48 protein-coding genes are annotated in these 53,580 nt (G+C 72.0%); 33 read left to right on the top strand and 15 right to left on the bottom strand.

Features of this window, described 5'->3' with window-relative positions; all coding sequences use genetic code 11:
- Positions 1-170: 170 nt before the first annotated feature.
- Positions 171-470, bottom strand: a complete 300-nt coding sequence (locus tag ACFV9H_RS28225; RefSeq protein ID WP_385403464.1) for a YciI family protein — start codon at positions 468-470, stop codon at positions 171-173.
- Positions 471-496: 26 nt separating this feature from the next.
- Here ACFV9H_RS28225 and ACFV9H_RS28220 point away from each other — a divergent pair, with 26 nt between their 5' ends.
- Positions 497-1,177 (top strand): endonuclease V, encoded by a 681-nt coding sequence (locus ACFV9H_RS28220; RefSeq protein ID WP_385403461.1) that lies wholly within the window; start codon positions 497-499, stop codon positions 1,175-1,177.
- An 81-nt stretch (positions 1,178-1,258) separates the two neighbouring features.
- Here the strand turns inward: ACFV9H_RS28220 and ACFV9H_RS28215 are convergent, their stop codons facing one another.
- Positions 1,259-2,458, bottom strand: a complete 1,200-nt coding sequence (locus ACFV9H_RS28215) for a saccharopine dehydrogenase family protein (RefSeq protein ID WP_385403459.1) — start codon at positions 2,456-2,458, stop codon at positions 1,259-1,261.
- 82 nt (positions 2,459-2,540) lie between these two features.
- Between ACFV9H_RS28215 and ACFV9H_RS28210 the strand changes: the two genes are divergently transcribed.
- The 6 genes from ACFV9H_RS28210 to ACFV9H_RS28185 all read left to right on the top strand — a co-directional run bounded on the left by ACFV9H_RS28210 (position 2,541) and on the right by ACFV9H_RS28185 (position 10,125).
- Positions 2,541-2,945: an MmcQ/YjbR family DNA-binding protein gene (locus ACFV9H_RS28210; RefSeq protein ID WP_385403480.1), complete on the top strand. Its 405-nt coding sequence runs from the start codon at positions 2,541-2,543 to the stop codon at positions 2,943-2,945.
- 94 nt (positions 2,946-3,039) lie between these two features.
- Positions 3,040-4,434 (top strand): CaiB/BaiF CoA transferase family protein, encoded by a 1,395-nt coding sequence (locus ACFV9H_RS28205; protein ID WP_385403456.1) that lies wholly within the window; start codon positions 3,040-3,042, stop codon positions 4,432-4,434.
- The gene (locus ACFV9H_RS28200) at positions 4,434-5,468 is read left to right on the top strand and encodes an LLM class F420-dependent oxidoreductase (RefSeq protein ID WP_385403453.1); all 1,035 of its coding nucleotides are present in this window, start codon (positions 4,434-4,436) and stop codon (positions 5,466-5,468) included. Before ACFV9H_RS28205 ends, ACFV9H_RS28200 begins: the two co-directional genes overlap by 1 nt.
- Positions 5,469-5,480: 12 nt before the next feature.
- Positions 5,481-6,623 carry an acyl-CoA dehydrogenase family protein gene (locus ACFV9H_RS28195; RefSeq protein WP_385403450.1) on the top strand — a complete coding sequence of 381 codons (1,143 nt, stop codon included), beginning with the start codon at positions 5,481-5,483 and terminating at the stop codon, positions 6,621-6,623.
- Between the two features lie 70 nt (positions 6,624-6,693).
- Positions 6,694-7,908 (top strand): acetyl-CoA C-acetyltransferase, encoded by a 1,215-nt coding sequence (locus ACFV9H_RS28190; protein WP_385403447.1) that lies wholly within the window; start codon positions 6,694-6,696, stop codon positions 7,906-7,908.
- A 45-nt stretch (positions 7,909-7,953) separates the two neighbouring features.
- Positions 7,954-10,125, top strand: a complete 2,172-nt coding sequence (locus tag ACFV9H_RS28185; RefSeq protein WP_385403445.1) for a 3-hydroxyacyl-CoA dehydrogenase NAD-binding domain-containing protein — start codon at positions 7,954-7,956, stop codon at positions 10,123-10,125.
- 64 nt (positions 10,126-10,189) lie between these two features.
- Here ACFV9H_RS28185 and ACFV9H_RS28180 read toward each other — a convergent pair whose 3' ends face one another.
- The 4 genes from ACFV9H_RS28180 to ACFV9H_RS28165 form a co-directional block, all read right to left on the bottom strand.
- Entirely contained in the window at positions 10,190-11,161 is a 972-nt protein-coding gene (locus ACFV9H_RS28180; RefSeq protein WP_385403443.1) for an antibiotic biosynthesis monooxygenase, read from the bottom strand.
- Entirely contained in the window at positions 11,158-13,884 is a 2,727-nt protein-coding gene (locus ACFV9H_RS28175) for a molybdopterin-dependent oxidoreductase (RefSeq protein ID WP_385403440.1), read from the bottom strand. The genes ACFV9H_RS28180 and ACFV9H_RS28175 overlap by 4 nt, the downstream gene beginning before the upstream one ends.
- Positions 13,881-14,708: an FAD binding domain-containing protein gene (locus ACFV9H_RS28170; RefSeq protein ID WP_385403437.1), complete on the bottom strand. Its 828-nt coding sequence runs from the start codon at positions 14,706-14,708 to the stop codon at positions 13,881-13,883. Before ACFV9H_RS28170 ends, ACFV9H_RS28175 begins: the two co-directional genes overlap by 4 nt.
- Positions 14,709-14,853: 145 nt before the next feature.
- Entirely contained in the window at positions 14,854-15,516 is a 663-nt protein-coding gene (locus ACFV9H_RS28165; protein ID WP_385403435.1) for a TetR/AcrR family transcriptional regulator, read from the bottom strand.
- Positions 15,517-15,588: 72 nt separating this feature from the next.
- Here ACFV9H_RS28165 and ACFV9H_RS28160 point away from each other — a divergent pair, with 72 nt between their 5' ends.
- Both ACFV9H_RS28160 and ACFV9H_RS28155 read left to right on the top strand, forming a co-directional pair.
- A complete protein-coding gene (locus ACFV9H_RS28160) occupies positions 15,589-16,377 on the top strand; it encodes an SDR family NAD(P)-dependent oxidoreductase (protein WP_385403433.1) in 789 nt (262 codons plus the stop codon).
- A gap of 103 nt (positions 16,378-16,480) precedes the next feature.
- Positions 16,481-16,810: a hypothetical protein gene (locus ACFV9H_RS28155; RefSeq protein WP_385403431.1), complete on the top strand. Its 330-nt coding sequence runs from the start codon at positions 16,481-16,483 to the stop codon at positions 16,808-16,810.
- A 72-nt stretch (positions 16,811-16,882) separates the two neighbouring features.
- Here the strand turns inward: ACFV9H_RS28155 and ACFV9H_RS28150 are convergent, their stop codons facing one another.
- Positions 16,883-17,620 (bottom strand): MerR family transcriptional regulator, encoded by a 738-nt coding sequence (locus ACFV9H_RS28150; RefSeq protein WP_385403428.1) that lies wholly within the window; start codon positions 17,618-17,620, stop codon positions 16,883-16,885.
- 85 nt (positions 17,621-17,705) lie between these two features.
- On the opposite strand from ACFV9H_RS28150, the gene ACFV9H_RS28145 reads away from it, so the two are divergent.
- Both ACFV9H_RS28145 and ACFV9H_RS28140 read left to right on the top strand, forming a co-directional pair.
- Complete coding sequence (locus ACFV9H_RS28145; protein WP_385403425.1) at positions 17,706-19,538, top strand: AMP-dependent synthetase/ligase; 1,833 nt, start codon at positions 17,706-17,708, stop codon at positions 19,536-19,538.
- 143 nt (positions 19,539-19,681) lie between these two features.
- Complete coding sequence (locus ACFV9H_RS28140) at positions 19,682-20,314, top strand: DUF2461 domain-containing protein (RefSeq protein WP_385403422.1); 633 nt, start codon at positions 19,682-19,684, stop codon at positions 20,312-20,314.
- A 73-nt stretch (positions 20,315-20,387) separates the two neighbouring features.
- Here the strand turns inward: ACFV9H_RS28140 and sph are convergent, their stop codons facing one another.
- The gene (sph, locus tag ACFV9H_RS28135) at positions 20,388-21,377 is read right to left on the bottom strand and encodes a sphingomyelin phosphodiesterase (protein WP_385403420.1); all 990 of its coding nucleotides are present in this window, start codon (positions 21,375-21,377) and stop codon (positions 20,388-20,390) included.
- A 131-nt stretch (positions 21,378-21,508) separates the two neighbouring features.
- On the opposite strand from sph, the gene ACFV9H_RS28130 reads away from it, so the two are divergent.
- Positions 21,509-22,405: an oxygenase MpaB family protein gene (locus ACFV9H_RS28130; RefSeq protein WP_385403417.1), complete on the top strand. Its 897-nt coding sequence runs from the start codon at positions 21,509-21,511 to the stop codon at positions 22,403-22,405.
- A gap of 6 nt (positions 22,406-22,411) precedes the next feature.
- On the opposite strand, the gene ACFV9H_RS28125 is transcribed toward ACFV9H_RS28130, so the two are convergent.
- Positions 22,412-23,950 (bottom strand): M1 family metallopeptidase, encoded by a 1,539-nt coding sequence (locus tag ACFV9H_RS28125; RefSeq protein WP_385403414.1) that lies wholly within the window; start codon positions 23,948-23,950, stop codon positions 22,412-22,414.
- 831 nt (positions 23,951-24,781) lie between these two features.
- Here ACFV9H_RS28125 and ACFV9H_RS28120 point away from each other — a divergent pair.
- From ACFV9H_RS28120 to ACFV9H_RS28100, 5 genes are all read left to right on the top strand, one after another.
- Positions 24,782-25,639: a hypothetical protein gene (locus ACFV9H_RS28120; RefSeq protein ID WP_385403411.1), complete on the top strand. Its 858-nt coding sequence runs from the start codon at positions 24,782-24,784 to the stop codon at positions 25,637-25,639.
- Between the two features lie 90 nt (positions 25,640-25,729).
- A complete protein-coding gene (locus ACFV9H_RS28115) occupies positions 25,730-28,171 on the top strand; it encodes a Tex family protein (RefSeq protein ID WP_385403408.1) in 2,442 nt (813 codons plus the stop codon).
- A 426-nt stretch (positions 28,172-28,597) separates the two neighbouring features.
- The gene (locus ACFV9H_RS28110) at positions 28,598-28,930 is read left to right on the top strand and encodes a hypothetical protein (protein WP_385403405.1); all 333 of its coding nucleotides are present in this window, start codon (positions 28,598-28,600) and stop codon (positions 28,928-28,930) included.
- Entirely contained in the window at positions 28,920-30,092 is a 1,173-nt protein-coding gene (locus tag ACFV9H_RS28105) for an MAB_1171c family putative transporter (RefSeq protein ID WP_385403403.1), read from the top strand. Before ACFV9H_RS28110 ends, ACFV9H_RS28105 begins: the two co-directional genes overlap by 11 nt.
- A gap of 7 nt (positions 30,093-30,099) precedes the next feature.
- Positions 30,100-30,897: an SDR family NAD(P)-dependent oxidoreductase gene (locus ACFV9H_RS28100; protein ID WP_385403400.1), complete on the top strand. Its 798-nt coding sequence runs from the start codon at positions 30,100-30,102 to the stop codon at positions 30,895-30,897.
- A 69-nt stretch (positions 30,898-30,966) separates the two neighbouring features.
- Here ACFV9H_RS28100 and ACFV9H_RS28095 read toward each other — a convergent pair whose 3' ends face one another.
- The 3 genes from ACFV9H_RS28095 to ACFV9H_RS28085 all read right to left on the bottom strand — a co-directional run bounded on the left by ACFV9H_RS28095 (position 30,967) and on the right by ACFV9H_RS28085 (position 34,553).
- Positions 30,967-31,284 carry a hypothetical protein gene (locus tag ACFV9H_RS28095; RefSeq protein ID WP_385403398.1) on the bottom strand — a complete coding sequence of 106 codons (318 nt, stop codon included), beginning with the start codon at positions 31,282-31,284 and terminating at the stop codon, positions 30,967-30,969.
- Positions 31,285-31,540: 256 nt separating this feature from the next.
- Positions 31,541-33,178: an ABC-F family ATP-binding cassette domain-containing protein gene (locus ACFV9H_RS28090; protein WP_385403396.1), complete on the bottom strand. Its 1,638-nt coding sequence runs from the start codon at positions 33,176-33,178 to the stop codon at positions 31,541-31,543.
- A 67-nt stretch (positions 33,179-33,245) separates the two neighbouring features.
- Complete coding sequence (locus tag ACFV9H_RS28085; protein WP_385403393.1) at positions 33,246-34,553, bottom strand: SLC13 family permease; 1,308 nt, start codon at positions 34,551-34,553, stop codon at positions 33,246-33,248.
- A gap of 133 nt (positions 34,554-34,686) precedes the next feature.
- Here ACFV9H_RS28085 and ACFV9H_RS28080 point away from each other — a divergent pair, with 133 nt between their 5' ends.
- On the top strand, positions 34,687-35,658 hold the full coding sequence (locus tag ACFV9H_RS28080; RefSeq protein ID WP_385403390.1) for a GlxA family transcriptional regulator: 972 nt from the start codon (positions 34,687-34,689) through the stop codon (positions 35,656-35,658).
- Between the two features lie 260 nt (positions 35,659-35,918).
- Entirely contained in the window at positions 35,919-36,548 is a 630-nt protein-coding gene (locus ACFV9H_RS28075; protein ID WP_385403387.1) for a DJ-1/PfpI family protein, read from the top strand.
- Between the two features lies 1 nt (position 36,549).
- On the opposite strand, the gene ACFV9H_RS28070 is transcribed toward ACFV9H_RS28075, so the two are convergent.
- Positions 36,550-37,302, bottom strand: coding sequence for an enoyl-CoA hydratase/isomerase family protein (locus tag ACFV9H_RS28070; protein ID WP_385403384.1), 753 nt, complete (start codon positions 37,300-37,302; stop codon positions 36,550-36,552).
- A gap of 157 nt (positions 37,303-37,459) precedes the next feature.
- On the opposite strand from ACFV9H_RS28070, the gene ACFV9H_RS28065 reads away from it, so the two are divergent.
- A complete protein-coding gene (locus tag ACFV9H_RS28065; RefSeq protein WP_385403477.1) occupies positions 37,460-38,080 on the top strand; it encodes an HdeD family acid-resistance protein in 621 nt (206 codons plus the stop codon).
- A gap of 130 nt (positions 38,081-38,210) precedes the next feature.
- Positions 38,211-38,720, top strand: coding sequence for an ATP-binding protein (locus ACFV9H_RS28060; protein WP_385403475.1), 510 nt, complete (start codon positions 38,211-38,213; stop codon positions 38,718-38,720).
- Positions 38,721-38,735: 15 nt separating this feature from the next.
- Here ACFV9H_RS28060 and idi read toward each other — a convergent pair whose 3' ends face one another.
- Together idi and ACFV9H_RS28050 are read right to left on the bottom strand one after the other, a co-directional pair.
- The gene (idi, locus tag ACFV9H_RS28055; protein WP_385403382.1) at positions 38,736-39,335 is read right to left on the bottom strand and encodes an isopentenyl-diphosphate Delta-isomerase; all 600 of its coding nucleotides are present in this window, start codon (positions 39,333-39,335) and stop codon (positions 38,736-38,738) included.
- Positions 39,336-39,454: 119 nt separating this feature from the next.
- Positions 39,455-40,741, bottom strand: a complete 1,287-nt coding sequence (locus tag ACFV9H_RS28050) for a GNAT family N-acetyltransferase (RefSeq protein ID WP_385403472.1) — start codon at positions 40,739-40,741, stop codon at positions 39,455-39,457.
- 404 nt (positions 40,742-41,145) lie between these two features.
- Here ACFV9H_RS28050 and ACFV9H_RS28045 point away from each other — a divergent pair, with 404 nt between their 5' ends.
- From ACFV9H_RS28045 to ACFV9H_RS27990, 12 genes are all read left to right on the top strand, one after another.
- Positions 41,146-42,930, top strand: coding sequence for a DUF5941 domain-containing protein (locus ACFV9H_RS28045; RefSeq protein WP_385403469.1), 1,785 nt, complete (start codon positions 41,146-41,148; stop codon positions 42,928-42,930).
- A complete protein-coding gene (locus tag ACFV9H_RS28040; RefSeq protein WP_385403380.1) occupies positions 42,927-43,679 on the top strand; it encodes a sugar phosphate nucleotidyltransferase in 753 nt (250 codons plus the stop codon). The genes ACFV9H_RS28045 and ACFV9H_RS28040 overlap by 4 nt, the downstream gene beginning before the upstream one ends.
- Entirely contained in the window at positions 43,667-44,728 is a 1,062-nt protein-coding gene (locus ACFV9H_RS28035; RefSeq protein WP_385403376.1) for an iron-containing alcohol dehydrogenase family protein, read from the top strand. Before ACFV9H_RS28040 ends, ACFV9H_RS28035 begins: the two co-directional genes overlap by 13 nt.
- Complete coding sequence (locus ACFV9H_RS28030) at positions 44,706-45,485, top strand: CDP-alcohol phosphatidyltransferase family protein (protein ID WP_385403373.1); 780 nt, start codon at positions 44,706-44,708, stop codon at positions 45,483-45,485. The genes ACFV9H_RS28035 and ACFV9H_RS28030 overlap by 23 nt, the downstream gene beginning before the upstream one ends.
- An 8-nt stretch (positions 45,486-45,493) precedes the next feature.
- Positions 45,494-46,366, top strand: coding sequence for a glycosyltransferase family 2 protein (locus ACFV9H_RS28025; RefSeq protein ID WP_385403467.1), 873 nt, complete (start codon positions 45,494-45,496; stop codon positions 46,364-46,366).
- A 95-nt stretch (positions 46,367-46,461) separates the two neighbouring features.
- Positions 46,462-47,391 carry an ABC transporter permease gene (locus tag ACFV9H_RS28020; protein ID WP_385403371.1) on the top strand — a complete coding sequence of 310 codons (930 nt, stop codon included), beginning with the start codon at positions 46,462-46,464 and terminating at the stop codon, positions 47,389-47,391.
- A complete protein-coding gene (locus tag ACFV9H_RS28015; RefSeq protein WP_385403368.1) occupies positions 47,384-48,166 on the top strand; it encodes an ABC transporter ATP-binding protein in 783 nt (260 codons plus the stop codon). Before ACFV9H_RS28020 ends, ACFV9H_RS28015 begins: the two co-directional genes overlap by 8 nt.
- A 345-nt stretch (positions 48,167-48,511) precedes the next feature.
- Positions 48,512-49,441: a squalene synthase HpnC gene (gene hpnC, locus ACFV9H_RS28010; RefSeq protein WP_385403366.1), complete on the top strand. Its 930-nt coding sequence runs from the start codon at positions 48,512-48,514 to the stop codon at positions 49,439-49,441.
- A gap of 8 nt (positions 49,442-49,449) precedes the next feature.
- A complete protein-coding gene (gene hpnD / locus ACFV9H_RS28005; protein ID WP_385403364.1) occupies positions 49,450-50,388 on the top strand; it encodes a presqualene diphosphate synthase HpnD in 939 nt (312 codons plus the stop codon).
- Positions 50,388-50,921 carry a hypothetical protein gene (locus ACFV9H_RS28000; RefSeq protein WP_385403362.1) on the top strand — a complete coding sequence of 178 codons (534 nt, stop codon included), beginning with the start codon at positions 50,388-50,390 and terminating at the stop codon, positions 50,919-50,921. Before hpnD ends, ACFV9H_RS28000 begins: the two co-directional genes overlap by 1 nt.
- The gene (gene hpnE / locus ACFV9H_RS27995) at positions 50,918-52,297 is read left to right on the top strand and encodes a hydroxysqualene dehydroxylase HpnE (protein WP_385403359.1); all 1,380 of its coding nucleotides are present in this window, start codon (positions 50,918-50,920) and stop codon (positions 52,295-52,297) included. The genes ACFV9H_RS28000 and hpnE overlap by 4 nt, the downstream gene beginning before the upstream one ends.
- Before the next feature lie 47 nt (positions 52,298-52,344).
- Positions 52,345-53,445: a polyprenyl synthetase family protein gene (locus tag ACFV9H_RS27990; protein WP_385403357.1), complete on the top strand. Its 1,101-nt coding sequence runs from the start codon at positions 52,345-52,347 to the stop codon at positions 53,443-53,445.
- Positions 53,446-53,580 lie beyond the last annotated feature (135 nt).

The raw sequence follows: 53,580 nt of genomic DNA, 5'->3' as shown, positions 1-53,580 counted from the left end.
GGTCTTTCCGTGGCGGGACGGTCTGTCAAGGGCGGCCGCAGGCCGTCGCGCAGCGACGCGACCGAAGGGAGCGCCCTTGACAGGCCGGCCCGACACGGAAGGACCATGGGACTGACGGGAAACCCCCAAGCCCTCCCTGATACCGCCCAGCCGTCACCCCCGCGGCCGCCTCACGCCAGCGGGCTCTCCCGCACCGTCGACAGGTCCGCCGACGTCTTCGTCGCGATGAACTCCGTGATGCGGTAGGCGCAGACGCCCGCCACCGTGAAGGGATCCTCGGCCGCGATCTTCTCGATCTCCGCCCGGGAGACCCCGCCCGCCAGGATCACGCCTCCGTCGCGCGGGACCTTGCGGCCCGACGCGAGGAAGATGCCGGAGGCGTAGTAGCCGTCCAGCCAGGAGATGTGGGCGTCCATCAGGTCCTCGACGGCTTCGATGGGCGCGGTGTAACTGAGCTCCATTACGAACATGATCGCCAGGCTACTCTCGCTGCATCATGACGAGTGTGAAGACCCCCGCCGACGAGGCCGAGGCCCGGGCGATACAAGACGAACTACGCCATCAAGTCGTGCTCGACGAGCCCGGTCCCCCGCCCGGACGCGGGCTCGTCACGGGCGTCGACGTCGCCTACGACGACGAACGCGACCTGGTCGCCGCCGCAGCCGTGGTGCTCGACGCCGCCACCCTGGAAGTGGTCGAGGAGGCCACCGCCGTCGGGCACGTCAGTTTCCCCTACGTGCCCGGACTACTGGCCTTCCGCGAGCTGCCGACCGTACTCGCCGCCCTCGACGCCCTGACCGCCGCGCCCGGCCTGGTCGTCTGCGACGGCTACGGTCTCGCCCACCCACGCGGCTTCGGCCTCGCTTGCCACCTCGGCGTGGTCACCGGCCTCCCCACCATCGGCATCGCGAAGAACCCGTTCACCTTCACGTACGAGGAACCGGGCACCCGGCGCGGAGACGCCGCCCCGCTGCTCGCGCCCGACGGCACCGTGGTCGGCCGGGCGCTGCGCACGCAGGACGGCGTCAAGCCGGTCTACGTCTCCGTCGGGCACCGGGTCTCGCTGGACAACGCCTGCGCCCACGCGCTCGCCCTCAGCCCCCGCTTCCGGATCCCCGAGACCACCCGGCACGCCGACTCCCTCTGCCGCCGCGCCCTGCGCGAGGCGGCCGGGTGACACAGTGGCACGAGCAACACGGACGCCACGAACGCCACGAACGCCACGGACGCCACGGACGCGACGGACGCCACGGACGACTCAGCGCTCGTCCGCGACCCGGAAGGTGATCCCCGCCTTCCGGAGCCGGTCCAGCAACGCGTCGCCCATCGCCACGGCCGTGGTGAGCTGACCGACCCGGTCGGGCAGGGTGTCGTAGGCCAGGCAGAGCGCGGACTCCGCGAGCATCTTCGCCGTCTCCCCGTAGCCCGGGTCGCCGCCCGCCACCTCGGTGAACACGCGCCGGCCGCCGCCCTCGCCCACGAACCGCACGCTGAACCAGCTGCGCGCGCGGCGCTCCGCGTCCGGCCCCTGCCCCGACTCCCAACGGCTCATCAGCCACCGCCGGGCGGACGGGACCTGAGCCAGCGCCAGCGTCGCGCCCACGGCCGCCGTACCGCCCACCGCGACGGGCAGGTGCTTGACGGAGGCGTAGTGCCGGTAGCGGAAGTCCGGGCCGTACCGCTCCAGCGCGGCCGCCGACCGCGCCACGATCGTCGGGTCCAGCGTGGGGAGCGGCAGCGCCCAGGTGCCGGTCTCCCGGCTGAACCGCGGTGCCCCCACGGGCCCCCGGGCGCGGCGGCCGAGCAGCCGGGGCTCGTGCAGTCTGCGGGCGTGCGCGGCCGCGAAGGTCTGCGGGCCGCGCCCCATGGCGGTCAGCGCGGAGGCCAGGGTCCCGCCGGAGAAAAGGGCGTTGGACCGCATGAACCCGTCGACCCGGAGGGGAACCCCCTCGGGCAGCCGGGACACCGTGAAGTACGCGCCGAGGTCTGCCGGGATCGAGTCGAAGCCGCACGCGTGCACGAGCCGGGCGCCGGTCTCCCGGGCCCGGGCGTCGTGCTCGACGTACATCCGGTCCACGAACTCCGGCTCCCCGGTGAGGTCCACGTAGTCCGTACCCTCCTCGGCGCAGGCGGCGACGAGCTCCGCCCCGTGCCAGACGTACGGGCCGACCGTGGTGGCCAGCACCCGGGTGGACGCGGCCAGTTGGCGCATCGCCCCGGCGTCCCCGGCGTCCGCGCGGAGCAGGGGCAGCTCCGCGCACGAGGGGTCGATCACCGCGAGCCGCTCGCGCAGCCGTTCCAGTTTCCCGAGGTCGCGGCCGGCCAGCGCCCACCGGCAGCCGGCCGGGGCGTGTACGGCGAGGTACTCGGCGGTCAGGGCCCCGACGAACCCCGTCGCGCCGAAGAGCACGATGTCGTAGGCCCGTTCGGGCCCGCCCTGCGGAACCTGTGCGTTCATGACCGCTCCTCCCGGCTGGTGTCGGTGGCTGAGGCTAGCGTGAGGAGCGACTGTCCGCGCGAGCAGGTAGGACCTGCGGGAACTGGAGGTGTCGGTGAAGGCTGCGGTGCGCAAGTGGGAGGCGGTGCGGGAGTTCGCCCTCGGGCTGCCGGAGGCGGTGGAGGACCACCCGTGGGGGCCCGAGGACTGCGTGATCAAGGTCAACAAGAAGATTTTCCTCTTCCTCGGGACCGTCGACGGGCCGCAGCAGCCAGGGCTGTCGGTGAAGCTCCAGGACGAGGCGCTGCACGGCCACGCCATGGCCGCGCCGGGGGCGGAGCCGACCGGGTACGGCCTGGGGCGGTCCGGCTGGGTGTCCGTCCCGCTGGGGGAGAAGGGGGCGCCGTCGGTCGAGGTGCTGTGCGAGTGGGTGGAGGAGAGCTACCGGGCCCGCGCGCTCAAGCGGCACGTCAAGGAGCTCGACGCCCGGATCGAGTCAAACGACTAAGCGCTTGCTCTTGTGCTGACGGGGTCACGTTCCTAGCATCGCTGGTGTTACATCAGTTGTGTCACACCGTGCGGCTAACAAAGCTGGGGGCTCGATGGCAGTGACAGGGAACGGGAACCAGGCCGGGACCGAGTCCGGGACCGAGTCCGGGACCGAGTCCGGGGCCGAGTCCGGGGCCGAGGCCCAGACCGGGACCGGGGCCGGGACCGAGGCCGGGACCCAGTCCGAGACCGGGACCAGGGCCAGCACCAAGGTCGGGCACGGCCCGCTCGCCGGCGTGCGCGTCGTCGAACTGGCGGGCATCGGCCCCGGCCCGTTCGCCGCCATGCTCCTGGCCGACCTGGGCGCGGACGTCGTACGCGTGGACCGGCCCGGCGGTGGCGGGCTCGCGGTCAATCCGGCATACGACGTCACCAACCGCAACAAGCGCTCCGTCCTGGTCGACCTCAAGTCGGCAGACGGCCCGGCCACTGTCCTGGACCTGGTCGAGCGGGCCGACGTCCTCATCGAGGGCTTCCGCCCCGGGGTCGCCGAGCGGCTCGGCGTCGGGCCGGCCGACTGCCACGCCCGCAACCCTCGGCTGGTCTACGGCCGGATGACCGGCTGGGGCCAGGAGGGCCCCCTCGCGCACACCGCCGGGCACGACGTCGCGTACATCGCCGTCACCGGGGCCCTGGGCATGATCGGCAACCCGGACGAGCCCCCGGCCGTCCCCGCCAACCTGGTCGGCGACTACGCGGGCGGTTCGCTCTACCTCGTCATCGGCGTCCTCGCCGCGCTTCAACACGCCCGTACCCCCGGCGGAGCCGGCCAGGTCGTCGACGCGGCCATCGTCGACGGCACCGCCCACCTCACCGCCATGATCCACGGAATGATGGCGGCCGGCGGCTGGCAGGACCGCCGCGGGGCGAACCTGCTCGACGGCGGCTGCCCCTTCTACGGCACCTACGAGACCTCCGACGGCCGGTACATGGCGGTCGGCGCGCTGGAGCAGCAGTTCTACGACACCTTCGTGGAACTGCTCGGCATCAAGGACCGGGCCCCCGCCCGCAAGGACCTCGCCCGCTGGGGCGAGCTGCGGGAGGCCGTCGCCGCGCGCTTCAAGACCCGTACGCGCGCGGAGTGGACGGCCGTCTTCGAGGGCACCGACGCCTGCGTGGCACCCGTACTCTCCCTGCGCGAGGCCCCGGAGCACCCGCACCTCGCCGCCCGCGGCACCTTCACCGACTTCGGCGGGATCGTGCAGCCCGCCCCCGCCCCCAGGTTCTCGGCGACCCCGGCCGCCGTCACCGCCGGCCCGGCCCAGCCGGGCTCGCACACCGAATCGGTGGCTGCGGACTGGGACGTACCGGCCCTGCTGAAGAACGCCCTGGCCGAACCGCACGACGCACCGGCACATCGGCAGACCGACGCACCGGCACATCGGCAGACCGACGCACCGGCCGAGCCCACGACCGACGCACCGGCACAGCCGAAGAAGGACGCCTGATGGAACTGTCCATGATGCTCGACTACGCCGGCGACGCCCGCCGGGCCGCCGACCAGGCGGCCGAGCTGGAGTCGGCGGGACTCGACGCCGTGTGGGTCGCCGAGGCCTGGGGCTTCGACTCCCCGACGATCATGGGCTACCTCGCCGCCCGCACGGAGCGGTTGAAGATCGGCTCGGCGATCCTCAACGTCTACTCCCGCACGCCGGGCCTGATCGCCCAGACCGCCGCCGGCCTCGACGCGGTCTCGGGCGGCCGGGCGCTGCTCGGCCTCGGCGCCTCCGGCCCGCAGGTGGTGGAGGGCTGGCACGGGAAGCCGTACGACAAACCGCTCGGTCGGACCCGCGAGACGGTGGACCTGTGCCGCCGCATCTGGCGGCGCGAGACGATCGATCACCACGGCATCACCGACATGCCGCTGCCGCCCGAGAAGGGCGGCCGGCACGGCAAACCGCTGAAGATCCTCACCCGACCGGTGCGCAGCGCCATCCCCGTCTACATCGCCTCGCTCGGACCGGCCAACGTCGCGATGACCGCGGAGATCGCCGACGGCTGGCTGCCCACGCTCTTCATCCCCGAGAAGGCGCGGGCGGTGTGGGGCGCCCCGCTCGCCGAGGGCGCCGCCAAGCGGCCCGCGGAGCTCGGCCCGCTGCAGACCGTCGCGGGCGGCCTGCTCGCCATCGGCGAGGACGCGGCCGCGGTACGGGACCTCGCGCGCCCGCAGATCGCCCTGTACGTCGGGGGCATGGGCGCGGTCGGAAAGAACTTCTACAACGACCTCGCCGTGGCCTACGGCTACGAGGAGGAGGCCCGGAAGATCCAGGAGCTGTACCTCTCCGGCCGCAAGCGCGACGCCGCGGCCGCCGTCCCGGACGAGTTCTGCGAGCTGATGACGCTGTGCGGGCCCGAGGGCTACGTACGCGAGCGGATCGAGGCCTTCCGCGAGGCGGGCGTCACCATGCTCAACGTGACGCCGGTGGGCCCCGAGCCGGGCGACCGCGCCCGTCTGATCGAGACCGTCAAGAACTGGCTTTAAGGAGCCGCATCGATGAAACGCCAGCTCTTCGACGCCGACCACGAGGCGTTCCGGGAAACCGTCCGCACCTTCCTCGCCAAGGAGGTGCTTCCGCACTACGAGCAGTGGGAGAAGGACGGCATCGTCAGCCGCGAGGCCTGGCGTGCCGCCGGCCGGCAGGGGCTGCTCGGCCTGGCCGTCCCGGAGGAGTACGGGGGCGGCGGCAACACCGACTTCCGCTACGCCGCCGTCATCGCCGAGGAGTTCACCCGCGCGGGCGCCCCCGGCCTGGCCATCGGCCTGCACAACGACATCATCGGGCCCTACCTGACCTCGCTCGCCACCGAGGAGCAGAAGCGCCGCTGGCTGCCCGGATTCTGCTCGGGCGAGACCATCACCGCCATCGCGATGACCGAGCCGGGCGCGGGCTCCGACCTCCAGGGGATCCGCACCAGCGCGGAGGACCGCGGCGACCACTGGGTGCTCAACGGCTCCAAGACCTTCATCTCGAACGGCATCCTCGCCGACCTGGTCATCGTCGTCGCCAAGACCACCCCCGAAGGCGGTGCGCACGGCCTCTCCCTGCTGGTCGTCGAGCGCGGGACGGAGGGCTTCGAGCGCGGCCGCAACCTCGACAAGATCGGCCAGAAGGCCCAGGACACCGCGGAGCTGTTCTTCAACGACGTACGCGTCCCCAAGGAGAACCTGCTCGGCGAGCTGAACGGCGCCTTCGTCCACCTGATGACCAACCTCGCGCAGGAGCGGATGGGCATCGCGATGGCCGGCATCGCCGCCGCCGAGTACCTGCTCGAGATCACCACCCGGTACGTGAAGGAGCGCGAGGCCTTCGGGCGGCCGCTGTCCAAGCTCCAGCACATCCGCTTCGAGATCGCCGAGATGGCCACCGAGTGCGCGGTCACCCGTACCTTCCTCGACCGCTGCATCCTCGACCACGCGAACGGCGAACTGGACCACGTGCACGCCTCGATGGCCAAGTGGTGGGCCACCGAGCTCCAGAAGCGGGTCGCCGACCGCTGCCTGCAACTGCACGGCGGGTACGGATACATGACCGAATACCGGGTCGCGCGGGCCTTCACCGACGGCCGCATCCAAACCATCTACGGCGGTACGACCGAGATCATGAAAGAGATCATCGGCCGCTCCCTCCTCGGCTGACCTCCCCTCTGGCCTTCCCTCTGGCCTCCCCTCTGACCTCCCCCTTGGAATCCTCCGAAAGGCTTGACCAGTGAGCACCGAAGCTTACGTATACGACGCGATCCGCACCCCGCGCGGCCGCGGCAAGGCCAACGGCGCCCTGCACGGCACCAAGCCGATCGACCTGGTGGTCGGCCTCATCCAGGCCCTGCGCGAGCGCAACCCCGGCCTGGACCCCGCCGGCATCGACGACATCGTGCTCGGCGTCGTCGGCCCGGTCGGCGACCAGGGCTCCGACATCGCCCGCATCGCGGCCATCGCCGCCGGACTCCCGGACACCGTGGCGGGCGTGCAGGAGAACCGCTTCTGCGCCTCCGGCCTGGAGGCCGTCAACCTGGCCGCCGCCAAGGTCCGTTCCGGCTGGGAGGACCTGGTCCTGGCCGGCGGCGTCGAGTCGATGTCCCGCGTCCCGATGGCCTCCGACGGCGGCGCCTGGTTCAACGACCCGATGACCAACTGGGACGTCAACTTCGTCCCGCAGGGCATCGGCGCCGACCTGATCGCCACCATCGAGGGATTCTCCCGGCGCGAGGTGGACGAGTATGCCGCGCTTTCCCAGGAGCGGGCGGCCGCGGCCATCAAGGACGGCCGCTTCGCCAAGTCCGTCGTCCCGGTCACCGACCGCAACGGCCTGGTCGTCCTCGACCACGACGAGTTCGTCCGCCCGGGCACGACCGCCGACACCCTCGCCAAGCTCAAGCCCTCCTTCGCCGACATCGGCGAGCTCGGCGGTTTCGACGCGGTCGCCCTGCAGAAGTACCACTGGGTCGAGAAGATCGACCACGTCCACCACGCGGGCAACTCCTCCGGCATCGTCGACGGCGCCTCGCTCGTCGCCATCGGCTCCCGTGAGGCGGGCGAGCGGAACGGTCTCACCCCGCGCGCCCGGATCGTCTCGGCCGCGGTCTCCGGCTCCGAGCCCACCATCATGCTCACCGGGCCCGCCCCGGCCACCCGCAAGGCCCTCGCCAAGGCCGGCCTGACCATCGACGACATCGACCTGATCGAGATCAACGAGGCCTTCGCGGGCGTCGTCCTGCGCTTCGTCAAGGACATGGGCGTCTCCCTCGACAAGGTCAACGTCAACGGCGGCGCGATCGCGCTCGGCCACCCGCTCGGCGCCACCGGAGCGATGATCCTCGGCACGATCGTCGACGAACTGGAGCGCCAGGACAAGCGCTACGGGCTCGTCACCCTCTGCGTCGGCGGCGGCATGGGCGTCGCCACCATCGTCGAACGTATCTGAACCGTCCTGATCCCTGATCCCACCTCTCACACGGAAGTAGCGAACATGAGCGAGTCCACCACGATCCGCTGGGAACAGGACGAGACCGGCGTCGTCACCCTGATCCTCGACGACCCCGACCAGTCCGCGAACACGATGAACCAGGCCTTCAAGGACTCCATCGCGGCGATCGCCGACCGCGCCGAGGCCGAGAAGGACTCCATCCGCGGCATCATCTACACCTCCGCCAAGAAGACCTTCTTCGCGGGCGGCGACCTCAAGGACATGATCCGGCTGCGCCCCGAGCACGCGCAGCTGGCCTTCGACACCGGCACCGAGATCAAGAACTCGCTGCGCCGCATCGAGACCCTCGGCAAGCCCGTCGTCGCCGCGATCAACGGCACGGCCCTCGGCGGCGGTTACGAGATCTGCCTGGCCTCCCACCACCGCGTGGCCCTCGACGCGCCCGGCTCGAAGATCGGCCTGCCCGAGGTCACCCTCGGCCTGCTCCCGGCCGGCGGCGGCGTCACCCGCACCGTCCGCCTGATGGGCATCGCCGACGCGCTGCTCAAGGTGCTGCTCCAGGGCACCCAGTACAACCCGAAGCGCGCCCTGGAGAACGGCCTGGTGCACGAACTGGCCGCCACCCCCGAGGAGATGCTGGCCAAGGCCCGCGCCTTCATCGACGCCAACCCCGAGTCGAAGCAGCCGTGGGACGTACCCGGCTACAAGATCCCGGGCGGTACGCCGTCGAACCCGCGGTTCGCCGCCAACCTCCCGGCCTTCCCGGCCAACCTGAAGAAGCAGCTGAACGGGGCCCCGTACCCGGCTCCGCGCAACATCTTGGCCTGCGCCGTCGAAGGCGCCCAGGTGGACTTCGAGACGGCGCTGACCATCGAGGCCCGCTACTTCACCGAGCTGGTCACGGGGCAGACCGCCAAGAACATGATCCAGGCGTTCTTCTTCGACCTCCAGGCCGTCAACGCCGGCCGCAGCCGCCCGCAGGGCATCGCCCCGCGCAAGGTCACCAAGGTGGCCGTGCTCGGCGCCGGCATGATGGGCGCGGGCATCGCCTACTCCTGTGCCCGCGCGGGCATCGAGGTGGTCCTCAAGGACGTCACCGCCGAGGCCGCCGCCAAGGGCAAGGCGTACTCCGAGAAGCTGCTCGACAAGGCCGTCTCCCGCGGCCGTACCACCGAGGCCCAGCGCACCGAGCTGCTCGCCCGGATCACGCCGACCGCCGACGCCGCCGACCTGGCGGGCTGCGACGCCGTCATCGAGGCCGTCTTCGAGGACACCGCCCTCAAGCACAAGGTGTTCCAGGAGATCCAGGACGTCGTCGAACCGGACGCGCTGCTCTGCTCCAACACCTCCACGCTGCCCATCACGGGCCTCGCGGAAGGGGTTTCGCGGCCCGTCGACTTCATCGGGCTGCACTTCTTCTCGCCGGTCGACAAGATGCCGCTCGTCGAGATCATCAAGGGGGAGCAGACCGGCGACGAGGCCATCGCCCGCGCCTTCGACCTGGTCCGCCAGATCAACAAGACCCCGATCGTGGTCAACGACTCGCGCGGCTTCTTCACCTCGCGCGTCATCGGCCAGTTCATCAACGAGGGCGTGGCGATGGTCGGCGAGGGCATCGAGCCCGCCTCGATCGAGCAGGCCGCCGCCCAGGCCGGGTATCCGGCCAAGGTGCTCTCCCTGATGGACGAACTCACCCTCACCCTCCCGCGCAAGATCCGCAACGAGACGCGCAAGGCCTTCGAGGCCGAGGGCCGGGCGTGGGCCGTGCACCCCGCCGACACCGTCATCGACCGCATGGTCGACGAGTTCGGCCGCCCCGGCCGCAGCGGCGGCGCCGGCTTCTACGAGTACGACGAGAGCGGCAAGCGCGCCCGCATCTGGCCGGGCCTGCGCGAGCACTTCGCCAAGCCGGACGCCGAGATCCCGTTCGTCGACATGAAGGAGCGGATGCTCTTCTCGGAGGCACTGGACACCGTCCGCTGCCTCGACGAGGGCGTCCTCACCTCGATCGCCGACGCCAACATCGGCTCCGTCATGGGCATCGGCTTCCCGGCGTGGACCGGCGGCGTGATCCAGTACATCAACGGCTACGAGGGCGGCCTGCCGGGCTTCGTGGCCCGCGCCCGCGAACTCGCCGACCAGTACGGCGAGCGCTTCACCCCGCCCGCATCCCTGGTGGCCAAGGCCGAGCGCGGCGAGACGTACACCGACTAGCTCGGTGACGCGGAAGGCGGGCCGGGTTCCTTCCCGGCCCGTCTTCACCCGCCGTGGCAGCGGTTCAGGGCAGGGTCCAGAACTGCCGCGTCACGAGGTAGAAGACGACGGCCCAGAACCCGAGCGCCGCCGCGACGATGCCGAGGCCGACGAGGTTGGTGCGAACCGGCGGTGCGTCCGGTGCGGGCCACAACCACCGCCTGAGCAGCCGGTTCACGTAGTACGGCATCGTGAAGAAGCTCATGACGAAGCTCGACAACAGGTTGCCCACGAGCAGCCCGAGCCAGATCGGCCACTTCAGCGGAGACAGCGCGAGCGCGAGCAGCACGACGGTCGGGTAGAGGCCCACCCAGACCGCTATGGCGGTCTTGGTCTCCGACGGTGGCGGCGCTTCCCTGCCGTTCTCCTCGAAGGCGAACCAGCTGCCGAACGAGTTGTCGATCGTCCGCAGTTTGAAGTCGTTGAACCGCTCGCCTTCGGCGAGCATCTGCCGGCGTTTCTCCGACGTCAGCCAGGCGTCGAGGTGTTCGGCGTTGTCGTACCGGTACAGGGTGGTCCATTCGTCCTGGAGGCCTTCGATCGGGCGGAAGATCTCCGTGCCGCGGAAGCCCGGGAACTTGCCCTCCTCCTCGCTCATGTCGCGCTGCCACCGGAGGAAGTCGTCGACCTGGTCCGGGTGGACCCGGTGGGTCACCACCACGGTCACGAGCGGGTCCGTGGGCTGGGTGCCGCCGCTGATCACCTGCTGGGTCCCGGGACCGTCGAAGAACTTCTGTCCGATGTCGAGGAGCCGTTGCCGGGTCGCGCCGTTGATCCACGCCTGCAGATGGGCCACCGAGTCGAACCGGTAGACGACCACCCAGTCCGGTTGCAGGTCCGTCGGCGGGGAGACCTCGGCGCCCAGGTGTCCGGGGTACCGGGCGGCGGCGGCCGTGACCTCCTCCTGCCACTTCTCGTACTCCAGCTCCATGCCGGGCCGGACCCTGTGGCCGATGATGACGGTGGCCGCGGCGTCCGCCCGGTGCCCGGTGGTCATCGTCTCGGGCCAGGACGGGCCGACTGGCTCTCGGCCAGCCGGCTGTAGATCCGCTCCGGAGTGAGGGGCAGCTCGCGGTAGCGGACGCCCGTGGCATCGCGGAGCGCGTTCGCCAGCGCGGGCGCCACCGGGTTGACGCAGCACTCGGCCATCCCCTTCGAGTGCATGGCCCCGACGGAGTCGGCGGAGCCCACCAGGAGCAGGTCGGTGCGCGGGACGTCGGCATAGGTGGGGATCCGGTAGTTGCGCAGGTTCGGGTTGACCATGACCCCGTCCGCGTCGACCATGAAGTTCTCGGTCAGGGCGAATCCGATGCCCTGGGCGACACCCCCGTCCACCTGACCGCGGACCTGCTCGGGGTTGATGAGCACGCCGGCGTCGGCCGCGTGGACGCTGTAGAGGATACGGATCTCACCCGTCACCCGGTGGACGGCGATGCGGAACCCCTGGGTGTTGGAGGTGACGCTGCGGGGCGAGCCGTAGGCCTTGCGGGCCGCGGTGAACCGGATGCCGCGGGCCCGGGCCAGGGCGACGAGCTCGGCCAGGGGCACGCGGTCGTCCCCGCACATGACGTACTCGTCGTCCATCGAGCACATCACGACGTGGACGCCCGTTTCCGCGGCGGCGAACTCCAGGATGCGGTCGCGCACGGCGTTGGCCGCCCGCAGGACGGCGTTGCCCGCAACGAACAGTCCCGCGCTGGCGAAGGCGCCGGTGTCGAATCCCGTACGGTCGGTGTCCGACTGCACCAGGCGGATCCGCGACGGCGTCGTACCCAGCTGGTTGGCCGCGATCTGGACGTGCGCGGTCGACGTGCCCTCGCCGAACTCGACGGTGCCGATGGCGAGTTCGTAGACCAGGTCGTCGCCGAGCGTGACCCAGGCCTCGGAGATGTGCTCGGTCGGGGGCGCGGTCTCGTGCATGGAGCTCGCCACGCCGGTCCCCACCAGCCACCCGGGGCCGGGGGAGGGCTGGTCGGCCGTCCGGGCCAGCTCGCCGGCCACGAGGTCGATGCACTTGGCGAGTCCGTCCTCGTTGAACATCACGTCGTCGGGGCCGTCGTGCAACGCGATGAGCGAATCGCCCGGGCGCACGATGTTGCGGCGGCGCAGTTCGAGCGGATCCATGTGCAGGGCGAGGGCCAGTTCGTCCATCGCGCACTCCACGGCGAAGGCCGGCTGGGTCATTCCGTACCCGCGCAGGGCGCCGCTCGGAACGGTGTTCGTGTAGACGGAGTAGGCGTCGTACTTCTTGTTGGGGCAGCGGTAGAGCATGACGGCGGAGCCGCCCGCGTACAGGGTCTCCCCGCCGTGATTGCCGTAGGCGCCCGTATTGGACACGTTGCGGACCTGGAACGCCGTGAGCGTGCCGTCGTTCTTCGCGCCGAGCTTGACCGTCAGTTTCATCGGGTGCCGGGGCGAGGCCGTGGTGAACTCCTCCTCGCGCGTGAACTCGAAACAGACGGGCCGCCCGGTGTCCAGGGCGGCGAGGGCGACCAGGTCCTCGGAGATGACCTCCTGCTTGCCGCCGAAACCGCCGCCGACGCGCTTGCAGAACACGCGGAGCTGGTCGGGGCGCAGCGCGAACAGGTAGGCCAGTTTGACCTTCGCGATCGACGGCGACTGCGAACTGGTGCGCACGTTGAGCCGGCCGTCCTCCATCCAGGCGATCGAGCCGTGGGTCTCCAGGTGCGCGTGCTGCACGCGCGGCGAGGAGTAGGTGCCCTCGTGGATCACGTCGGCCGCCGCGAACCCCGCATCGACGTCGCCGATGTGCGAGTGGATCTCCACCAGGAGGTTGTGGACGGAGTCCCGGACGAACGGATCCTCCGAGTCGTGCAGTTGGGGCGCCCCGTCTGCCATGGCCTCCTCGGGGTCGAAGACCGCGGGCAGCACCTCGTACTCGACGACCAGCCTGCGGCAGCCCTCCTCCGCCGCCCCTACCGTTTCGGCGAGGACGACGGCGACGCGCTGGCCGGCGAAGCGGACGGTGTCGTCGAGGATGTAGGTGTCGTCCGGATCGACGAGGTGGTCGGTGTGGATGGCCGTGGTGAACCGCCTGCGCGGTACGTCCTGCCAGGTGTAGACGCGGTGCACGCCGGGGACCGCGAGCGCGGCGGTCTTGTCGATCGAGACGATCCGGGCGTGGGCGTGGGGCGAGTGCAGCACTTTGAGGTGCAGCATGCCTTCCATGTGGGTGTCCATCGTGAACTCGGCCCGACCGGTCACGACGTCCTCGGCCGCGGGCGCGCCGACGCTCGTTCCGACGGCCTTGCCCGGAGCGGCCGTCCGCACGTTGGCGACGCCCTTGACGGCGTCCTCGATTCCCCGATAGCCGGTGCAGCGGCAGAGGTTGCCCTTCAACGCGCGGGGCAGGTCCGCCTTCTGCGCCTCGGTGAAGGTCGCCGAGGTCATGATCATCCCTGCGGTGCAGAAACCGCACTGGAACCCGGGAGCGTCCCGGAACCGCTGTTGTACGGGATGCAGGTCGCCGGGCGATCCGAGACCCTCGATCGTGGTCACCTCATGGCCTTCCGCGCGGAAGGCCGGGGTGATGCAGCTGTGCACCGGAGTGCCGTCCAGCCATACGGTGCACGCACCGCAGTCGCCCGCGTCGCACCCCTTCTTGACGCCGAAGTGGCCGAGCGCGCGCAGGAAGGTGCGCAGGCACTGGCCGGGTTCCGGTTCCGCGTCGAAGCTCCGTCCGTTCACGAGGTAGGTCATGCCGGGCCCCCAGCGATGAGTTCACCGCGGATCTCTTCGGCGAAGTGCCGTGTCAGGTGGCGACGGTGGTCGGGAGACCCGTTGGGGTCGGCGAACCACACGTCGGCGGGGATGGCGTCGATGCTCTGCCGCAGCGTGAGGGCATCGGGCATGGTGTCGAAGGCGAACCGCACCGGCCGCGTGGTGCCCGCGGTGACGGTGAGCAGCAGATTGCCCGTTCCGGGCGTGTGCGTGCCGATGAGGAACACGGTCGAGCGCCCGAGGTGGGTCAGTGTGAAGCGGCGGTGCGCGGCACGTTTGCTCAGGGCGTGCGCCGGAATGTCGATCCGGCGGAGCACCTCCCCGGGCGCGAGGATGTTGCGGTTGTTCCCGGTCACGAAGTCGAGGGCGTCGACGGTGCGTACGGACCCGTCGGGGGCCCACAGTTCGTACCGTGCCTCCAGCGCGACCGTCAGCGTGATCATCGGGCCGGCCGGCAACGACATGCAGATGTTTCCGCCGACGGTCGCCGCGTTCCAGACCTTGAACGAGGACAGGAACGCCTCGCAGGCCGTCCGGATGAGGGGGCCCGCGGTCCAGTCGGCCGGCGGCGCGAAGGCGTACAGGTCGCGGATGGTGCACGTGGCGCCGATTTCGAGGCCGGCGTCACTCGGGACGAGGGGGTCCCAGGGCAGCGACGTCAGGTCGATCAGGCGGCGCAGGCCGGGCTGTTCGGCGGAGAACAGCCAGGTGCCGCCCGAGAGCCAGGCGTCCCCTTCGCGCCAGTCGGCGCCCGGCCGGTCGGCCGGCCGCCGGACGACTTCCGTGATGGTGTTGAGGTCCATGGGAATCGAGCTCCCTCACGGGGGCAATCGTGAACTGCCAGGGCCTGTCGTCACGTTGCCTTCGACGCCCGAACGGCGACCCCGCGGGGCGGACGGGTGACGACAGGCACCGGGGGGAGGGCCGGCCCGGCACGGACATTCCGTTTCAGCGTACCCAGGATGGGTCGGCCCCGCTCGGCGCGGGATCGACCGCGCCGAGGCCGGTGAGCAGGACGTCGAGGGCGAGCTCGGTCGCCTCGTCCAACGGGGTGTCGTCGAGCAGGGACCCGACGGCCAGGGCCGCGAGGCCGTGCAGCATGGAGAAGGCGACCTGGGCGAGCCGGGCCGGGTCTCCGGCTCGTACGACACCCTCCTGCTGGGCGACGGCGATCAGTTCGGCGGCGATCCCCAGGCTCTGGTGGCCGAGCTCGCGGAGTTCGGCGCTGGAGTGGTCGGCGTGCTTGGCCGTGAACATCAGGCTCAGCAGCGGGGCGTGCGCGACGGCGAAGTCGACGTACGCGCGGCCCATGCGGGCGAGCCGCGTGGCGACGGGTCCGGGCTCGCCCGCGGCGGCCCGGATGCGCTCGTTGAGCCGGGTGAAGCCGCCCACGGCGAGCGCGTCCAGCAGGGCCTGCCGGTCGCGGAAGTGGCGGCCCGGGGCGGCGTGGCTGACGCCCAGGTCCCGCGCGAGGGCGCGCAGGGAGAGGCTGTCCGCCCCCGACGTCGCGAGCACGGTCTCCGCGCGCGCCAGCAGGGCCTCTCTGAGATTGCCGTGGTGATAGGGCGCGTCGGCGTCGGCCAAGGCGGTCTCCTCCCTCGATGTTGTCATTGACAACAATGTTTGCTCTGTCTACATTCAGTGTCGACCATCAGCCGGAGTCCCGGAATGGAGCACCGACCCATGTCTATGACATACCGCGGCACCACAGCCCTGATCACCGGGGCGAGCGCCGGCCTCGGCGTCGAGTTCGCCCGGCAGTGGGCGGAGCGCGGGGCGGACGTCGTCCTCGTCGCCCGGCGCGTCGACCGGCTGGAGGAGCTCGCCGCGGACCTGGAGCGCCGGTACGGGGTCAAGGCCCGCCCGATCGCCGCGGACCTGGCCCGGCCCGGCGCCGCGGCGGCGCTGCGCGCGGAGCTCGACGCACTCGGCGTACCGGTCCACACGCTGGTCAACAACGCGGGCTTCGGCAGCCACGGCCCCTTCGCCGACGAGGACCCCGCCCGGATCAGCGAGATGATCCGGCTCAACGTGCTCGCGGTCACGGAACTGACCAGGGAGTTCCTGCCCGGCCTGACGGCCGACGGCCGAGGCGCCCTCGTCACCGTCGCCAGCGCGGCCGCCTTCCAGCCGACGCCCGCGATGGCGGTCTACGGCGCCACCAAGGCCTTCGCCCTGAACTTCACCGAGGCCATCGCCTACGAGACGCGCGCTTCCTCGCTGCGGGTGCTCGCCGTCTCGCCGGGGCCGGTCCGCACCGAGTTCTTCGACGTGGTCGGCAGCCGGGACGCCGCCGTGGGCCGGATGGCCACCCCCCAGCAGGTCGTCACCGCGACGCGCCGCGCACTGGAACGCGGCAAGACCCCGCCCAGCATCGTCGTCGGCCTCGGCAACCGGCTCTCCACGACGGCGTCCGCCCTGGTCCCCCGCCGCCTCGCCCTGACCGTGGCGGGGCGCGCCCTCAAGGCCTGACCCGGCCCGGAACTCGTCCGCGCGGGCGCACCTGCGCGACACTGGTACGTGGGCACCGCACACTGCCGGTGCCGTCCGGATCCCGGTGTGCGGGAGGCGCAGCATGGTCATCAGTCACCACATCGCCGCAGACACCCTGCACGTGAAGATCCTGCACGAGCTGGACGTCACGAATCGGTCCGCCGCGGCCCTGCAGATCGAGAACCTCGTCCACACGCACCGCCCCTCCCAGGTCGCGATCGAACTGCCGACCGACGCCCCTTCCCCCATGACCTTCAGCGCGTTGGCCCGCACCCACAGGATGTGCCAGAGCCTGGGCATTCCCCTCACCGCGACCGGCCCCGGCGAACAAGCAGCCCCACTCCTCCTCGGCCGGGGTGCCGGCGCGGACCTGCCCCATTGGCTGGAACACGGCGCACGCCACGGCCACTGACGGGCATCCCTTCCGTATGCGCCGTGCACCGGAGGACCGGGGCCGCCACGCCCCTGCTCCCGGCCCCGGTCGCTACGCGCCGGACTGCTCCCCGGAGACGAACGCCGCCCGCAGTTCCTCCTTCAACGACCGCTGGAAGGCCGTCACCAGGGCCTGCACCACCATCGGCTGCATGTGCGCGGACAGCGCCTTCATCGACTCCACCCGCTCCGGATCGCTCTCGCCCTCCGTGAACGGCCCCCACACCTCGTCCCGGAACAGCGCCGTCAGCTCGTGCGCCGCCGACCGGGTGTGCTCCATCAGCACCTTGCGCGCCGCCAGGATCGTCTCGTGCGCGATCGGTACGTCGAGCAGCGCGACCCCCAGCCGCAGCAGCCCCACGTCCACCCGGAACCCGTCGCCCGAGGCGGCCAGCACGTTCATCGCCGTCAGCCGCCGCACGTCGGTGTCCGACAGGCCCCGCCCGGCCCGCCTCTCCAGCTCCGCCCGCGAGACCTCCTGCGCCGCGTCCGGGGCCCAACTCGACACCATCGCCCGGTGGATCGCCAGATCGTGCGCGCTCAGATCGTCCGGCAGCGCCTCCAGATAGCGCTGGCAGGCCGACAGCGTCATCCCCTGGTGCTGGAGCTCTTCGATCAGGGCCAGCCGGGACAGGTGCTCCGGCCCGTAGTGGCCCACCCGACGAGGACCGATCACGGGAGGGGGCAAAAGCCCGCGCGTGCTGTAGAACCGTACGGTGCGCACGGTGACGCCCGCCCTGGCCGCCAGCTCGTCGACGGTGAGCATCGGCTCGGGTGCCTGGTCGGCCATCGTCTGCGCCTCGCTCTCTGCTCCACAGCTTGGGTTCAACAGTATTGCTGTCGCACCAACGATGTGAAACGGCCAGGAGCTGCCCATGACCACGAACCTGCGACTGCCCGGACGACCCGAAGAGATCACCTTCCCCGCCCTGCTGGCCCGCAACGCCGCCGAGTACGGGGAGCTGCCCGCCCTCTCGTGGCGCTCGGGCGACGACTGGGAGACCCTCACCTGGAGCGAGGTGCGCCGCAAGGTCGCCGTCCTCGCCTCCGGATACGCCGCCCTCGGGGTCGAGCGCGGCGAACACGTCCTGATGATGATGGGCAACCGGCCCGAGCACTGGCTCAGCGACCTCGCCCTCGTCCACCTCGGCGCCGTCCCCGTCACCGTGTACGGGACCTCCGCGCCCGAGCAGATCGCCCACATCGCCCGCCACAGCCGGGCCAGGGTCGCCGTCGTCGAAGGCGCCCGGGAGCTGGCCCGGTGGGAACCGCTGCTGGCCGACGACAGCGTGCCGCTGGAGCGCCTGGTCGTCGCCGAGGCCGCGGACGCGGGCCCGCACCACACCTACGGCTCCCTGCACGCGAGCGGCGCCCGGCGGGCCGTCACCGAGACCTTCGAGAAGGCCTGGCAGGAGACGGACCCCGAGGACGCGCTGACCGTCGTCTACACCTCCGGCACCACGGGCGACCCCAAGGGCGTCCGCCTCACCCACCGCAACCTCCTGCTCCAGGCGGTCCGCCTCGACCGGCACGTCGAACTGCCGGAGCACGCCGAGCACATCTGCTACCTGCCCTTCGCGCACATCGCCGAGCGGGTCCTCGGCATCTACCTGCCCCTGCTGCGGGCCTCCCACGTCCGGCTGTGCGCCGACCCGACCGCAGTGTCGGCCGCCGTCCGCGAGCTGCACCCGGTGCAGTTCTTCGGCGTGCCGCGGGTCTGGGAGAAGCTCGCCGCCTCCGTACGGGCCGTCCTCGCGCAGCTCCCCGAGGAGCAGCGCCATGCCATCGAGGCCGCCAACGACCTGGCCCGCGCCCGGGCCGGCCACCGGGAGCGCGGCGAAGAGGTCCCGGCCGCGCTCGAAGCCTCGTACGCCACCGCCAAGGAACAGGTCCTGGACCCGCTGCTGCGCCTCGCGGGCATGGACCGCCTCGTCTGGACGGCCAGCGCCACCGCGCCGATGCCCATCGACGTGGTGCGCTTCTGGGCCGGCTGGGGCATCACCATCATGGACGCCTGGGGGCTCACCGAGACCTCCGGCGTGTGCACGGTCAACAGCCCGGACGGCTTCCGGCTCGGCTCGGTGGGCCGGGCGATCGAGGGGCTGGAGCTGAGCCTCGCCGAGGACGGGGAGATCCTCACCCGCGGCGAGACCGTCTTCGCGGGCTATCTGCTGCCCGACGGATCGGTGGAGAGCGCCGCCGACACCGAGGGCTGGTTCCCGACCGGGGACGTCGGCCGGCTGGACGAGGACGGGTTCCTCTGGATCACCGACCGCAAGAAGGAACTGATCATCACCTCGAACGGCAAGAACGTCTCGCCGGCCCTGGTGGAGAACACCGTCAAGGAGCACCCGCTGATCGGCCAGGCCCTGGTGCACGGCGACGGCCGTTCCTACCTGGTCGCCCTGCTGGTCCTGGACCCGGAACTGGCCCCCGTGTGGGCCGCCGCCCGCGGCATCGAGGCGCCGTCGCCGGCCGAACTCGCCGGGCACCCGGCCGTCCGCGAGGAGATCGCCCGCGCGGTCGAGGCGGCCAACGAACGGCTGAACCGCACCGAGCAGATCAAGCGGTACCGGCTGCTCACCGAGGAGTGGGGCCCCGAGACGGGGGAGCTCACCCCCTCGCTGAAGCTCCGCCGCCGGGTGGTCCGTGAGAAGTACGGGGCCCTGATCGACGGTCTGTACGAGGAGCCGTACGAGGCTCCGTAACCCGAATGGCCCAGTCCGGTGGGCGTTGCGCCGCCCACCGGACAAGGGTGATGAAATGTCCATATTGGGTGCGACGCGGCCGACCGGGGCGCACCCCGTTCCCGCGGGCTGCGTGGCGTGGCCCGCCGGTGTCTACTGGCGTCATGGCTTTCTCCGGTTTCCCCCAGGAGGCGTTCGCCTTCTACGAGGCCCTGGCCGCGGACAACTCCAAGGGCTACTGGACCGCGCACAGGGAGACGTACGAGTCGGCCGTCCGCGAGCCGATCCAAGAGCTGTGCGCCGAGCTCGAAGCCGAGTTCGGCCCGGCGAAGATCTTCCGCCCGTACCGCGACGTCCGGTTCTCCACCGACAAATCGCCCTACAAGACCCAGCAGGGCGCGCACACTTCACAGGGCTACTACGTCGCGGTCGACGCCGACGGTCTCCTGGTCGCCGCCGGGCTCCACGGGCCCTCCGGCGAGCAGCTCGCCCGCTACCGAGCCGCCGTGGACGCCGACCGCCCCGGCACGGAACTGGCCGCCATCCTCGAAACCCTCCAGGGCGACGGGTTCGAGCTGGCGGGCGACCGGCTGAAGACCCGGCCGCGCGGCGTCGCGCAGGACCATCCCCGCCTCGACCTGCTCCGCTACCGCAGCATCTACGCCCACCGCGGCTGGCCCCCTGACGCCTGGGTCAGCACCCCCGAGGCCCTCGACCGCGTCCGCACGTCCTGGCGGGCCCTGCGCCCGTTCGCCGACTGGTGTGCCACGCACGCCGGCGCTCCCGGGGAGCCGTAGCGGGGGCGGGAAGGTCGCGGCGGGCCGGTGGGGGTGCGATCCGGCCGGGCCGGGTCGCACCCCCCTTTCCGGACTAGCGTCCGATCAGCGGGTAGTGGTCGGAGAGGTTGGTGTAGGTGTAGGAGGTGCCCCAGCTGGAGACCGTCCAGGGCGCCGACTGCTCCAGGACCACGTTGTTCTCCCAGCCTGCCGGACGGGCGTTGCCCTTGCGGTACAGCACGTAGTCCAGGTCCTCGCGCGGGTCGGTCGGGTAGCGGTACTTCGCGATCGAGTTCAGCGCGGTGTCGAAGGAGTACGGGTGACCCGTGCGGGTGTCGGAGCCCGCCAGGTCGGCGTTGGCGAGCATGGAGGCGAGCTCCGGCGTGCGCGAGTCGACGTTCATGTCGCCCGCGACGATGACCTGCTCGTTCGCCGGGATGTTCTTCCCGTCCAGGAACGCGTCTATCGAGCGGAACTGGCGGGCGCGCATCTCCGCCGCCTCGCCCGCGCCACAGCCCGGGTCGGTGGACTGGGCGTGGGTGCCGACCACGTGGACCTTGGTGCCGTTCACGTCCAGCACCACGTAGGCGAAGCCCTTGTTGGACCACCAGTCGGCGCCGCAGGCGTCCTTGTAGACGACCTGCTCCTTGCGGATGATCGGCCACTTGCTGAGGATCGTGACGCCGCCGTCCTCCGGGGTGGTCGAGGAGTACGCGCCGCCCGTGGCGTCCCAGCCGGTCTTGCTCCGGCCGACGACCGGGGTCTGGTACGGGTACTTGGCGGCCGAGTTGGCCTTCAGCGCGTCCGAGGCGGAGTTGTCGAAGGCCTCCTGGATCACGACCACGTCGTGCCCCTGGTAGAAGGAGGCCTTCGGGATCTCCGCGGCCCGGTGGTCCTGGCCCCAGTTCGGGTACAGGTTCTTGCTCATCAGGAACACGTTGTACGACAGGACGCTGAGCCGCGGCGTGGCGTTCGACTCCGCGGCCGTGGCGGCGGGCGCGGTGGTGGCGGCCAGGGCGCCGGCGGCGATCGCAGCGACGGCCGCGGCGGCGGCGCGGTTGCGCCGGTGGGAGGTGTGCGACATGGGCGTCTCCAATGATTCCTGCGGGGGAAGATCGGCTCCGCAATCCAAGCAGCCGCGGTTACCTCTGGGTAACACCCGTGCAGCGACTTTCTGTCCGGCCCGGGGACATCTGTCTCTCGCATACTTGTCACATGAGCAGAACGGCAGCACGCGCACCGCAGAACCGCCCCGCAGGAACCCGCACCGACCCCGAGCCGCCCCCGCCCGGCGGGGTGCTGTGGACCAACGCGGGGGACATCCGGTCCCTGCTGACGCTGCCCGCCGCCTTCACCCTGCAGGTCGCCCACCCGGCCGTCGGGGCCGGAGTCGACCAGTACTCGGTCTTCCGCACCGACCCGTGGGGCCGTGGCGAGCGCTCCCTGCGGTCCGTCCAGCTGTGGGTGTACGGCGGGGAGGAGGCGGCCGAGGAAGGCCGCCGGGTGCGCCGCGCGCACAAGGAGATCCAGGGCACCGACACCCGGGGGAGGCGGTACCACTCCCTCGACCCGGCCTGCTACGCCTGGGTGCACGCCACCGGCTTCCCCGTCGCCCTGTACGCCGGGCGCTACCTGTTCCGCCGCATCACCCCCGCCCAGGAGCGGCAGCTCTACCGGGAGTGGCTCCAGGTCGGCCGCATCCTGGGCCTGCGCGACCGGGACATGCCGCAGACCATCGAGGAGTACTGGACGTACTGGGCCCGGATGCTGGCCGAGGAGATCGAGCCCACCAAGGTCGCCCGCGAACTGGTCGCCACCGACGTACCATTGCCCCGGCCCGAGGGCGGCTCGCCCGCCGTGCGGCTGCTGCTGCGGCTCACCTGGCCGGCGCTGCGGGTGGCGTTCCTGCGCTTCCGCGCGTTCGTCACCGTCGGGTACATGCCGCCCGAGGCGCGCGCCGTGATCGGCCTGGAGTGGACCCCGGCCCAGGAACGCCGGCTGCGCCGGTTCAGCACGGCCGCGCGGATCCTCGTACCACTGCTGCCCGAGCGGCTCCGGTACCTGCCCATCGCGCGGGCGGCGCGCGCCCGATGGCGCGCCGCCGCCCGCTGACGGGACTCAGCGCCCGGCGTGTCCGCCGTGCTCGGCGTGCTCGTGGATCGTGTTCGTCTCCGCGATCTTCTTCCAGGACTTCGGCTCCGTCTTGGTGACCGGGGCCGAGAAGGAAGAACGGGCCGAAGCGCTCGGGGCCGTGGGATTCAGGGCCGAGGCGTCCGGCTTGCCCGGGGTGTACAGCCAGGTCTGGAAGAGCTGGGCGAGGGGCTGCCCGGAGACCTTCTCCGCGTACGAGACGAAGTCCGCCACCTTCGCGTTGCCGTAGGCCCGCTCGGTCGGCCAGCCCTTGAGGATCTCGAAGAACTTCTCGTCGCCGATGTGGTTGCGCAGCGCCTGCAAAGCGATGCCGCCACGGTCGTAGACGGCTCCGTGGAACTGGTTCTCCGGGCCCGGGTCACCCGGCTTGACCTGCCAGAACGGGTCCTCGGCCGGGCGGATGGAGTAGGCCCAGTCGGCGAGCTCCTGCGCGGTGCCCTCGCCCTCCTTCTCCGACCACAGCCACTGGCTGTAGCGGGCGAAGCCCTCGTTGATCCAGATGTCCTTCCAGCCCTCGACGGACACGCTGTCGCCGTACCACTGGTGGGCCAGCTCGTGCACGACCACCGAGACGTTGGCGCCGTTCTGGAACTGGCGCGGCCCGTAGAAGGGGCGCGTCTGCGTCTCCAGCGCGAAGCCGGCGGTCACGTTCGGCACGTAGCCGCCCAGCGCGTTGAAGGGGTACGGCCCGAAGACCCCCTCCAGCCATTCCGCGACCTCGCCGGTCCGCTCCACGCTCGCGCGCGCCGCGCCCGCGTTGTCGCCGAGGTCCTTGCTGTAGGCGTTGAGGATCGGCAGTCCGCTCGCCGTCTTGTCGGTGGTGATGTCGAACTTGCCGACGGCGAGAGTGGCGAGGTAGGTGGCCTGCGGCTTGTTGGAGCGCCAGTTGTAGCGGGTCCAGCCGAGTCGTGAAGTCTGCGACTGGAGCACGCCGTTACTGATGGCCTGGGTGCCGTCGGGGACGTTCACGGACACGTCGAAGGTGGCCTTGTCGAGCGGGTGGTCGTTGCTCGGGAACCACCAGACCGCGGAGTCGGGCTCCTGCGCCGCCACGCCGCCGTCGGGCGTGCGGTGCCAGGCCGTCCAGCCGTCCACCTTCAGCTCCGAGGGCTTCCCGGCGTACTTGACCACGACGGTGAGCGGCGTGTTGCGGGCGAGCGGCTTGGCCGGGGTGACCTCCAGCTCCTGGGCGCCGGACGCGGCGAACTTCGCCTTGACGCCGTTGACCCTGACCTCGCTGACCTGGAGCCCGAAGTCGAGGTTGAAGCGCGACAGGTCCTGCTTGGCGGTGGCGAGCAGGGTGGCGGTGCCCTCGAGCAGGTCGGTCTGCGGCTGGTACTTCAGCCGCAGGTCGTAGTGCGACACGTCGTATCCGCCGTTGCCGCTGGCCGGGTAGTAGGGATCGCCGATACCCGGGGCGCCCGGACCGTAACTCGCCGCCGACGCCGGGATCACCAGCAGCAGGGAAGCGGCGAGCACGCTCGGGGCGATGACTTTGCGGTGCACGAATGGCTCCAAGTGGTAGGGGAGACAGGTCGGTTCGGTTCTCGTGGTCCGACCGTATTCACGCGTGGCGCCTCAGGTCATGTCCATGGCCCCAGGTGTCACACGATCGCCATTCGGCCGTCACGCTCCGCTGAGCGGTGCGGTGACGTCTGCGACTCGGCCGGGCGCCGGGTCGGCCGGGCGCCGGCCACGGGTGGCCGGCCGCAGCGCCGTGGCCTGCGGCGCGGCCGCCGGATCCGAGCCCGCGGGTGCGTGAGCCCCCGGCCCCGCGGTGCTCGTCGGGGACCGGCCCGCCCATCCTGAGGCGCCACCCTGCCGGCCACGGATCGGCCGAATCCGGCCGGACGGATCACCGGCCCGGCCGCTCGGCTCGTGGGGCTCCGCCGCGCGCCTCCCGGCGGGGCTGGGGGTGTCCTCGGGGCGGGGTCTTGGCTGTGCGGGTTGGTCCGCGGTGTCCCTCCGAGGCGTCTCCTCGGCGTCGCGCACCGAGGCACCGCTTCGTGACGTGAGGGTGGTTGCGCGCTCCTCCTGCGGGGACGCCCCGGAGCGCCCCCGCTCCCCCCGCGCATGCCAATGCCCCGCCTCCTGGGCCGGGAAGGAATGGCTGGGGTGGGGACACGCCGGAGTGTCCCCGCAGGAGGCGCGCGCAACCACCCTCCCCTTCTCGCAGCAGGCTCAGTGCGCGACGACGAGGAGACACTCCGGCGGGGCACCACCCCAACAGACCGACCCCGCCCAGGGGGAAAACCTGGCCGGACCCCGCCCGGGAGGGCAGCGGCGCCCCGCCCGCGAGGGTTCCCGGCATACTGAGCAGTCGGTAACCTGGCGCGCATGACGCTTCCCCCGCTCGCCGCCCGGCACTGTTGGCACGGAGCCATCAATCCGCTGCACTCCACGGTCTACTTCTCGCCGGACACCGCCAAGGAGTTCGCCGCCCTCGGGATCACCGACCCCGTCGCCGTCAACCTCGCCCACCGGTCCGCCGCCATGGGAGCCGTCGGCGCCGGCGCCGTGACGGCCGCCTTCTACAACTACCGGCACGACCTCGTGGCCCGGCACCTGCCCGCCGTCTGGGACGTCGCCACCCCCGAAGAGGTCCTCGCCGCCCGGCTGCGGACCGCCGACGCCACCCTGCGCCGGCTCCTCGGCACCGAGACCATCGAGTCGCCCGAGCTCGCAGAGGCCGCCGACCTGGCGATACGCGCGAGCGAGGGCTGTACCCGGCACGCCCGCGTCCTCTACGCGGCCCACGCCGACCTCCCCGTCCCCGAGCAGCCGCACCTGCGGCTCTGGCACGCCACCACTCTGCTGCGCGAGCACCGCGGCGACGGCCACCTCGCCGCCCTGCTCCTCGCGGACCTGGACCCGCTGGAGGCCCTGGTCAGCCACACCGCCACCGGCAAGGGCATGAGCCCCAAGTGGCTCAAGCGCATCCGCGGCTGGGAGCAGGCCGACCTGGACGCCGCCGCAGACCGGCTGCGCGCACGCGGCGTGCTCGACGCCGACGGGGCGCTCACCGAGCAGGGCGCCGCCCTGCGCGAGCGGCTGGAATCCGAAACCGACCGCCTCGACGTCGCCCCGTACGAACACCTCGGCGCGGCCGGCCTGGCCCGCCTCGCCGAGCTCGGCGGAGCCATCGTGCACAAGGCCATGGCCGCCGGAGCCTTCCCCCGGGACCTTCGCGGCTGACGGACGGCGGCAGGGCTCCCGCCGTCCGTCACCGCCACCTGCCACAATTGGCAGCCTTCCAGTGCAAACGAAGGCAGGCGGGACCCGATCGTGACGACGTCCATCGAAGGCAGGATCGCCGAGGAGCTCGGCGTACGGGAGCGGCAGGTCAAGGCCGCGGTGGAGCTGCTCGACGGCGGCTCCACCGTGCCGTTCATCGCGCGCTACCGCAAGGAAGCGACCGAGATGCTCGACGACGCCCAGCTGCGCACCCTCGAAGAGCGGCTGCGGTATCTGCGCGAGCTGGAGGACAGGCGCGCGGCGATCCTGGACTCCGTACGGGAGCAGGGCAAGCTCGACGCCGAGCTGGAGGCGCGGATCAACGCGGCCGACACCAAGGCCCGGCTGGAGGACATCTACCTCCCGTTCAAGCCCAAGCGGCGCACCAAGGCGCAGATCGCCCGCGAGGCCGGTCTGGAGCCGCTCGCCGAAGGGCTGCTGGCCGACCCGTCGGTGGAACCGGCCGCCGCGGCCGCCGCGTTCGTCGACGCCGACAAGGGCGTCGCCGACCCGGCCGCCGCCCTGGAGGGCGCCCGCGCCATCCTCACCGAGAAGTTCGCCGAGGACGCCGACCTCATCGGCGAACTGCGCGAGCGCATGTGGGGCCGCGGCCGGCTCGCCGCCAAGGTCCGCGAGGGCAAGGAGGAGGCGGGCGCCAAGTTCGCCGACTACTTCGACTTCACCGAGCCGTTCACCGCACTGCCCTCGCACCGCGTCCTGGCGATGCTGCGCGGCGAGAAGGAGGACGTCCTCACCCTGGAGCTTGAGCCGGAGGCCCGCGAAGACGCGGCGACCCCCGGCCCGTCCACCTACGAGGGCCTGATCGCCCGCCGCTTCGGCGTCGCCGACCGCGCCCGCCCTGGCGACAAGTGGCTCGCGGACACGGTCCGTTGGGCCTGGCGTACGAAGATCCAGGTGCACCTCGGCATCGACCTGCGGACGCGGCTGCGCGCCGCCGCCGAGGACGAGGCCGTACGGGTCTTCGCCTCCAACCTGCGCGACCTGCTGCTGGCGGCCCCCGCCGGCACCCGCGCCACCCTCGGGCTCGACCCGGGCTTCCGCACCGGCGTGAAGGTCGCCGTCGTCGACGCCACCGGCAAGGTCGTGGCCACCGACGTGATCTACCCGCACGTGCCCGCCAACAAGTGGGACGAGTCCCTCGCCAAGCTGGCCCGCCTCGCGAAGGAACACGCGGTCGAGCTGGTCGCCATCGGCAACGGCACGGCCTCCCGCGAGACCGACAAGCTCGCCGGGGACCTCATCACCCGCCACCCCGAGCTGGGGCTCACCAAGGTGATGGTCTCGGAGGCGGGCGCCTCCGTGTACTCGGCCTCCGCCTTCGCCTCGCAGGAACTGCCCGGCATGGACGTGTCCCTGCGCGGCGCGGTCTCCATCGCCCGCCGCCTCCAGGACCCCCTCGCCGAGCTGGTCAAGATCGACCCGAAGTCGATCGGCGTCGGCCAGTACCAGCACGACCTGTCCGAGGTGAAGCTGTCCCGCTCCCTCGACGCGGTCGTCGAAGACTGCGTGAACGGCGTCGGCGTGGACGTCAACACCGCCTCCGCCCCGCTGCTTTCGCGGGTGTCGGGCATCAGCGGCGGACTCGCCGAGAACATCGTCGCCCACCGCGACGCCAACGGCCCCTTCCGCAGCCGCAAGGGCCTCAAGGACGTGGCCCGCCTCGGCCCCAAGGCGTACGAGCAGTGCGCCGGCTTCCTCCGCATCCGCGGCGGGGACGACCCGCTGGACGCCTCCGCCGTGCACCCCGAGGCCTACCCGGTGGTCAGGTCCATGGGCAAGACCGCGGGCGGCGAGGTGGCGGCCCTGATCGGCAACACCTCCGTACTGCGCTCCCTGCGCCCCGAGCAGTTCGTCACCGAGGCCTTCGGTCTGCCCACGGTCACCGACATCCTGCGCGAGCTGGAGAAGCCGGGCCGGGACCCGCGCCCCGCCTTCAAGACGGCCACCTTCAAGGAAGGCGTGGAGAAGATCGGGGACCTGGCGCCCGGGATGATCCTGGAGGGCGTCGTCACCAACGTGGCCGCCTTCGGCGCCTTCATCGACATCGGCGTCCACCAGGACGGCCTGGCGCACGTCTCGGCCCTGTCGAAGACCTTCGTCAAGGACCCGCGGGACGTGGTCAAGCCGGGCGACATCGTCCGCGTGAAGGTCATGGACGTGGACATCCCGCGCAAGCGGATCTCGCTGACGCTGCGGCTGGAGGACGAGACCGACCGCCCGGCGGCCGGCGCCCCGAGGCAGGAACGACAGGAGCGGCAGGACCGCCGGTCCGGCGGCCGCCCGCCGCAGCAGCGCGGCGGTGGCGATGGCGGCCAGGGCCGGCGCGGTGGCGGTCAGGGTCAGGGCCAGGGCCAGCGCGGTCAGGGTCAGCGGCAGGGCGGCGCCCCGGCCCCGGCCCCCGCCAACAGCGCGATGGCCGACGCCCTGCGTCGCGCCGGTCTCACCGGCCCGGAGGAGCGCCGCAAGCGGTAGGCGGTGTCCCGCGTGGACAGGCATGCGGAATGGCCGAATACGGTCCCCACCAGGGGAGTTGTGTTGCCAATGGCCGTAGAAAATATGTAGGCATGGTGGAACGCCCGTTCGTCACTTCGGCGGACGGGCTTCCGCATTCCCCTCAGGACCGCATTCCCCGAGGCCGGTTTGAAGGCACAGGACACCATGCCCATGCCCCCGCACGCCTACAGACGTTGCCCGAGAAAGGGTCCGAAGAGGGATCACATGTCCCACCGGCAAGTCAGTCTGCGCAAAAGGTGCGAGAACATTCTCGGCCATCTGGAATTGCCCCATCCGTTCTCGCTCGATGAGCTCTGCAATCGAATAGCCGAGCAGCGCGGCCGCCCCATCCGGCTCCACCCACTCCCCAAAGAGGCCGCGGAGACGGGCGTTTGCGGGCTCTGGGTGGGCACCGCCAGCGTCGATTACGTCTTCTACGAGGCCCAGACCACCCCGCTGCACCGGGAGCACATCGTGCTCCACGAACTCGGCCACATCCTCTTCGGTCACCACTCGGTGGAAGCCGAGGAGGCCGACGGGAACGACGGCCGGGCCCCGACCGTCCTCGGGCGCACCAACTACACCACCCGCCAGGAGCAGGAGGCGGAGATGCTCGCCAGCATGATCCGCATCCGCACGGCGAACACCGCTGCGCACGGGACCGCGGTGCGGCCGCGCGGCACCCTGGCCCGGCTGGAGTCCGCCATGGGGTACGAGCGGAGGAACGATGGCAGCTGACCTGACCGCATTCGGCAACTGGCTCGCCGTCCCCAGCGTCGTGTGCCTGTGGATCGCGCTCCTGCTCCGCGCCCCCGGCGCCCTGCGCTCCCCGCAACAGCGCGGACTGTGGCTGGCGGTGGCCACCGCGGCCGCCGCGATGACCCTGAACCTGCCCGACGTGGTCGCGTACGCCATGCGCCGCGGCCCGGACTACGCCCACGGCATCGGGCTCTTCCGCAACTTCACCGGGGTGCTGTCGGCGGGCGCCGTGCTCTACTTCGTGGCCGCCACCACCCGGGGTCGCCGGCTCCAACTCGCCTCCGGCGTCGCGACCGTGGGGTGGCTCGCCGCGCTCCTCGCCCTGGACGCGGCCGCCCCCGCGCACGGTAGCCACACCATGCCGCCGGTCGGCGACCCGGTGCCGTCCCTCGCGTACTGGCTGGTGCTGATCTCCGCGCACCTGGTCGCCAACACCGTCTGCGTGGCCCTGTGCTGGCGCTACAGCCGCCGTACCGAGAGCCGGGGGCTGGCCGCCGGGCTGCGGCTGTTCGGACTCGGCACCGCGCTCGCCGGCCTGTTCTGGTTCGCGTACCTGCTCAAGGGCCTGTTCGGCAGCACCTGGGCGATGCCCGCCCTGCCGCTGCTGATGAACCTGCACGGCCTGCTGCGGGCCGCCGCGATCCTGGTGCCGACGCTGTTCACCTTCCGCCGCGGCGCCGCCGACATCGCCACCGCGTGGCGGCTGTGGCCGCTGTGGCGCGACCTGGTGCAGGCCGTCCCGCACGTGGCCCTCAACAAGCCGAGGGCCGGCCGGGTGGTGGAGCTGCTGTGGCCGCCCGTCCCGCGCAACCTGCTCGTCTACCGCAAGGTCATCGAGACGCGCGACGCGATCCTGATCCTGGGGGAGTACGTCGCCCCGGGCGCCCTGGAACAGGCCCGCGGCCAGGTCGCCGGACGCGGGGTCCCCGAGCAGCGGCGCACCGCGGCCGCGCTGGCCTCCGTACTGCGGGAGGCGCGGCAGGCGAAGCTCGACGGACTTCCCGGGCAGGCGGGCGAGGCGGCCGCGCTGGAACTGCCGGCCGCGATCCAGACCACGAAGGCGGACGGCGACCTGGCGGACGAGGCGGCCTTCCTCGTCGATGTCGCCCAGGAATACGCCGCCGCAACCAGCAGGAAGTGAACCCGTCTTGACGACGTCGACGATGACCGTACTGATCACCGGAGCGAGCGCCGGACTGGGCGCGGCCTTCGCGCGCGGCTTCGCCGCCAAGGGCTGCGACCTGGTCCTCGTGGCCCGCGACAAGGACCGCCTCGACGCCCTCGCCGAGGACCTGGGTCGGGAGTTCGGCGCGGCCTGCGAGGTGCTGCCGGCCGACCTCCTGGACCCGGCGCAGTGCGCCTCGGTCGCCGAGCGGCTCGCCGACCGGGACCGGCCCGTGGACGTCCTGGTCAACAACGCGGGCTTCGGGCTTCCGGCGCCGTTCCCGTACAGCCCGGTGGAGGACGAGGAACGGATGCTGGACCTGCTGGTCAAGGTCCCGCTCCGGCTCACCCACGCCCTCCTGCCGGGCCTGCGCGCACGACGCCGGGGGGCCGTCCTCAACGTCTCCTCGGTGGCGTCGCTGCTGCCCACGGGGACCTACGGCGCGGCCAAGGCCTGGATCACCGCCTTCAGCGAATCCCTCCGCGTGGACATGGAGCCGTACGGCGTCCGCGTCCTGGCGGTGGTCCCCGGCTTCACCCGCACCGAGTTCCAGGAGCGGGCCGGCATGGACGTCAGCGCGCTGCGCGACGCGGTCTGGCTGGAACCGGAGGCCGTGGTCGCCCGGGCCCTGAAGGACCTCGCGCTGCGCCGCCCGCTGAGCATCACGGGCCGCCGCTACCAGGCGTACGCCCTCGCGGTCCGCCACCTCCCGCGTGGGTTCGTGGCCCGCAAGATGGCGCGCAAGCGGCGTGCCCCCGCCGGCGGGCCGGACGAGAGCTGAAAGCTGCCGCGGCACGCCGATGCGCGGACCGGTGACGGTCCGCGCAGGGCGTGCTGTGCAGGGGACGAATCAGTGGCCGTAACCGCCGTGGCCGCCGTTACCGCCGTGGCCGCCCCAACCGCCGTGGCCGCCGTGGCCGTGGCGGTGTCCGCCCCAGCCGTTGTCGTCGTCATCGTCGTGGTCCCAGCCGCCGTGACGCCAGCCGCTCTTGTGATGGCCGTAGTCGTCATCGTCATCGTCACCGCAGCCGCCACCGTTGACGTAGCTGACGGGCTGGGCCGGGGCTGCCGCCGAGGCGGTGCCCGCCGTGCCGAGTGCGGCCCCGCCGGCCATCAGGAGACCGGCGGCGGAAGCCACGAAGAGGCGCTTCGCTCGCTGTGCATGCATGAGAATTCCCTTTCCTTCCACCCACTCGCACCCCTTCGGGGCGTCGGGAGGCGGAACCGCGGCCGCAGAGTGAGAATGCGCAGCGCGGGTCGGATACAGGGCCGCGGGAAGTGCGGAAGCACATGTCCGGTCACCCCTGGCAACGTGGGACTCAGGCCATGGGGACGTGCTCCGCGGTTGCGGCTCTCACCCACAAAGGCTAGTCGCGCACGAGCCGGTCGGCACCTTGAGATCCGGCTGATCCGAAAGGGACGGCCTACAGCTCGACGACCTTGCCGCCCGAGACCTCCAGGCGGCGGGTCACCTGAACGGCGTCCAGCATGCGGCGGTCGTGGGTGACCAGCAGGAGGGTGCCCTCGTAGGACTCCAGGGCGGATTCCAGCTGCTCGATCGCCGGGAGGTCCAGGTGGTTGGTCGGCTCGTCCAGGACCAGCAGGTTCACCCCACGGCCCTGGAGCAGGGCCAGCGCCGCGCGGGTGCGCTCGCCCGGGGAAAGGGTGGCCGCCGGGCGCAGGACGTGGGCCGCCTTCAGGCCGAACTTGGCCAGCAGCGTACGGACTTCCGCCGGCTCGGTGTCCGGGACCGCCGCGCAGAAGGCCTCCAGCAACGGCTCGTCGCCGAGGAACAGGCCGCGCGCCTGGTCCACTTCGCCGACCAGGACGCCGGAGCCGAGGGTGGCGGAGCCGGAGTCCGGGGTGAGCCGGCCCAGCAGCACGGCCAGCAGGGTGGACTTGCCGGCGCCGTTGGCCCCGGTGATCGCCACCCGGTCCGCCCAGTCGATCTGCAGACTGGCCGGGCCGAAGGCGAAGTCCCCGCGCTTGACGGCCGCCTCGCGCAGGGTGGCCACCACCGAGCCGGAACGCGGGGCCGCCGCGATCTCCATGCGCAGCTCCCACTCCTTGCGCGGCTCGTCGACGACCTCCAGCCGCTCGATCGCCCGCTGCGTCTGGCGGGCCTTCGCGGCCTGCTTCTCGCTGGACTCGCCGCGCAGGTTCTTGCCGATCTTGTCGTTGTCGCTCGCCTTGCGGCGGGCGTTGCGCACGCCCTTGTCCATCCAGTTGCGCTGCATCTGCGCCCGGCCTTCGAGCGCGGACTTCTTGCCCGCGTACTCCTCGAACTCCTCGCGGGCGTGCGACCGGGCCCGCTCGCGCTCCTCCAGGTAGGACTCGTACCCGCCGCCGTAGAGGTTGATCTGCTGCTGCGCCAGGTCCAGTTCGAGGACTTTGGTGACCGTCCGCGTCAGGAACTCGCGGTCGTGACTGATCACGATCGTGCCCGCGCGCAGTCCCGTCACGAAGCGCTCCAGCCGCTCCAGACCGTCCAGGTCCAGGTCGTTGGTGGGCTCGTCGAGGAGGAAGACGTCGTAGCGGGACAGCAGCAGCGAGGCGAGGCCCGCGCGGGCCGCCTGGCCGCCGGAAAGCGCCGTCATGGGCAGGTCCAGACCCACGGTGAAGCCGAGGTCGGCGGCGACCTCCTCGGCCCGCTCGTCGAGGTCCGCGCCACCGAGGTCCAGCCACCGGTCCAGCGCGGTCGCGTACGCGTCGTCCGCGCCCGGCTCCCCGTCCACCAGGCCCTGCGTCGCCGCGTCGAGCTCCGCCTGCGCGGCGGCCACGCCGGTGCGCCGCGCCAGGAACTCCCGTACGGACTCCTCCGGGCGACGCTCCGGCTCCTGCGGGAGGTGACCGACGGCGGCGGTGGGCGGGGAGAGGCGCAGCTCACCGGTCTCGGGGGTGTCCAGCCCGGCGAGCAGGCGCAGCAGGGTGGACTTCCCGGCGCCGTTGACGCCGACGAGACCGATGACGTCGCCGGGCGCGACGACGAGGTCGAGATCGGCGAAGAGCGTGCGCTCACCGTGCGCGGCGGTGAGCTTCTTGGCGACGAGGGTTGCAGTCATGATCTGCCGATCCTATCGGGCCCGACCGGACCACCTCCGCCGTCGATCACCCGTCGACACCCGCCGATCAGCTGCCGATCACCCGCAGTCCGGCCCACAGCGCCGTCACGGCGGCGGCGAGGGCGAGCGGGGTGGTGATCAGGCCGAGTCGGGTGAAGTCGGACACGGAGACGCGCACGGCGTGTGCCTGGAGGACCCGGCGCCACAGCAGGGTGGCCAGCGAGCCCGCGTAGGTCAGGTTCGGGCCGATGTTCACGCCGATCAGCACGGCCAGCACCGGTCCCGCCCCGCCGGGCGCGGCCAACGGGAGCAGGGCGAGCACGGCGGGCAGGTTGTTGATCAGGTTGGCCAGTACGGCGGCCACGGCGGCGGTCGCCAGCAGCGCGGGCAGGGAATTCCCGGCCGGCAGCACCCGGGCCAGCCCGTCGCCCAGCCCGTGGTCCACCACCGCCCCCACGACGACCCCGAGGGCCAGTACGAACAGGCAGAACGCGGGCGCCGTCGAGGCGATGACCCGACGCGGTGTCGTCTCCCGGCGCCGTAGGGCCCGTACGGCCAGCACGGCGGTGCCCGCCAGGGCCGCCCAGGCGGGACTCGCCCCGGCGAAGGAGGCGAGGGCGAAACCGGCCAGGGTCAGCAGGAGCACGGCGAGCGCGAAACGAGGCAGCGGCGGGTGCTCCCCGGGCACCGGGACGTGCTCGGGCGGAGCCGCCAGATCGGCGCGGAAACAGCGTCGGAACACCGCGTACTCGACCCCGATCGCGACCAGCCAGGGCAGGGTCATGAGGGCCGCGAAGCGGGTGAAGGAGAGGCCGCTCGCGGTGAAGGCGAGCAGGTTGGTGAGGTTGGACACGGGCAGGAGCAGCGAGGCCGAGTTCGCGAGGTGCGCGGTGGCGAGGACGTGCGGCCGGGGCCGGGCCCCGAGCCGGGCCGTCGTCGCCAGTACCACCGGGGTCAGCAGCACGACCGTCGCGTCCAGGCTCAGCGCGGCGGTGACCACCGAGGCCACCGCGAACACCCCGCCGAGCAGGGCCGTCGGCCCCCGATCGGCGGCACGCCGGGCCACAGCGGCTCCGGCGGCCCGGAAGAGTCCCTCGTCGGCGCAGAGCCGGGCCAGGGCCAGCACCACCGCCAGGAACCCGACCACGGGCAGGAGGTCGCGCACCTGCGCCCAGGCGTCCGCGGGCGACACCACCCCGAGGGCGACGAGCAGCGCTGCCGCCGGGACGGCGGCGGTGGCCTCGGGCAGACCGCGCGGCCGGAACACGGCGAAGGCGAGCACCCCGAGGAGGAGGGCGGCCGACAGGGACTCGGCGGCGAGGGCGTTCAGGGGGTACTCCGGAGGGGTGGCGCGGTGACCTCGACAGGATGACATCGGGGCGCCCGGCCGCCCGCACCGGGGTCGGACGGGCAGCGCGGCAGCCCGCGTGGCGGGCGTGGCGGGCATGGCGGGATAGGTGGGAAGCACGTCATTGCGGCCATCCCACGCCGCGGCCCACCATGAGGCCATGACGTGGTCGCCGCGAAACGTGCTCGTCGTCCTCTACGACGGGGTGCAGAGCCTGGACGTGACCGGGCCGGTGGAGGTGTTCGCCGCGATCGCCCGGTTCCCCGGGCGGGAGGGGTACGCGATCCGGACGGTGTCGCCGGGAGGCGCGCCCGTGCGGACGAGCAGTGGGCTGACGCTGGTGCCCGACGGGGACCTGGAGGGCGCCCGGCCGGGAGCCGGGACCACACTGCTCGTGCCCGGTGGCCGGTACCGGGGCGACTTCGAGCCTCGGCTCACCGACTGGCTCCGCGCCCACGGGGGTGCCGCGGAGCGGCTGGTGTCCGTGTGCACGGGCGGGCTGCTGCTGGCGGAGGCCGGGCTGCTGGACGGGCGGCGGGCGACGACGCACTGGGACGTGTGCGACCGGATGGCGCGGGACTACCCGGCCGTCGTGGTGGAGCCGGACCCCATCTACGTACGGGACGGTCCGGTGGCGACCTCGGCCGGGGTGACGGCGGGGATCGACCTCGCGCTCGCGCTGGTGGAGGAGGACCACGGGCGGGAGGTCGCGCTGACGATCGCCCGACACCTGGTCGTGTTCCTGCGCAGGCCCGGCAACCAGGCGCAGTTCAGTGCGCAGCTGGCGGCGCAGACGGCGGCGCGTGATCCCTTGCGGGAGGTCCAGCAGTGGATCACGGAACACCCGGACTCCGACCTGAGCGTGGACACCCTCGCGGCCCGCGCCCGGCTCTCCCCGCGGCACTTCGCCCGTGCCTTCCAGGCGGAGACGGGGGTGACACCGGGCCGGTACGTGGAACGGGTCCGCGTCGAACACGCCCGCCGTCTGCTGGAGGAGAGCGTGGACGGGGTCGCCCAGATATCCCGCGCCTGCGGCTACGGCACGCCGGAGGCCCTGCGGCGCGCCTTCGTGAAGACCCTGGGCCAATCCCCGGCCGAATACCGCCGCCGCTTCGGCCCGCCCCACCGCTAGCCGGGGCCGGGGCCGGGGCCGGGGCCGGGGCCGGGGCCGGGGCCGGGGCCGGGGCCGGGGCCGGGGCCGGGGCCGCTGCGCGGAGCCGTTCCCCACCCCGCCCCTTCCCGAAACCGGGGCTGCGCCCCGGACCCCCCTCGGGGCTGCGCCCCGGACCCCTTCGGGGCTGCGCCCCGGACCCCTTCGGGGCTGCGCCCCGAAAGGAACACCCGCCCCGGCAGGGGGCGGGGTCGTGATTCGTCTACCGCTCCGGAGGAGCCATGCAGATCGCCGTACTGCTCTACGACCGCTTCACCGCCCTCGATGCCATCGGGCCCTTCGACACCCTCGGGCGGCTCGCCGACGCCGAAGTGGTGTTCGTGTCCGAGCGGCCCGGGCCCGTGCGGACCGACAACGGGTCGCTCGCGCTCGTCGCCGACAAGGGGCTCGACGAGGTGACCCGGCCCGACATCGTCATCGTGCCCGGTGGGCCGCACCCCGAGCTGGAGATGGAGAACCCCGTCGTGATGGAGTGGCTGCGCATGGTCGACGCCACCACCACCTGGACCACCTCCGTGTGCACCGGGTCCCTGCTGCTGGCAGCCGCGGGACTGCTCAACGGGCGGCGGGCCGCAGGCCACTGGATGTTCCTGGACCAGCTGCCGAAGTTCGGGGCCGAGCCCACCGGGGAGCGGGTGGTGTTCGACGGGAAGTACGTCACCGCCGCCGGGGTGTCCTCGGGGATCGACATGGGGCTCACCCTGCTCGGCAAGATCGCCGGTGACGAGTACGCCCAGGCCGTCCAGCTGATGACCGAGTACGACCCCCAGCCGCCCTACGACGCCGGTTCACCGGACAAGGCCCCGGCCGGCATCGTCGCGATGCTGCGGGCGAACAACCCGCTGGTGTAGCTCACGGTGTCCATGTGAACTTCGGCGGGCGGCGCTCCAGGAACGCGGCGACACCCTCGGCGGCGTCGTCGCTTCCGGCCGCCTGGCCGTCCCAGTGGCCGTCCCGGTCCGTCCGGCCGTCCGCGAACTCCTTGGCCGCCGCCTGCGTCAGTTGTGACCGCGAGGCCAGGATCCGGGTGAACTCGGCGACCCGCTCGTCCAGTTGCCCGGCCGGCAGCAGCTGGTTCAGGAACCCGGCGCGCAGCGCCTGCTCCGCACCGATCAACTCCGCGGAGAAGAGCAGGTACTTGGCCCAGGCCGGCCCGACCAGAGCCGCCAGCCGCCGGGTGGAGGACGCCGGGTAGACGATGCCCAGCTTGGCCGGGGTCACCCCGAAGGACGCCCCCTCCTCCGCGAACCGCAGGTCACAGGCGGCCGCGAGCTGGCTGCCGCCGCCCACGCAGAACCCGCGGACCACCGCCAGCGTCGGCTTCGGGAAGGCGGCCAGCGCCTCCTCGGCCGTGACGGCGAGCGCCCGTGGGTCCTCGTCCCCGGTCAGCGAGGAGATGTCCGCGCCCGCGCAGAACGTGGGTCCGGCCCCGGTCAGTACGAGCACCCGTACGGCCGGATCCTCCGCCAGGCCCGTCAGCAGCTCCGGGAGCGCCCGCCACATCGCCGCCGTCATGGCGTTGCGCTTGGCGGGGTGCGAGATGACCACGGTGGCGACCCCGTCGGCGACCGTGTGGAGGAGTGCGGAGTCCCCGGCTGCGTTCATGCGCCGGATGCTATCCCGGGGCGACGATCCTATGATCAAGGGAGTCCGTCCGGGGGGTGCTGAAAGGGGCACGTCCGTGGGCGAAGAACCGCAGCGCGAACCGCAGCGCGAGACGCGGCGACAACCGCGGCGCGAACAGCAGCGGGACAAGGAGCAGCTGAGTCGGAGTTTCGGGTGGTTGGCCCTGCTCGGGGTGTTCCTCGTGCTGGCCGGCCTCGTCGGGCTCGTGTACACCGGCCTGGCCACGCTGACCTCGATGTTCCTCTTCGGCTGGCTGCTGTTGATCGGTGGTGTCGTGGGCCTGCTCCAGGCCGTGCAGTCGCGCCACGGCAACTACTTCTGGCTCGCCGTCATCGTGGCGGCGATCAACCTGGCGGCCGGCTTCGTGGTCCTGCGCCGCCCCGAGGCGAGCGCCGAGGCGCTGACCATGTTCGCCGCGCTGCTCTTCCTCACGGGCGGGGTGTTCCGGCTGGTCGGCGCCCTCGTGGTGCGCGGTGCGAACTTCGGGCTCTCGCTCGTCCAGGGTGCCTTCGGCGTCCTGCTGGGCGTCCTGATCCTGTCGAGCTGGCCGGGCAGCAGTCTGTACGTGATCGGAACCTTCTTCTCCCTCGCCCTCCTGTTCGACGGCCTGAGTCTGGTGGCCCAGGGAATGGGAGCCCGCCGCATCCTGGGGTTGGTCAGGCAGGACGAGGTGGGCGCGGGGGGCGAGGGGTCGGACGCGACGGACGGTGCGGCCGAGAAGCGTCCGACAGGAGATCAGGAACAGTCGAACAACTGACTCTGTCATACGCCAGTGGTCAGAAAGTGTCCGATTGATGCTGACTTCTGGTCAGCGGTTCGGTGTGGACCAGCCCGTTCCCCACTCTTGACGCGTGGAGACGATCGAGCGCGAAGACGGGGGACGGAAGATGGATGTCAGCGGGAGCGTCCCGCCGGCCAAGGAAGCGGATCCCGGGGTGCCGGCCGACCCCCTCGCGTACGAAGGTGTGTGGAGGTTCACCGCTCCCGCCGTAGAAGAATCCGTTCCGCAGGCCCGGCGCGCGGTCCGTGACCTGCTCGGGCGCCAAGGGGTTCCGGCCCATCAGGACCTCGTCTACTCCCTGCTGCTGATCGTCTCCGAACTGGTGACGAACTCGGTCCGGCACGCCGCCCTGCTGTCGCCCGAGGTCGCGGTCGAGGTGGCGATCGGACGGGCGTGGGTACGGGTGGCCGTCGAGGACAACCACCCGTACCGCCCCAAGGCCCTGGAGGCCGATTTCGGCCAGACCGGCGGCCGGGGCCTGCTCCTGGTAAAGGAGATCACGCTGGAGGCCGGCGGGGTCTGCGACGTCGAGCACACCTCGACCGGCGGCAAGGTCATCTGGGCGGCGCTGCCGCTCACCACGCCGGGCAGCCCCGCGCCGACCCCGGTCGGCTGACGGACGTACGACGGGTTACCAGCCCGCCGCGTCGCCCGTCAGCTCACGGATCGCCGGTCGCGCCGCGTCCAGTACGGTCATGAACCAGGCCGAGAACGGCAGTTCGGCGTGCTGCTTGGCCAACTCCTCGGCGGTGACGAAGGCGGTGTCCGCGATCTCCTCCGGATCGGGTCGCACCGCGGCCTGCGCGAGTCCCACGAACAGGTGGTTGAACTCCTGCTCCACCAGGCCCGATGCGGGGTCCGGGTGGTTGTAGCGCACGGTTCCCGCCTCCGCGAGCAGCGAGGGCGAGAGCCCCAGCTCCTCGTGGGTCCGCCGGGCCGCCGCCGCGAACGGCGACTCCCCCGGATAGGGGTGACCGCAACAGGTGTTCGACCAGACGCCGGGGGAGTGGTACTTCCCGAGGGCCCGCTGCTGGAGCAGCAGACGGCCCTGCTCGTCGAAGAGGAACACCGAGAACGCCCGGTGCAGCTGCCCCGGCGCCTGATGGGCGGAGAGCTTCTCCGCCGTGCCGATGGTGTTGCCGGACTCGTCGACCAGTTCGAGCATGATCTGTTCTTGAGTGCCGGTGCCGTTGGACGCGCTGTTGGCGGCGGTGGCTGGTGTGGTCGGCATACCCATCCTTCGCTTCGGACTCCGGCCTTCAGTCTGCCGTACAAAAGAGGCTTGTCCCCACTTCGAAGATCTGTCCAGGGCCGCCCCCCGCCGCGTGCCGGGCGACGGGGGGCGGAAGATCAGACTCCGAACGGGGCCGGATAGGTGATCGTGCCCGTCGGAACCGGGACGGAATCGTCCAGCACCAGCGCCATCATCGCCTCGTCCGGCACCTCGAAGGGCGCCCGGATCCCGAAGTGCGACGCCGGTACGAAACCGAAGCGCGGGTAGTACTCCGGGTGCCCGAGGACGAGGACCAGCGATTCCCCGCGCTCCTTGGCCGCCGCGAGCAGCGCCCGTACGACCGCGCTGCCCGCGCCCGAGCGTTGGAGCGCGGGATCGACCGCGACCGGGGCGAGCGCGAGCGCCCGTACCCCGTCCACCTCGCAGGCGGTGAGCAGCGCGTGAGCCACCACCGACCCGTCCGGGCCCTCGGCCACGTACGACAGCTCGGGCAGCCAGGAGCCGTCCGCGCGCAGCGCGTCCACGAGATCCGCCTCCAGCGGGGTCTCGAAGGCCGCCAGGTTGACGTCCCGTACGGCGGCCACGTCGGCCGCCGTCTCCCGTCGGGCCGGCCAGGCGTCGCCGTCCCCGGCGGTCACCGGGCGCAACACGTATCCGGTGTACCCGTACTCGTGTCCGTGCCGGGCCCGTACGTCGAGTTCCTCGCGCGTGGCTGCCAGCGCGGCCTCCGTCGCCGGGGAGTCGGCGCCCGGGTGGGTGCGGACCCGCTCGGCGAGCGGGCCGTAGTACTCGGCCCAGTCGGAGTCGGGCAGGTGGTGCACGCCGAGCACCCGGTACCCGGCGGCCTGGGCGGCGGCGAGGTTCCCGGCGGTGGAGCGCAGCGGGCACTCCTTGTCCCAGAAGGCGCGCGCCCCGGCGGACGGCTCGTCGACGGTCCACTGGCACTCGGTCAGCACGATCGTGCCGCCCGGGGCGAGCAGCCGCCGCCACCGCGCGAGCGCGGTGTCGAAGCCGACGATGTAGGCGGAACCCTCCGCCCACACGAGGTCGAAGGAGCCGTCCGGGAACTCCTCGGCGGGCAGCGCGCCCATGTCCGCGCGGACGGTGCGGACCCGGTCGTCGAGCCCGCGGGCCGCGGCGGCCGTGCGGAGCTCGTCGAGGAAGGGGGCGTGCAGGTCGACGGCGGTCACCTCGGCGCCGGTCGCCCCCGCCTCGGCTGCCAGCAGCAGGGCGCTGCGGCCCGGACCGCAGCCCAGGTCGAGGACGCGCGGCCGCTCGGGCAGCGGTCCGCACAGGGACAGCAGGTGACGGGTGCTCGCGTCGGAGCCGGGAGCCTGCCGGGGCAGGCCGTGGTGCAGGGTGAAGAACGCCTCGATGAAGGCGGAAGTGGTCGTGTTCGTGATGTCGGTCAACGTGAACCCTCGGAAAGGGGGCTCCGGCCGATCGGGGGGCCTGTCGGTGGTGTGATCAGGCCCGGTGGTCGGATGCCCGGAAGGAATGGGGGACGTACCGGAGTTCGCCGCGCTCGGCCGCGACCACTACGACGGTCATCAACCCACCTCTTCCTCACTCGTTCACGTGCAGGGCGTGTCCACCGTAACATCCGGGCCGTTTGTGGTACCGGCCATGATCGTCAATGATGGCCCGGCAGTACGGCTTCGACAGGGCCCGACGCCCGGGGATATTCCGCTTATCAGGGCGTAAACGGGTGGTGAACCCCTGCTTCCATTCATCCGATAGCCTCAGCCGACGTGCCGCGCCCCCGCGAGGGTGCCCGTCCGCAATCCGTTTCAAGGAGTGAGTTCGTCTGCCGACCGTCATCCTCACCGGCCTGCCGGTCCCCGGATCACCGCTCGCCGGCGAGCTGCGCTCCCTCGGCTTCGACGTCCGCCCCGCCGCCGGTCCCCAGGACACCGCCGCCGTGCTCGCCGGCGTACCCGCCGACCAGCGCGTGGCCGTCGTGGACAGTGCCTTCGTCGGACACGTGCACGCGCTGCGCCTCGCGCTGACCGACCCGCGCTTCGAGGCCTGCGCCGTCACCGGCGCCCTCTCCGTCCAGCCCGGCGCCCGCGCGGCCCTCGACCGCGCCGCCGCCCTGGCCCCCGACGGCTCCGGCCCCTACGCGGACCGGCTCGCCGCCGCCGTCGAGGCCGCCGGGGCCACCGTGCAGCGCCCCGAGCTGGGCACCCTCGTCGCCGCCGTCCCCGCTACCGCGGAGGAACGGGACGCGGCGAGCGCCGCCGTCGCCGCCGTGGACGACGAGGCCGTACGGCTGCGGACCGCCGTGAAGTCCCGCGACGGGTTCTTCACCACCTTCTTCATCAGCCCGTACTCGCGCTACATCGCCCGCTGGTGCGCGCGGCGCGGCCTGACCCCGAACCAGGTCACCACCGCCTCGCTGATCACCGCGCTGATCGCGGCCGGCTGCGCCGCCACCGGCGAGCGCTGGGGCTACGTGGCGGCCGGTGTGCTGCTCCTCGTCTCCTTCGTACTGGACTGCACCGACGGGCAGCTCGCCCGCTACTCGCTCCAGTACTCGACGATGGGCGCCTGGCTGGACGCCACCTTCGACCGCGCGAAGGAGTACTCCTTCTACGCGGGCCTCGCGCTCGGAGCCGCCAGGAACGAAGACGACGTCTGGGCCCTGGCCGTCGGCGCGATGGTCCTCATGACCTGCCGGCACGTCGTGGACTTCTCGTTCAACGAGGCCAACCACGACGCCACCGCCAATACGAGTCCCACGGCCGCCCTGTCCGACAAGCTCGACAGCGTCGGCTGGACGGTCTGGGTCCGCCGGATGATCATCCTCCCCATCGGGGAGCGCTGGGCCATGATCGCGGTGCTGACCGCCGCGACCACCCCCCGGATCGTCTTCTACGCCCTGCTCGTCGGCTGCGCGTTCGGCGCCCTCTACACCACCGCCGGCCGGGTGCTGCGCTCCCTGACCCGCAAGGCGAGGCGCACGGACCGGGCCGCCCAGGCCCTCGCCGACCTCACCGACTCCGGCCCGCTCGCCGAGCTCCAGGCGCGGCTGCTGCGCGGCCGCGCCGGGACCTTCGGATCGGTGTACGTCGCCGCCCTCGGCGCGCTGCTGATGACCGGGGCCGCCCTCTACCTGCCGTTCGGCGACCGCCGGCTGATCGCCGTCGCCGTGATCTACGTCATGACCGCCGGCCTGGCCGTCGCGGCCCCGCTCAAGGGCGCACTCGACTGGTTGATCCCGCCGCTGTTCCGGGCCGCCGAGTACGTGACGGTCCTCGCGCTCGCCGCCAAGGCGGACGTCCCCGGTGCCCTTCCCGCGGCATTCGGCCTGATCGCGGCGGTCGCCTACCATCACTACGACACGGTGTACCGCATTCGCGGCGGCACCGGAGCGCCCCCGCACTGGCTGGTGCGGACGATCGGCGGCCATGAAGGCCGGGTCCTGCTGACCACGGTCCTCGCCGCCGTCCTCGTGGGGCGCGCATCGGACTTCCCCGTCGCGCTCACGGTCCTGGCCGTGTTCGTGGCACTCGTGGTGCTCGCGGAGAGCATCCGGTTCTGGGTCTCCTCCGGGGCACCCGCCGTACATGACGAAGGAGAACCAGCATGATCGGCCTTGTACTCGCTGCCGGTGCCGGACGCCGCCTGCGTCCCTACACCGACACCCTGCCCAAGGCCCTCGTGCCCGTCGGCCCCGAGGGCGACGAGGAGAGCCTGACGGTTCTCGACCTGACCCTCGGCAACTTCGCCGAGGTCGGCCTCACCGAGGTCGCCATCGTCGTCGGCTACCGCAAGGAAGCCGTCTACGAGCGCCGGGAGGCCCTGGAGGCCAAGTACGGCGTCAAGATCACGCTGATCGACAACGACAAGGCCGAGGAGTGGAACAACGCCTACTCCCTGTGGTGCGCGCGTGACGTCCTCAAGCAGGGCGTGATCCTCGCCAACGGCGACACCGTCCACCCGGTCTCGGTGGAGAGGACGCTGCTCGCCGCCCGCGGCAACGGCCAGAAGATCATCCTCGCCCTCGACACGGTCAAGAACCTGGCCGACGAGGAGATGAAGGTCGTCACCGCAGATGGTCAGGGCGTCCGCAAGATCACCAAGCTGATGGACCCGGCCGACGCCACCGGCGAGTACATCGGTGTCACCCTCATCGAGCCCGAGGCCGCCGAGCAGCTGACCGAGGCGCTGAAGACCACCTTCGAGCGCGACCCCGACCTCTACTACGAGGACGGCTACCAGCAGCTCGTCAACGACGGCTTCACGATCGACGTGGCCCCCATCGGCGACGTCAAGTGGGTCGAGATCGACAACCACGACGACCTCGCCAAGGGCCGGACGATCGCATGCCAGTACTGACGAGGCTCATCCCCTCGCCCGTCGTCGTCGACATCAGTCGCGGGGCGATGGACGACCTGGCCGGCCTCCTGGCCGACCAGCGGATCTCCGCCTCCGGCAAGCTGGCCATAGCGATCAGCGGGGGCTCCGGCGTGGCGCTGCGCGCCAGGTTGGAGCCCGTCCTGCCGCACGCCGACTGGTACCCGGTCGTCGACGGCACCATCGACTCCGCGGTCAAGCTGGCCGACGACATAAAGGGCCGCCGCTACGACGCCGTCGTGGGCCTGGGCGGCGGCAAGATCATCGACGTCGCGAAGTACGCCGCGGCGCGGGTCGGTCTGCCCATGGTGGCCGTCGCCACCAACCTCTCGCACGACGGCATCTGCTCGCCGGTGTCCATCCTGGACAACGACAACGGCCGCGGCTCCTACGGCGTCCCCACCCCGATCGCCATGGTGATCGACCTCGATGTGATCAAGGACGCCCCGGTACGGTTCATCCGCGCCGGCATCGGCGACGCGATCTCCAACATCTCGGCCATCGCCGACTGGGAGCTCTCCCACGAGATCACCGGCGAGCCCGTGGACGGCCTGGCCGCCGCCATGGCCCGTACCGCGGGCGAGTCCGTGCTGCGCCACCCCGGCGGCTGCGGGGACGACGAGTTCCTCACCGTGCTCTCCGAGGGGCTGGTGCTCTCCGGCATCGCCATGTCGATCAGCGGGGACAGCCGCCCCTCGTCCGGCGCCTGCCACGAGATCAGCCACGCCTTCGACCTGCTCTACCCGGGGCGCTCCGCGCTCCACGGCGAGCAGGTCGGCCTCGGCGCCGCCTTCGCGATGCACCTGCGGGGGGCCAAGGAGCAGTCCGGGCTCTTCGTGGAGGTGCTGCGCCGGCACGGTCTTCCGGTGGGGCCCGAGGAGATCGGCTTCAGCGTCGACGAGTTCGTCGCGGCCGTCGAGTACGCCCCCCAGACCCGCCCGGGACGCTTCACGATCCTGGAACACCTCAACCTGTCCGTCGCCGAGATCAGGGACGCTTACTCCGACTATGCCAAGACCATCCGTAGCTGAACTCCGCCCCGTCGTTCACCCGGCGGGCGTCAAGGACCGGGTCAGTGGCGAGCACTGGGGCGGTCGCCTCTACATGCGCGAGATCTCGCTGCGCATCACCCGTCTCCTGGTCACCACCAGGGTCACGCCCAACCAGCTGACCTACGTGATGACCCTCGCCGGCGTCCTCGCCCTTCCGGCCCTGCTGGTGCCGGGCGTCTGGGGTGCCGTCCTCGGCGTCGTGGCGGTCCAGCTCTACCTGCTGCTCGACTGCGTCGACGGTGAGGTCGCCCGCTGGAAGAAGCAGTTCTCGCTCTCCGGGGTCTACCTCGACCGGGTCGGCGCGTACCTGTGCGACGCGGCGGTGCTGGTCGGTTTCGGCCTGCGCGCCGCCGACCTGTGGGGCGGCGGACGGATCGACTGGCTGTGGGCCTTCCTGGGCACCCTGGCCGCGCTCGGCGCGATCCTGATCAAGGCCGAGACGGACCTGGTCGGCGTCGCCCGCCACCAGGCCGGCAAGCCCGTGGTCCAGGACGCGGCGGCCACGCCGCGCTCGTCCGGCATGGCGCTCGCCCGCCGGGCCGCCGCCGCGCTGAAGTTCCACCGCCTCGTCCTCGGCATCGAGGCGTCGCTGCTCATCCTGGTGCTGGCCGTCGTGGACCAGGTCCGCGGAGACCTGTACTGGTCCCGCATCGGCGTCGCCGTCCTCGCCGCCATCGCGCTGCTCCAGACCGTGCTGCACCTGGTGTCGATCCTGGCCTCCAGCAGGCTCAAGTGAGCACGTCGATGCGGCTGGGCGCCGTGATCATCACCATGGGCAACCGCCCCGACGAGCTGAAGGCCCTGCTCGACTCCGTGGCCCGCCAGGAGGGCGACCCGATCGACGTCGTCGTCGTGGGCCAGGGCGTACGGGTCACGGGCCTGCCCGAGGGTGTCCGCACGGTGGACCTGCCCGAGAACCTGGGCATCCCCGGCGGCCGCAACGTCGGCATCGAGGCCTTCGGCCCCGGCGGCTCGGACGTGGACGCGCTGCTCTTCCTGGACGACGACGGTCTGCTAGAGCGCACCGACACCGCCGAGCTGTGCCGGCAGGCCTTCGCGGAGGAGCCGCGGCTCGGCATCGTCAGCTTCCGGATCGCCGACCCTGAGACGGGCATCACCCAGCGCCGTCACGTGCCCCGGTTGCGTGCCTCGGACCCCATGCGCTCCTCCCGCGTGACCACCTTCCTGGGCGGTGCGAACGCCGTGCGGACGAAGGTGTTCGAGCAGGTCGGGCAGTTGCCGGGGGAGTTCTTCTACGCGCACGAGGAGACCGACCTGGCCTGGCGGGCACTCGACGCGGGGTGGTCGATCGACTACCGAGCGGACATGGTGCTGCTGCACCCGACGACCGCCCCCTCCCGGCACGCCGTTTACCACCGTATGGTGGCCCGTAATCGTGTGTGGCTGGCCCGCCGCAACCTGCCCGCTCCGCTGGTCCCGGTCTACCTGGGCGTCTGGCTCCTGCTGACGCTCCTGCGCAAGCCCTCGGGACCGGCGTTGAAGGCCTGGTTCGGCGGTTTCAGGGAGGGATGGACGACTCCCTGCGGTCCTCGCCGCCCGATGAGATGGCGTACGGTCTGGCGGTTGACCCGTCTGGGCCGACCACCTGTCATCTGACAAGCCCGCGTCTGGGAACATGGCGCGATCATGGGCCTCGTGCCACCGGCCTGATGCCCTACCTGGCCGCATCTTGAAGACGAAAGTTTCAACTTGTGAGTGACACAACCCACGACGGCGCCCTCGCCACGAGCAAGCCGCCGTCCGCTGACGCGGGACTGAGCCCCGCGGAGCTCGCCAGGAAGTACGGCCTCTCCGTGAGCGGCGCCCGGCCCGGTCTGGGCGACTACGTGCGGCAGCTCTGGGGCCGGCGCCACTTCATCATGGCGTTCTCCCGGGCCAAGCTGGTCTCGCAGTACAGCCAGGCGAAGCTCGGCCAGGTCTGGCAGGTGGCGACCCCCCTGCTGAACGCGGTCGTCTACTGGCTGATCTTCGGCCTGATCCTCCAAGCGGGCAAGCAGATGCCGCCGGGCGTCTACGTCCCGTTCCTGATGATGGGCATCTTCGTCTTCACCTTCACCCAGAGCTCGCTGATGGCGGGCGTCCGGGCGATCTCCGGGAACCTCGGACTGGTGCGGGCGCTGCACTTCCCGCGCGCCGCCCTCCCGGTGTCCTTCTCGCTCCAGCAGCTCCAGCAGCTGCTGTACTCGATGATCGTCGTCTTCGTGATCGCCGTCAGTTTCGGCAACTACCCGCGCCTCTCGTGGCTGCTGGTGATCCCGACGCTGGCGCTGCAGTTCGTCTTCAACACCGGCCTCGCCATGATCTTCGCGCGGATGGGTTCCAAGACCCCCGACCTGGCCCAGCTGATGCCGTTCGTGATGCGTACCTGGATGTACGCCTCCGGCGTCATGTTCCCGATCGGGATCTACCTCAAGGACCAGCCCGCCTGGATCAGCGACCTGCTGCTGTGGAACCCCGTGGCGATCTACATGGACCTCATCCGGTTCGCGCTGATCGACGACTACGGCAGCAGCAACCTGCCCCCGCACGTCTGGCTCTTCGCCGTGGGCTGGGCCGCCGTGATCGGCCTCGGCGGCTTCGTGTACTTCTGGAAGTCTGAGGAGCGTTACGGCCGTGGCTGACAACACCAACGGGCGCGTCCCCACCGTGATCGCGGACGGCGTCCACATCGTCTACCGGGTCAACACCGGCAGCGCCGGCAAGGGCGCGGCCACCGCCGCGCTGAGCAAGATAGTCCGCCGGCGCAACGGCGACGCGCCGGGCGTCCGCCGGGTCCACGCCGTGCGCGGGGTCTCGTTCACGGCGTACCGCGGCGAGGCCATCGGCCTCATCGGCTCGAACGGCTCCGGCAAGTCGACCTTGCTGCGTGCCATCGCGGGACTGCTCCCCTGCGAGGAGGGCAGGGTCTACACCGACGGCCAGCCCTCGCTGCTGGGCGTGAACGCCGCACTGATGAACGACCTCACCGGTGAGCGCAACATCGTCCTCGGTGGTCTCGCGATGGGAATGAGCCGCGAGCAGATCAAGCAGCGCTACCAGGACATCGTCGACTTCTCGGGCATCAACGAGAAGGGCGATTTCATCTCGCTGCCGATGCGCACCTACTCCTCCGGTATGGCGGCGCGTCTGCGTTTCTCCATCGCGGCCGCCAAGGACCACGACGTCCTGATGATCGACGAGGCGCTCGCCACCGGTGACCGCAGCTTCCAGGTGCGTTCCGAGAACCGCATCCGCGAACTGCGGCAGAAGGCCGGCACCGTCTTCCTGGTGAGCCACAACAACAAGTCCATCCGCGACACCTGCGACCGGGTGCTGTGGCTGGAGAAGGGCGAACTCCTGATGGACGGGCCCACGGAGGAAGTCGTCTCCGCGTACGAGAAGGCCACCAACGGCTGACCGTCGGTCGCTCCGCCCGGGCCCCCGCCGCTTCACGTGGCGGGGGCCTCGGCGTGTTCTTCGCATTCCGCCGACGACATTCAGTGGCGCGACGAATACCCGAGAGGCCTTCGCGGCGTTGTACAGCGTAAGCTGATGCGGTCCTGAATCGGCCAAGAGGGGACGATTCCCCACAGGTGAGCGGCTCGTGGGGAGTTTCGGGGAGGGCCCCCGGGATACCCCGGCGGCGTGTCCGAAATAGGATGTATTGGGTCGGCAGTGTAGAACGGGAGATGTGACGGCAATGGCTACGGGAATTCTCCGGCCCCCAGGCAATACGGCCGTCCCCGCCCCGGGCGGCGGGCGGTGACCCCGGGGCACGGCATCCACCCCTCGTCCGACACCGTCCACGTGCGCGCCACCCTCGACAAGGCAGCCTCGGAGAACTTCCCGGTGGCCCCCGCATTCCTGCCCCGCGCCTGGCGCGACGGCCTGACCGCGGTCTACGGCTACGCCCGCCTCGTCGACGACATCGGCGACGGCGACCTGGCCCCCGGCGGACTCGACGCGGTGTTCCTCGGCCTCGACGCGGCCGTCGTCGACGACCGGCTCGCCATGCTCGACGCCTTCGAGGCCGATCTGCTGCGCGTCTTCGGCGGCATCGACGGCCCGCCCCGGCACCCGCTGCTGGTCGCCCTCCAGCCCGTCGTCCGCGCCCACGGCCTGACCCCCGAGCCGTTCCTCGGGCTGATCGAGGCCAACCGCCAGGACCAACGGGTCGCGCGCTACGAGACGTACGCGGACCTGCTCGGCTACTGCGAGCTCTCCGCGAACCCGGTGGGCCGTCTCGTGCTCTCCCTCACCGGCACCAGCACCCCCGAGCGGATCCGCCGCTCCGACGCCGTCTGCACCGCCCTGCAGATCGTCGAGCACATCCAGGACGTCGCCGAGGACCTCGGCCGGGACCGGATCTACCTCCCCGCCGAGGACATGCGACGCTTCCACGTCACCGAATCCGACCTCGCGGCCCCGTCCGCCGGCGCGGCCGTACGCTCCCTGATCGCATACGAAACCGAGCGCGCCCGCGAGCTGCTGAATGAAGGCACCCCGCTCGTGGGTAGCGTGCACGGCAGGCTCAGGCTGCTGCTCGCGGGTTTCGTGGGAGGGGGGCGCGCCGCCCTGCGAGCCGTCACCGCCGCCGGCTTCGACGTACTCCCCGGACCGCCGGGGCCCACCAAGAGCGGCCTGCTCCGCGAGGTGGCCGCCGTCCTGCGCACCGCGCCGAGAAAGGGGTGAGCCCGACCGTGGAGGGACCCACACACGTGTCCGCACCTGTCCAGGCGGCCTACAGCTACTGCGAGGCCGTCACCGGATCGCAGGCGCGCAACTTCGCGTACGGCATCCGACTGCTGCCCACCGACAAGCGGCAGGCGATGTCCGCGCTGTACGCCTTCTCCCGGCGGGTCGACGACATCGGCGACGGCACGCTGCCCCCCGAGGCGAAGCTGGCCCGCCTGGAGGAGACCCGTGCGCTGCTCGGGCGGATCCGGGCCGAGGAAGTCGACGAGGACGACACCGACCCGGTCGCCGTCGCCCTCGCGCACGCCGCACGCCGCTTCCCGATCCCGCTCGGCGGCCTCGACGAACTCATCGACGGGGTCCTGATGGACGTCCGCGGCGAGACCTACGAGACCTGGGACGACCTCAAGGTCTACTGCCGCTGCGTGGCGGGCGCGATCGGACGGCTCTCGCTCGGCGTGTTCGGCACCACCCAGGGATCGCCCGACGCCGCGCGCGCCGGGGAGTACGCCGACACGCTCGGCCTCGCCCTGCAACTGACCAACATCCTGCGGGACGTCCGCGAGGACGCGGCCAACGGGCGGACCTACCTGCCCGCCGAGGACCTCGCCAAGTTCGGCTGCTCCGACGGCTTCCACAGCGACCGGGCCCCCGCCGGCTCCGACTTCGCCGGGCTCGTCCACCACGAAGTCCGGCGCGCCCGGGCCCTGTTCGTCGAGGGCTACCGGCTGCTGCCCATGCTCGACCGGCGCAGCGGTGCCTGCGTGGCCGCCATGGCGGGCATCTACCGGCGCCTCCTCGACCGCATCGAGCGCGAGCCCGAGGCCGTGCTGCGGGGCCGCGTCTCGCTCCCGACGCACGAGAAGGCGTACGTCGCCGTGCGGGGCCTGTCCGGCCTCGACGCCCGCACCATCTCCCGCCAGAGCAACCGGAGGCGAGCCTGATGCCCCTGACCTCCCGGCCCGTGGCGGATGTGCCAGGCCGGGCCGAGCGCGCCGACCGCACCGGTGCGCCCGCCGCCCGCCCCGCCCCACCGGCCCCGGCCGCGCCCGCCGCCCACCGCTTCCTCCCGGCCCCCCTCGGCGCCGGGCCCTCCGGGCCGGGCTCCGCCCGCGCTGCCCTGCGGGGCGCACCTGGCGCCCGTGCTGCCTTCCCGGGCGCGCCCGGCGGCGGGCCCTCCCGGGCGGGCTCCGCCCGCATCGCCACCCGGCACGCCGGGCACGCGGCTCCCGCGCCGGTGGTCCCGTACTTCGGTGCCGCCCTCGGGCGGACCCACGCTTCGGTGGGGCGACACTCCGGGGCGCCTGCCGTGGCCGACTCGACGCTGCCCGCCCGGGCAACCGCCGGGCCGGTGCGAGCGTCTCTTCGGGCGGGAACCGGCCACGCCGGGCGGGCCGTCGTGTCCGGAACGGCCTCGGCCGAGGCGCAGCGACCGACCAGCCCGGAGGGCCACCGCACCACGGGGGAGGGCGCATGACCACGACCGAGCAGCGAGCCGTCGTCGTCGGCGGGGGCCTCGCCGGAGTCACCGCCGCGCTCGAACTCGCCGACGCGGGGCTCCGGGTGACCCTGCTGGAGGGCCGACCGCGGCTCGGCGGGCTCGCCTTCTCCTTCAAGCGCGGCGAACTCACCGTCGACAACGGCCAGCACGTCTACCTGCGCTGCTGCACCGCGTACCGCTGGTTCCTCGACCGTGTCGACGGCGCCGCCCTCGCGCCCCTGCAGGACCGGCTCGACGTACCCGTGCTCGACGTCGCCCACCCGCGCGGCCCGCGCCTCGGGCGGCTGCGCCGCAGCGCCCTGCCCGTGCCCCTGCACCTGGCCGGCTCGCTGGCCCGCTACCCGCACCTGTCCCTCGCCGAGCGCGCGAGCGTCGGCCGCGCCGCCCTCGCGCTGCGCCGCCTCGACCCCGCCGACCCGGCCCTGGACGGCGTCGACTTCGCGACCTGGCTCGGCCGCTACGGCCAGTCCGCCCGTACGATCGAGGCCCTCTGGGACCTCGTCGGCATCGCCACCCTCAACGCCACTGCCGAACACTCCTCACTGGGCCTGGCCGCCATGGTCTTCAAGACCGGCCTGCTCTCCGAGAACGGCGCCGCCGACATCGGCTGGGCCCGGGTACCCCTCGGCGACCTGCACGACACCCTCGCCCGCAAGCAGCTCGACGCGGCCGGCGTACGGACCGAACTGCGCACCCGCGTCACGGGCATCTCCGCCACGCCCGACGGGACCTGGCGGGTCGACACCGAGGAAGAGTCCCTCGACGCGGAAACGGTCGTCCTGGCCGTCCCGCAGCGCGAGGCGCACGGACTGCTCCCGGCCGGGGCGCTGGCGGACCCCGACAAGCTCCTCGACATCGGCACCGCGCCGATCCTCAACGTCCACGTCGTCTACGACAGGAAGGTGCTCAAGCAGCCCTTCTTCGCGGCGCTGGGCTCCCCGGTGCAGTGGGTCTTCGACCGCACCGACTCCTCAGGACTGCCCGACGGCGGCCAGTACCTGGCGCTGTCCCAGTCAGTGGCCCAGGACGACATCGACGAGCCCGTCTCCGTCCTGCGGGCCAAGTACCTGCCCGAGCTGGAGCGGCTGCTGCCCGCCGCGCGCGGCGCCAAGGTACGGGACTTCTTCGTCACCCGGGAGCGAACGGCGACCTTCGCTCCCACCCCCGGCGTCGGCCGGCTGCGCCCCGGGGCGCGGACCGACACGCCGGGGCTCTACTTGGCCGGTGCGTGGACTGCCACCGGTTGGCCCGCGACCATGGAGAGCGCCGTCAGGAGCGGACTGAGCGCGGCACACGCCGCGCTCGCCGCCCTCGGCCGCCCCCGCGAAAACCCTCTGCAGGAGGCGGCATGACGACCATCAGCACGAACGCAGCACGTACAGGAACCAGAGGAGAGCCAGTGAACCCGGGGAATCCGGCTGTCGAGAACACGCGTGCCGGTGTGGGCACGGCCGGAGGGGGCGTGGAGAAGGCGGACACGCTCGCGCTCCTGGAGCGCGGCCGCACGCTGTCGACCCCCGTGCTCCGGGCCGCCGTCGACCGGCTCGCGGCGCCCATGGACACCGTCGCCGCCTACCACTTCGGCTGGATCGACGCCCAGGGCAACCCGGCGGACGGCGACCAGGGCAAGGCCGTACGCCCCGCCCTCGCGCTGCTCTCCGCCGAGGCCGCGGGCGTCGCCGCGGAGGTCGGCATCCCGGGCGCCGTCGCGGTGGAGCTCGTACACAACTTCTCGCTGCTGCACGACGACCTGATGGACGGCGACGAGCAGCGCCGCCACCGCGACACGGTCTGGAAGGTCCATGGCCCCGCCCAGGCGATCCTGGTCGGCGACGCGCTGTTCGCCCTCGCCAACGAGGTCCTGCTGGAGCTCGGCACGGTCGAGGCGGGGCGTGCGACGCGCCGGCTGACCACCGCCAGCCGCAAGCTCATCGACGGCCAGGCGCAGGACATCTCCTACGAGCACCGCGAGAGCGTCAGCGTCGAGGAGTGCCTGGAGATGGAGGGCAACAAGACCGGCGCCCTGCTCGCCTGCGCGGTGTCCATCGGCGCGGTGCTCGGCGGCGCGGACGACCGTACGGCCGACAAGCTGGAGGAGTACGGCTACCACCTGGGCCTCGCCTTCCAGGCCGTGGACGACCTGCTCGGGATCTGGGGCGACCCGGAAGCCACCGGCAAGCAGACGTGGAGCGACCTGCGCCAGCGCAAGAAGTCCCTGCCGGTCGTCGCCGCGCTGGCGGCGGGCGGTCCGGCCTCGGCCGAACTGGCCGAACTGCTGGCGGCGGACGCCAAGAGCAGCGACTTCGAGAACTTCTCGGAGGAGGAGTTCGCGGCCCGCGCGGCGCTCATCGAGGCTGCGGGCGGCCGCCAGTGGACCGCCGACGAGGCACGCCGCCAGCACGCGATCGCGATCCGGGCGCTGGACGACGTCGACATGCCGCAGCGGGTGCGCGACCAGCTGGTGGCCCTCGCGGACTTCGTCGTCGTGCGCAAGAGGTGACCGCCACCCGACAGCGGATATGACTCGCGAGTCGCGGGGCGGCCCCGCCCCGGCCGGCGCCCGCCCACCCCCCCCCAACAAAGGGCCCACAAGAACCAAGGGGGGCCAAGCAACCGACGACCCCCCACCAGCCCG

This window comes from Streptomyces sp. NPDC059874, from assembly GCF_042731135.1.
Lineage (GTDB): Bacteria > Actinomycetota > Actinomycetes > Streptomycetales > Streptomycetaceae > Streptomyces.
This window is presented reverse-complemented; position numbering and strand designations above follow the sequence as displayed.

Bases quoted from the DNA above. Each gene is read 5' to 3' on its own strand.
- ACFV9H_RS28120 (WP_385403411.1), top strand. From the start codon at position 24,782: ATGACGCTTCCCCCGCTCGCCGCCCGGCACTGTTGGCACGGAGCCATC.
- idi (WP_385403382.1), bottom strand. From the start codon at position 39,335: ATGCCGACCACACCAGCCACCGCCGCCAACAGCGCGTCCAACGGCACC.
- ACFV9H_RS28225 (WP_385403464.1), bottom strand. From the start codon at position 470: ATGTTCGTAATGGAGCTCAGTTACACCGCGCCCATCGAAGCCGTCGAG.
- ACFV9H_RS28200 (WP_385403453.1), top strand. From the start codon at position 4,434: ATGGAACTGTCCATGATGCTCGACTACGCCGGCGACGCCCGCCGGGCC.
- ACFV9H_RS28155 (WP_385403431.1), top strand. From the start codon at position 16,481: ATGGTCATCAGTCACCACATCGCCGCAGACACCCTGCACGTGAAGATC.
- ACFV9H_RS28140 (WP_385403422.1), top strand. From the start codon at position 19,682: ATGGCTTTCTCCGGTTTCCCCCAGGAGGCGTTCGCCTTCTACGAGGCC.
- ACFV9H_RS28070 (WP_385403384.1), bottom strand. From the start codon at position 37,302: ATGAACGCAGCCGGGGACTCCGCACTCCTCCACACGGTCGCCGACGGG.
- ACFV9H_RS28175 (WP_385403440.1), bottom strand. From the start codon at position 13,884: ATGACCTACCTCGTGAACGGACGGAGCTTCGACGCGGAACCGGAACCC.
- ACFV9H_RS28195 (WP_385403450.1), top strand. From the start codon at position 5,481: ATGAAACGCCAGCTCTTCGACGCCGACCACGAGGCGTTCCGGGAAACC.
- ACFV9H_RS28040 (WP_385403380.1), top strand. From the start codon at position 42,927: ATGATCGGCCTTGTACTCGCTGCCGGTGCCGGACGCCGCCTGCGTCCC.
- ACFV9H_RS28215 (WP_385403459.1), bottom strand. From the start codon at position 2,458: ATGAACGCACAGGTTCCGCAGGGCGGGCCCGAACGGGCCTACGACATC.
- ACFV9H_RS28105 (WP_385403403.1), top strand. From the start codon at position 28,920: ATGGCAGCTGACCTGACCGCATTCGGCAACTGGCTCGCCGTCCCCAGC.
- ACFV9H_RS28030 (WP_385403373.1), top strand. From the start codon at position 44,706: ATGCCAAGACCATCCGTAGCTGAACTCCGCCCCGTCGTTCACCCGGCG.
- ACFV9H_RS28160 (WP_385403433.1), top strand. From the start codon at position 15,589: ATGTCTATGACATACCGCGGCACCACAGCCCTGATCACCGGGGCGAGC.
- ACFV9H_RS28000 (WP_385403362.1), top strand. From the start codon at position 50,388: ATGCCCCTGACCTCCCGGCCCGTGGCGGATGTGCCAGGCCGGGCCGAG.
- sph (WP_385403420.1), bottom strand. From the start codon at position 21,377: ATGTCGCACACCTCCCACCGGCGCAACCGCGCCGCCGCCGCGGCCGTC.
- ACFV9H_RS28180 (WP_385403443.1), bottom strand. From the start codon at position 11,161: ATGACCACCGGGCACCGGGCGGACGCCGCGGCCACCGTCATCATCGGC.
- ACFV9H_RS28130 (WP_385403417.1), top strand. From the start codon at position 21,509: ATGAGCAGAACGGCAGCACGCGCACCGCAGAACCGCCCCGCAGGAACC.
- ACFV9H_RS28170 (WP_385403437.1), bottom strand. From the start codon at position 14,708: ATGGACCTCAACACCATCACGGAAGTCGTCCGGCGGCCGGCCGACCGG.
- ACFV9H_RS28165 (WP_385403435.1), bottom strand. From the start codon at position 15,516: ATGACAACATCGAGGGAGGAGACCGCCTTGGCCGACGCCGACGCGCCC.
- ACFV9H_RS28085 (WP_385403393.1), bottom strand. From the start codon at position 34,553: ATGTCATCCTGTCGAGGTCACCGCGCCACCCCTCCGGAGTACCCCCTG.
- ACFV9H_RS28150 (WP_385403428.1), bottom strand. From the start codon at position 17,620: ATGGCCGACCAGGCACCCGAGCCGATGCTCACCGTCGACGAGCTGGCG.
- ACFV9H_RS28095 (WP_385403398.1), bottom strand. From the start codon at position 31,284: ATGCATGCACAGCGAGCGAAGCGCCTCTTCGTGGCTTCCGCCGCCGGT.
- ACFV9H_RS28185 (WP_385403445.1), top strand. From the start codon at position 7,954: ATGAGCGAGTCCACCACGATCCGCTGGGAACAGGACGAGACCGGCGTC.
- ACFV9H_RS28205 (WP_385403456.1), top strand. From the start codon at position 3,040: ATGGCAGTGACAGGGAACGGGAACCAGGCCGGGACCGAGTCCGGGACC.
- ACFV9H_RS28220 (WP_385403461.1), top strand. From the start codon at position 497: ATGACGAGTGTGAAGACCCCCGCCGACGAGGCCGAGGCCCGGGCGATA.
- hpnE (WP_385403359.1), top strand. From the start codon at position 50,918: ATGACCACGACCGAGCAGCGAGCCGTCGTCGTCGGCGGGGGCCTCGCC.
- ACFV9H_RS28075 (WP_385403387.1), top strand. From the start codon at position 35,919: ATGCAGATCGCCGTACTGCTCTACGACCGCTTCACCGCCCTCGATGCC.
- ACFV9H_RS28145 (WP_385403425.1), top strand. From the start codon at position 17,706: ATGACCACGAACCTGCGACTGCCCGGACGACCCGAAGAGATCACCTTC.
- ACFV9H_RS28025 (WP_385403467.1), top strand. From the start codon at position 45,494: ATGCGGCTGGGCGCCGTGATCATCACCATGGGCAACCGCCCCGACGAG.
- ACFV9H_RS28090 (WP_385403396.1), bottom strand. From the start codon at position 33,178: ATGACTGCAACCCTCGTCGCCAAGAAGCTCACCGCCGCGCACGGTGAG.
- ACFV9H_RS28060 (WP_385403475.1), top strand. From the start codon at position 38,211: ATGGATGTCAGCGGGAGCGTCCCGCCGGCCAAGGAAGCGGATCCCGGG.
- ACFV9H_RS28080 (WP_385403390.1), top strand. From the start codon at position 34,687: ATGACGTGGTCGCCGCGAAACGTGCTCGTCGTCCTCTACGACGGGGTG.
- ACFV9H_RS28035 (WP_385403376.1), top strand. From the start codon at position 43,667: ATGCCAGTACTGACGAGGCTCATCCCCTCGCCCGTCGTCGTCGACATC.